Source organism: Amycolatopsis sp. cmx-8-4 (genome assembly GCF_046548675.1).
GTDB lineage: Bacteria > Actinomycetota > Actinomycetes > Mycobacteriales > Pseudonocardiaceae > Amycolatopsis.
The window spans coordinates 630497-686054 of sequence record NZ_JAEBDZ010000002.1 but is presented as its reverse complement, the minus strand read 5'-3'; the positions used below and the strand labels follow the sequence as shown (position 1 = coordinate 686054).

Genomic DNA, 55558 nt, shown 5'->3' with positions numbered 1-55558 from the left:
ACAGGAGCGACTGCTCGAGGTAGTCCGCCGAGCCGAAGACGGCGTCGACGATGCCCAGCTCGACCGTCTTCTTGACGGTGAGCATCTTGTTCTGCGCCAGGGCGTTCTCGATGATCACCGTGACGGCGGCGTCCGGCCCGATGAGGTTCGGCAGCAGCTGCGTGCCGCCCCAGCCCGGGAACAGGCCGAGGAAGACCTCGGGGAACGCGATCGCGGCGGTGTTCTCCGAGAGCGTCCGGTAGTGGCACGACAGCGCCAGCTCGAGCCCGCCGCCCATGACCGCGCCGTTGACGAACCCGAACGTCGGGATCTTCGTCTCGGTGAGGCGGCGGAAGACGTCGTGCCCGGTCTGGGCGATCTCGCGCGCCAGCTTCGGGTCGCTCACGGACTCGACACCCGAGAGGTCCGCGCCGACGGCGAAGACGAACGGCTTGCCGGTGACGGCGATCGCGGCCGGCTCGGCCTCGAAGGCCTTGTCCAGCGCGGCGTTCAGGCTGACGAGCCCCTGCGGGCCGAACGTGTTGGGCCGGGTGTGGTCGTGGCCGTTGTCGAGGGTGATCAGGGCGACCGGCTTGGCGAGCCCGGGCACCTTGACGAGACGGGTCGTCGCAACCGTGACGACCTCGTCGGGGAACGCGGCCTTCGCTGCTTCAGCGGTGAACGTCATTACTTCGCCCCCTCGAACGCCGGGTTCTCCCAGATCACGGTGCCGCCCATGCCGATGCCGATGCACATGGTGGTGATGCCGTACTGCACATCGGGCCGCTCGGCGAACTGGCGCGCGAGCTGCGTCATCAGCCGGACACCGGAGGAGGCCAGGGGGTGGCCGCAGGCGATCGCGCCGCCCCACTGGTTGACGCGCGGGTCGTCGTCGGCGATGCCGAAGTGGTCGAGGAAGGCCAGCACCTGCACGGCGAAGGCCTCGTTGATCTCGAACAGGCCGATGTCGTCGATGGAGAGGCCGGTGCGCTTGAACAGCTTCTCGGTGGCCGGCACCGGGCCGATGCCCATGACCTCGGGCTCGACGCCGGCGAAGGAGTAGCCGACCAGCCGCATCGCGACGGGCAGGCCCAGCTCGCGGGCGGTGTCCTCGTCGGCCAGCAGCGACGCGGTCGCGCCGTCGTTGAGGCCCGCGGCGTTGCCGGCGGTGATCCGGCCGTGCGGGCGGAACGGCGTCTTCAGCCCGGCGAGCGTCTCGAGCGTGGTGCCGGGCCGCGGCGGCTCGTCCTCGGTGGCCAGGCCCCAGCCCAGCTCCTTGGAACGGGTGGCGACGGGCACCAGCTCGGGGCCGATCTTGCCGGTCTTGACGGCTTCGGCGTAGCGCTCCTGGCTGCGCGCGGCGAACGCGTCGGTGCGCAGCTTGGTGATGTCCGGGAACCGGTCGTGCAGGTTCTCGGCCGTCTGGCCCATGACGAGCGCGGTCGGGTCGACCAGCTTGTCGGCGATGATCCGCGGGTTCGGGTCGACGCCCTCGCCCATCGGGTGGCGGCCCATGTGCTCGACGCCACCGGCGATCGCGATGTCGTAGGCGCCGAAGCCGATGCCGGACGCGGTGGTCGTGACGGCGGTCATGGCGCCGGCGCACATCCGGTCGAGGGCGAAGCCGGGCACCGACTTCGGCAGCCCGGCGAGCAGCGCGGCGGTGCGGCCGATGGTCAGGCCCTGGTCGCCGATCTGCGTGGTGGCGGCGATGGCCACCTCGTCGACGCGCTCGGGCGGCAGCTCCGGGTGCCGCCGCAGCAGCTCCCGGATGGCGTTGACGACCAGGTCGTCGGCGCGGGTCCCGGCGTAGATGCCCTTGTCGCCGGCCTTGCCGAAGGGGGTCCGTACCCCCTCGACGAAGGCGACGTTGCGTACCCCTCGCGCGTTCGGCGCAAGCGGCGTTGCTGGTGCGGCCACGAATACTCCATCAAGTAGACAGGGTTGTTAGCCGCAGGGTAGCCCTTGTTACCCGTGGGTAACCAGTGGTGTGGCCCGGTCGAGTGGGGTAAGGCACACTCACGGGGTCATCGTCTGCCCCTTGACGAGCCAAGCGAGCCCGAACGCCCACACCAGAAGGTGCCTCGCTGTTCTGAGTGCTCGCCGTCGCGCGGGAACAGCCGCAGGCAGAAGTAGGCCAGGCTCAGGAAGAACACCGTGGCGAACGTGAGGTGCAGGACGCCGGCGGTCCGGTCCCAGCCCGAGACGTCGCCGCCCGGGGTGGTGGGGAACAGCCCGACCCCGATCGCGCCGAGGCCCGCGACGGTGCTCACGACGTTGTCGACGAAGTCGTGACCGTAGTAGGCGAGCAGGAACACCCCGACCGCGCACATCGCGCCGACGAAGACGTTCCCCACGTCGGTGTAGTAGTAGCCGCTGAGCGAGCCGAGAAGCCCGCCGCCGTCCGCGAGCTGCCGGCCGAGGATCAGGACGGGCGGCAGCGCGAGCCCGATCAGCCCGATGGCGCGCCGCAGGTAGAGGTAGGAGTGGACGAGCGTGGTCTGCGGGGATGTGGTCGCCGTCGTCATGGCCGCCTCCGGGAGTCGTCCGTGATTCATCGGCACACCGGCGGTGGAGTCTGAGGGTCGTTACCGAGCGGACGACCAGATCCGCAGCCGATCGTTACCCAGCTCGGCGAAGGTGCCGTCGCGGTGTGCGGTGGGCCGGAAGTCTTCGGCGAACCCGATCCGGGCGCCGGCGGCGGGATCCCAGACCTCGAACCCGGCCTCGGCGGTGACGTACAGCAGGCCGAGGTGACCCCACATCGCGCCGGCGGGCCCGGCGAACATCCCGATCCGGCGGTCGGCTCCGGCGTCGCGGAGCTCGACGCCGTCGAGCATCGGCTCGTCCTCGCCGATGCCTTGCAGCGCAACCAGGCGACCGTGTTCGGGCGCGTGCCGCTCACCCGCGAGCCACGCCTCGCAGTCGATCGCCAGCGGAACCCCCACCGGGTGCCAGGCCCAGCCGTCGACGAGCAGGGACCGGCCGGATGGGCTCGGCCGCAGCGCGCCGAAGAAGTAGTCGAAGTAGTGCTCGGGGTTCTCTTCGCGGGACGTGACGCGGTCGGTGAGCAGGCGGCCGGTGGCGGCGTCGAAGACGTCGAGCCGGTTCCAGCCGGTGGCCGCGACGACCAGCGGGCCGGTGCCGCCGTCGAGGAACGCGACGGGGAACCGGGTCGTTTCCGCGTGGTAGTCCTGCCGGTCCAGCGCCAGGGTCACCGCGCCGGAGGCGAGGTCGACGACCGCGCCGTATCGGCCGTAGTCGGTGACCACGGCGGCGAACCGGCCGTCGCCGCTCGTGTACAGCGCGGGTCCGCGAACGTGACCGGCCCACTCTCGCGGGGGTTCCGGCGGCACGTCGACCGGCCCGATGAGCCGGGGTTCGCCGTCGATCCCGACCAGGCCGTCCGCGGTGAGCGCGAGCCAGCCGTCCGGCAGGGGCGCGAGGCACTGGTCGTTCAGCGGGGTGACCGGGCAGGACGTCGTCGACCAGGCACCGCCGAGATCCCGGTCGTGCCGGAGGATTCCGGGGGTGCCGCGCCAGCCGAGGTCCGCGTCGGCCTCGGCCCGGTCGAAGCAGCCGACGCACGCGTCGAGCAGTTCGGGGGCGTCGAGGTCGGCGCACGCCTTGCAGAGCAGGTCGTACCGGGTCGCGACGCCGGTGAGCACGCGGAAGCAGTCAGGTCCGTTGTCGGTGGTCAGATGGGCGCAGACCCGCGCCCCGGCGGCCGGTGCGAGATGGCCGCACGATAACGCTTTCACCACTCCAGTGTGCCCAAGGGCGCACCTGATTTATCGCGACGCCAGGTACGCGAGCCAGCCGCCGGTGAACGAGATGTCCTTCGCGCCTTCCGTAGCCGACGGTTCGCACAGGAAACCCGACACCTCGCGGCCGTCCGCCAGTTCGACCTTGCCGATGGCCAGCGGCGACGGGATCCGCGAGACGAACTCGCCGAAGCTCCGCACGGGAAGCGACCAGACCTCCGCCGCCACCGACACGCCGTCCGCGGGGACGCGCACCAGGCCTGGCTTCGGTGGCACAGTGTCCAATGCGTACAAGCGGTACGAAGCCGCTGTGTCCACTTCGGACACGAACCGGCTGCCGCGGGACGTCAGCTCGTGGTTGAGCGGCTGCCCGCGAAGGTGCGCGCCGACCACGACGATCGGTACGCGCGCACCCGGCAGTGAGGCCAGCGCCGTCAGCTTCAGGTCGTCGTGCGGAGCGCCGACCAGCATGACGCCGAACGGGCGTCCGGCCACCGTCCCCGCCGGGACCGCCAAAGCCGACAGGCCGAACAGGTTGGTGGAGTTGGTGAACCGGCCGAGGCGCGCGTTGACGGCGACCGGGTCGGCGGCGACCTCGGCGAGCGTGGGGTGCTCGGTGGTCGTCGGCAGGAGGAGCGCGTCGACGCCGGTCAGCGTGGCCAGGGCTTCGGTGCGCAGCCGCGCCAGGGTCTCCTGGTCGGCGAACAGCCGGTGCGCGCGGATGTCCCGGGCCCCGGTGATGATGCCGTGCACCACGGGGTCGCAGTCGTCCGGGTGGGATTCCAGGAACTCGCCGACCGCGGTGTAGCGCTCGGCGACGAACGCGCCGCCGTACAAGAGCTGCGCCGCGTCCAGGAACGCCGAGATGTCCACAGTGGTCACTTCGGCGCCCGCCGCCGCGTAGTCCTCGACCGTCGCGGCGAACGCCTCCGTCCAGCCGGGCGCGAGCGGACCGAGTTCCGCGGGCACGCCGATGCGGAACCGTCCCGTGTGGACTTGCGCGGGCTCGGCCAGGCAGGTCAGTGCGAACGCCGCTTCCTCGACCGTCCGCGCGAAGAGCGAGACGCAGTCGATGCTGCGGCACGCCGGCACGACACCCTCGGTCGGCAGCAGGCCCGGCGTCGGCTTGAGGCCGACGATCCCGTTGAACGCCGCCGGTACCCGTCCCGAACCCGCGGTGTCGGTGCCCAAGGCCAGGTCGACGATTCCGAGAGCCACTGCCACCGCGGACCCCGAGCTGGAGCCGCCCGAGACGTACGCCGGGTCGACGGCGTTGCGGACCGCGCCGTACGGGCTGCGCGTGCCGACCAGCCCGGTCGCGAACTGGTCCAGGTTCGTCGTGCCGAGCACCAGCGCGCCGGCCGCCCGCAGCCGCGCGACGACCGGCGCGTCCGCGCCCGGCTGATACGCGTACGCCGGGCAGCCCGCCGTCGTCGGCAGCCCGGCGACGTCGATGTTGCCCTTCACCGCGACGAGCGTCCCGTAGAGCGGCAGCCCACGCGCTTCCAGCGCGGCCGCCTCGGCCAGCACGTCGGCTTCCGGCCGCAGGCCGATCCAGATCTCGGGCCGGTCGACCTGCTCGATCCGCCGGTACGCCGCGCGCACGCGTTCCACGAGGCTCATCCCAGCACCACCAACGGAGTGCCGGGCGCCACCTGGTCACCGGGGGACACGAGCACGTCGACCACCTTCCCGCCGGCCGGCGCCGGGATCCGCGCCTCCGTCTTCATCGCTTCCAAGGTCACCAGCGACTGCGAATCCTCGACGCGCTGGCCCACCGAGACGTCCACCCGCCACACGGTCGCCGCGAACGGCGCCTCGACGACGTGGCCGCCCGGCGGTGCTTCGACGCGCGCCGGGGGCCGCGTCACCGGTTCCGGCTTCGGGTCGAACTCGCCCGCCGCCGCCCACGCCCGCCGCTCGGCCTCGAACGCCGCCGTCTGCGTCGCCCGGAAGTCCGCGATGCTCGACGCGTTGCCGGCCAGGAACTCCTGGTAGCCGGCGAGGGCGAACGAGCCGTCGGTGACGTCCAGCTCCAGCTGGCCGGCCGACGAACGCGCCCGCAGGTCCAGCAGCTCGTCGGCCGACACGGGGTACCAGGAGATCCGGTCGAAGAACCGCAGCAGCCACGGCTGGTTCGCGCCACGCCAGCTGTTCCAGACCGGCACGGTCCGCCCGACGAACTGGTACCCGCCCGGCCCCTCCATCCCGTAGACGCAGAGGTAGGCGCCGCCGATGCCGACGGAGTTCTCCGCCGTCCACGTCCGCGCCGGGTTGTACTTCGTCGTGACCAGCCGGTGCCGCGGATCCAAGGGCGTCGCGACCGGTGCGCCCAGGTAGACGTCGCCGAGGCCGAGCACCAGGTACTCGGCGTCGAAGACCGTCCGGTAGACGTCGTCCACACTGGACAGTCCGTTGACGCGCCGGATGAACTCGATGTTCCACGGGCACCACGGCGCGTCGTCGCGCACGCCGGTCATGTACCGCTCGATCGCCTCGCGCGTGGCCGGGTCGTCCCACGACAGCGGGAGCCGCACGCTCCGGCTGGGCACCACGAGATCGTGCGTCGGTGGCAGGTCGCGCTCCAGCTCCCGCACCAGGCCGAGCGCCTTGCCGACCGGCAGCGCGTCCGGGTCGACGTGCACCTGCAGCGACCGGATGCCCGGCGTCAGGTCGACGATCCCCGGGACGCCCTCGGCCGCGAGCCGCTCGGCGAGCGCGTGCACCCGCATCCGCAACGCCAGGTCGAGCTTCATCTCGCCGTACTCGACGAGCAGGTTGTCGTCGCCGCTGCGCCGGTAGGTGACGGCCGGCTCGTCGTCCGAAGAGGACAGTCGCGTGAGGACGCCGCCGTCGTGGCGCGCGGTCCGGCTCGGCTCGATCGCCGACGCGGGCCGCGTGCGCAGAGCCGCCGCGTGGTCGGCGTCGACCGGCACGAACCGCACGGTGTCGCCCGGCCGCAGCTGCCCGAGCTTCCACCGCTCGCCGGTGGCGACCGTCGCCGGGCAGACGAACCCGCCGAGGCTGGGGCCGTCCGGGCCGAGCAGGATCGGCAGGTCGCCGGTGTAGTCGACGGCGCCGATCGCGTACGGCGTGTCGTGGATGTTCGACGGGTGCAGCCCCGCCTCGCCGCCGTCCGCGCGGGCCCACTTCGGCCGCGGGCCGACGAGCCGGACGCCGGTGCGCGCCGAGTTGAAGTGGACCTGCCAGTCCGTGGCGTAGAACGTGTCGACGTCCTCGGGGGTGAAGAACTCCGGGGCCGCGTGCGGTCCTTCGAGCGCGCCGATCGTCCAGTGCGGCGCGAAGTCCGGGCGGTCGCCCACCGGCCCGACGACGGGGTCCGCGGGCACCGGGCCGAGTGCCAGGACATCGCCCGCGGCCAGCGCGCGGCCGCCGTGCCCGCCGAAGCGGCCCAGGGTGAACGTCGAGGTGCTGCCGAGGAACTCCGGCACGTCGACGCCGCCGCGCAGCAGCACGTAACTGCGCAGCCCGGCCGTGCACGCCCGGACGTCGAGGGTCGCCCCCACCGGCACCTCGACGGGGGTCCACAAGGGAACCTCGGTGCCGTCCACGAGGACGGTCGCCGGCGCGCCGGTGACGCACACCTGCGTGGCGTGCGAGAAGCGCAGCGTGACACCGTCCACAGTGCACTCCAGGCCGGGTGCGCCCTCGGGGTTGCCCAGCGCGAGGTTGCCCAGCCGCAGCGAACGGTCGTCCATCGGCCCGCTCGGCGGCACGCCGACGTGCCAGTAGCCGGTACGGCCCGGCCAGTCCTGCACGGTCGTCATGGTCCCGCCGCGCACGACGTCGATCCGCGGTTCGGTGTCCCCGACGTCGTCCAAAGTGGACGTGTCGTGCGTCGCGGCGCCGAACGCCGGGTCGGCGGCCGCGGCTCGCAGCTGCCCGAGGTTGGTCCCGACGCCGTCGACGCGCGTCTCTTCGAGGGCCGTCCGCAGGTTCGCCAGGGCGTCCGCGCGGTCGGTGCCGGTGCAGATCACCTTGGCCAGCAACGGATCGTAGTGCGTGGTGACGGTCGTGCCCGGCTCGACCCAGGTGTCCACCCGGGCGCCTGCGGGCCGCGTGAACCGCGTGACGAGGCCCGCACTCGGCCGGTGGCCGGCGCTGGGGTCCTCGGCGTACACGCGTGCCTCGACGGCGTGCCCGCGCGCCACCGGCACGGCCCGGAACATCGCGCGGTCGCCCTGGGCGAGCCGCAGCATCCAGGCGACCAGGTCGACGCCGTACACCGCCTCGGTGACCGGGTGCTCGACCTGCAACCGGGTGTTGACCTCCAGGAACGCGGCCTCGCCGTGCTCGGGGTCGTAGACGTACTCGACCGTGCCCGCCGAGCGGTACCGCACCGAAGAACACAGCGCGACGGCCGAGTCGACCAGGCGACGGCGGACGGCGTCGGGCAGGTCCGGCGCCGGGCACTCCTCGACGACCTTCTGGTTGCGCCGCTGCAGCGAACAGTCCCGCGTGCCGAGGGCGAGGACCTCGCCGAAGCCGTCGCCGAACACCTGGACCTCGACGTGCCGGGCGCGGCGCACCAGCCGTTCCAGGAACACGCCGGAGCTGGCGAAGCTCTTGGCCGCGATGCTGCGCACAGCGTCCCACGCGAGCCGCAGCTCGTCGGGCGTGGCGCACGCACGCATCCCGATCCCGCCGCCCCCGCCGGTGGCCTTGAGCATCACCGGGTAGCCGATCTCCGCCGCGCGGGCCACCGCTTCGTCCACATCGGACAGCAGGCCGGTGCCGGGCAGCAGCGGGACGCCCGCCGCGATCGCCGCCTCGCGCGCGGTGTGCTTGCTGCCGAACACCTCCAGGTGCTCGGGCGACGGCCCGGCGAAGACGAGCCCGGCGTCCTCGCAGGCCCGCGCGAACGCCGCGTCCTCGGAGAGGAACCCGTACCCCGGGTGGACGGCGTCGCAGCTGGTTTCGAGCGCGGCCGCGATGATCGCGTCGGAGCGCAGGTAGCTCTCCGCCGCGGGCGCCGGGCCGAGCCGGACGGCCCGATCGGCGAGCCTCACGTGCGGGGTCAGCCGGTCGGCGTCCGAGTACACCGCGACGGTTTCGAGGCCCAGTTCCTTCGCGCTGCGCAGGATCCGGACCGCGATCTCGCCGCGGTTGGCGACGAGCAGTCTCACACCCCGCCTCCGGAAGCCGTCACGACCAGCCGGACCGGCGTCGGGTCGAACCCGTTGCAGGGGTTGTTGATCTGCGGGCAGTTCGACACCAGCACCAGGACGTCGGTCTCGGCGCGCAGCCGCACCTCCAGGCCGGGTGCGGAGATCCCGTCGACGATGCCGAGGGTGCCGTCCGCCTCGACCGGCACGTTCATGTACCAGTTGACGTTGCTGACGAGGTCGCGCTTGCCGAGCCCCCACTTCGCGCCTTCGCCGAGGAAGTTCTCGACGCAGGCGTGCTGGAACCGGGTGTGCTGGCCATAGCGCAGGCTGTTGGACTCCTTGCTGCACGCGCCGCCGAGCGTGTCGTGCCGCCCGCAGGTGTCGGCGACGACGGTCAGCAGCGGCGCGCCTTCCTGGGTGCGCAGCACGCTGCCGGTGGTGAGGAAGATGTTGCGCTGCGCGGCGATCGTCGCCGCGGCGCTGTAGCGCTTCGCTGTGTCGTTCGCGTCGTAGCAGAGGAAGTCGACGGCCTGGTTGCCGCCAAGGTCGATGATCGACAGCTCCTGGCCTCGGCGCAGCACGAGGGAGAACGGCGCCCGCGCGGGGACGTCGAAGGTGAGCTCCAGCTGGGACTCGTAGGCGGTGTTCACGCGATCCCCCTCGCGGTCAGGTAGTCGGCGGTGTTCTCGAAGGCGCGCCGCGCCTCGGGGCTGTGCGTCCATTCGGGACTGTCCGGGGTGGACGGATGATCCCGCCAGGCGAGCACTTCGAGCTTCGTCGCGTTGTAGTCCGGCCGCGGGTCGACCGGGTGCGGCACGTTGGCGAGCAGCACGATCGACGGGATCTCGATCCGCAGGTCGACGGACTTCCCGGCGCCCGCGGAGCCGGTGAACTCCAGTTCGCCCGCGGCACCCACGCGCACGCCCTGGAAGAACGACAGGCTCGGCGGCAGATCGCGCGGGCCGAGCCCGTTCTTCGCCGCCGCCAACGTGAACAGCGGGATCCCGGCGGGGGAGGGGCCCTGCGGGGCGCCGTCGCCGTAGTGCTCGGTGTTGCCGTCCACAGTGGACGTTCCGCACAGCGCGTCGTGCCGGCCGCTCGAATCCTCGACGATCGTCGCGAGCACCCGGGCCTGGTCCGACAGCAGCGCCACGGACCCGCCGAGGTAGGCGTTCCACTGCACCTTCACCGTGTCGGCGACGTTGAGCCGCTCCCAGGGCTGATCGGCGTTGAACAGCAGCAGGTGCGCGCACGCGTCGCCCTCGACGTCGGTGAGCCGCAGCCGGGTGCCCCGGGCCAGCACCTTGTGCGTGTACCCGCCACCGGCGACCGTCTCGGCCCAGGTCAGCGTCTCGGGTGCGACCCCCGGCGGCGGTGCCGGCCACGTGCTCGCCGGGATCGACGGCATCGTGTCGACGACGGTGCCCGCCTGCGCGCGGGCGTGGTCACGCGCGCCGTAGGTGGTCGCGGTCGTGCTCATCGGACGTCCTCTCGGGTAGCGGGTTCGAGGGCGGGAGCGGGGCGTGACCGCAGCCGGCGGAACGCGCCGATCACGAGCGCGCCGCCGACGAACTCTAGCGGGAACAAGGGCATCCGAGGACGCTCGAACCGGACAGATCGGAGATCTCCGCACGTCGCCGGCCGATGTTCACGACCATCGTCGTGCCGCGGGCGACGGCCGCCGCGGCCGGCCGATGCCGGTCGGCTCATCGATCATGGACGCTCCCCGTGTCATGGTTTCGATCGTACGACAGAAATTAAGCCGGCGGCACGGCGTGATGATCTCCGCGGTGTTGCCACTCGGTTAACCGAGCGGCCGACCGCCCGTCAACGGCGAGACGCGGTCGTAACGCCACCTCGGTGATCAGGTGCGGGAAGGGGACCTGGCAGGATCAACGCCGTGGTCAAAGGGGCGGGGGTCGGCAGACCCAGGGCGAGTGGCGCGGCGGCGAACCGCCCGGACGCGCGGCAGGCCGTGCTCGACGCGGCGGGGGAGCTGTTCACCGGAGCCGGCTACGCGGCGACGACGACCCGCGCGATCGCCGAGCGGGCCGGGCTGCGCCAGGCGTCGCTCTACTACCACTTCCCGGCGAAGGAGGACATCCTCGCCGCGCTGCTGGCCGGGACGGTCCGCCCGTCGCTGGTCCTGGCCGCGCAGCTGGTCGCCGGGGACGCGCCGGTGGCCGTCCGGCTGTGGGCCCTGGCCTACGCGGACATCGGCCTGCTCGGCGGCGCCCGGCACAACCTGGGCGCGCTGTACCTGCTGCCCGAGGTCAGCTCGCCCAACCTGGCCCGCTTCCGCGCCGAGCGCGCGGAGCTGAAGGCGGCCTACGGCGACCTGCTCGCGGCGGCGGGCGTCGTCCCGGCGGCCGTCCGCACGGACCTCGTTTTCGGCCTGGTGGAGAGCATCGCGGTGATCCGCCGCGACGACCCGGAGCTGGACGTCGAGGCCCACACCCGCGAAGGCGCCGACGGCGTCGTCCGGTTGGCCGGGCTGCCGGAGCCGACCGAAGAGCTGCGGGCGCGGGGCCACGCCCTCCTGGCGACGCCGACCGAATAGTGGACGTCCAGCGGCTTCGCGGCGAGATCACGTGGCTGCACACGAAACTGGAGCGGCAGCGTAAGCGGGACACCCGCTACGCGATGGAGTTGCGGCAGGACATCGCGGAACGGCTGCTCGAACTCCGGGACCCGGCCACCGAGGCGTGGCTGCGGGAGCTGGTCGCGGACCAGGGCCGGGTGCTGGGCGCGCGGCACCGGTGCACGCTGGTGTCCTGGTGGCGCATCGCCCATTGCTGTGAGAGGTCCGGTCGGCCGGACGAACCGCTGGCGTTGTACACCTGGCTGCAAGGGGCCTTCGCCTACGTCCTGGGCCAGGAACACCCGATGGTCCACCACTGTCGTGCCGCGGCGGCGAGCACGCCGCACCGGGCGGGCCGGTACGCGGCGGCGATCGACGCCTACCGGGCCCTGGTGGAACCCGAGGCGGACGTCCGGCTGTGGATCGCCTCGGCGCAGGCGGAGCTGGGCCGGTTCGACGAGGCCGAACAGACGCTGCGCGAAGCCAGGCCCGCGCTGCGCGAGCAGGTACAGGCCATCCGCCGCGAGATCCAGGCTTTGCTGGGCGCGCCGGGCCCGTGGATCGCGGCCCTGCGTGAGCAGCCCGAAGATCCTGGCGACCCGGTGAAGGTGCGCGCCGAACTGGCGTACGCGTTGTTCCTGAACGGCGAGTTCGCCGAAGCCGCGTCACTGGCGGAGTCGGTGCTGCAGGAGCGGCTGATCTTCCCCGGTCCCGAGGATCGGCTCACGTGGGAGTCCCGCCTGCTGCTGAGCCGGGTGCTGGCCGAGACGGACCGCCTCGCCGACGCCGACCACTACGCGCGGACCGTCCTGGCCGCGGGCCCGTTCCCGCCCGGCCACCCGGCGCTGCTGCGGGCCCAGGGAGTGGTGGCGCGAGTGCACTTCCGCCGCGCGGAGTGGGCCGACGCCGTGACCGCGTACGAGTACGCGGTCGAAGGCTTCGAGGTCGTGCTGGGATCAGGCCACCCGGAGACGCTCCGGATGGCCGATGCCCTGACCGCGACCCGCGAGGCGGCGAACTAGCGTCAGGTCGCCGCGGCGGCGTGCAGGGCCTTGCTCAGCGCCGACGCCGTCAGCTCGACCTGCCACGGGCGGGCTCCGCCCGCGCGCAGGACGTCGGCCACGGTGTCCTCGTCCAGCTGGGCCGGGGGCCGCCAGCAGGTGCGGCGGACCAGGTCCGGCAGCAGCAGGTTCTCCACCGGCAGCCGGCGGTCCTCCGCGATCGCCGACAGGGCCGCACGGGCCGCCGACAACCGGGCCGCGGCGTCCGGGTCCTTGTCCGCCCAGCGGTTCACCGGCGGCGGGCCGTCGGTGGGCTGGGACGGCGACGGCAGCTCGCTCGCCGGCAGCGCCTTGGCCGCCTGCAGGTGCCGCAGCCAGCTCGCGGTGTACTTGCGCTGGACGCGGCCGCTGAACACCGGCAGCGCCTGCAGCTCTTCGACGGTCTTCGGGTCGGCCGTGACGGCGTTGATGATCGCGCTGTCCGGCAGGATCCGGCTCGGCGCGCGGTCGCGCTTGCGGGCCAGCTCGTCGCGCGCCTGCCACAGTTCGCGCACCACGGCGAGACCTCGCGGGTTGCGGATCTTGTGCACGCCGGACGTCCGGCGCCACGGCTCGGCCCGCGGTGCGGGCGGCGGCGCGGTGCGGACGGCGTCGAACTCCTGCTGCGCCCACTCCAGCTTGCCCTGGGCGCCCAGCTCCGCTTCCAGCTTTTCGCGCAGCTGGATGAGCAGCTCGACGTCGAGGGCGGCGTAGTTCAGCCAGTCGACCGGCAGGGGCCGCTTCGACCAGTCGGCCGCGCTGTGCCCCTTTTCGAGGGTGTAACCGAGCAGCAGCTCGACGAGCGTCCCGAGCGCGACCCGCTCGTAGCCCGCGAGGCGGCCGGCGAGTTCGGTGTCGAACAGCGCCGCCGGGTGCAGGTCCAGCTCGGCGAGACAGGGGAGGTCCTGGGAGGCGGCGTGCAGCACCCACTCCAGGGCGTTGAGGACGCTCTTCAGCGGGGTGAGGTCGTCGAGCTCGGTCGGGTCGATCAGGACCGTGCCGGAACCCTCACGTCGCAGCTGGACGAGATAGGCCTTGGGCCAGTACCGGTAGCCGGACGCGCGTTCGGTGTCGACGGCGACGGCCCCGGTGCCCGCGGCGAGCCGCTCACAGGCTTCGAGCAGTGCGGCCCGGTCGGTGACCACCGGAGGTGTGCCCTCGGCGGGCTCGCGTAGCAGCACGGGTCCGCCTGCGGACTCGATCTCCATCCCGGCGTCCTCGGCTTCTGCGCTTTCCATGGTTGACGACCCTACGGGACGGGCGTACCGCGCCTGGTGCGCCCGCCCCGTGGGGAGGTTCGTCTATCCGTCAGCGGATGACGCCGGCTCGCATGGCCAGCGCAACCATCTGAGCCCGGTCGCCCGTGCCGAGCTTGCGCCCGATGCGAGACAGGTGGGACTTGACGGTGAGGGCGGAGAGGGAAAGTTCCTCGCCGATCTCCTTGTTGGACTGTCCGTCGGCGACCAGCTGGAGCACCTCCACCTCACGAGCGGAAAGCTCGCGCGGGGTGTTGTCGGTGCCGGCGACGCGGGTCCCGGTGGCGAGCACCGGAGCCACGCTCGGGTCGGCGTAAACGCCGCCTTCGAGCACACGCCGCACGCCATCGGTCACTACGACCGGCGACGCGGACTTCAGCAGGTACGCCTGGGCCCCGGCCTGGAAGGCCGAGCGGACCGCGTACGGGTCGTCCGAGGATGCGAGAACCACCACGCGCGGCCACCCGTGGCTACGGAGTTCCGTAACCAGTTCGATGCCGCTGCCGTCCGGCAGTCCGAGATCGAGGATCGCCAGGTCACAGGGCCCTGTGGCCTGTGCTCGCGCCCTCGCTTCGGCCACCGTGGCGGCTTCGTGAACGGTACCCGCACCCATCTGTGCGAGTCTTGCTGCGATTGCCTCCCTCAACAGCGGGTGGTCATCGACCACCAACACGGAAAAAAGCTCTTCCCGCGGGTGCGGAACCATGCTCGCCGGCAAAGCACCGGCTGGCGTGGATCGGACGGCCTGAGAAATGCCGACGGTAGCCACGTCACTACCTCCCTGGAGTCGGTCGTGCCCCCCGACCGGCACCGGGACCTTCGGCCGTTCAGCCGCGCCAGCTTTAGACCGAAAGTGGTGTCGTCGAAGGCACTGTAGCCGCCCTGAGGCCGCTGCGGGGGGATCGAATGGGTATCTATCTCAAACGAACAGTCACTCAGGGAGTTCGCGGTAACACGATCGGGCTAGTACACGGCCGGTTGCTAACGGATAGCCCAGCGAACACGATGCTAAGAAGTTACCGGCGCCCAAATGGCCGTGCAGATGGGCCGTGCACCTTCCAGTGCGTCCGCCGACCGGGGGCTCCGCGGGGGTCCGACTGCTCCGGAAAGCGGTCTCGGCCGGGGCATGATCAACTTCGTGAAACGGCTTCAGAAGGGCTTTCGCAGCCGTCCGTGGTGACTGTCCGTATCCCGTGAAGGGTGTTCACCGGTTCCGGCGGCGATCACGGGGCAAGTTGATCTTGTCGCACTGCGTGACGGCGTTGTCTCACGAACGGGGGCATCCGCGCGAGACGTGAAATGACCTCGGGAACGCTCCGGGTGGTCCGCCGGGGTCCGGTGTTGTATAGACCACTCCGAGCGCGTGACGGCCCGCTCGGCGGCCGTCAGGCGGGCCGCCCGGGTTGGACGTCGTTCGGCGGACGCGAATTTTGCTCACATTCGTACAAGACACGGCTCGGCGGACGCTCGCGGACGACCCGTCGCCGCGGTTCCGCCGGCGACTGTCGCCCGGACGGCCGCAGGGCGCGGCTCAGGAGTTCTGGCGCTGCCCGAAGAGCGTCACGCCGACCGGCGGCAGGCCGACGACGCTCGCCATCACCTGGCAGAACGCCTGCCCGTGGGGCAGCAGCGCGCCGTCGGTCGGCGTCCAGGAGGCCCGCAGCTCGAGGTCGTCGGTGCGGGCCGGGCCGGAGATGTCGCCGAAGCGGGCCGACGACGTCTCGGTGACCGTGCCGCCCAGCGCCTTCCAGCTCGCGCCGGACACCTCGAGGGCGTCGGTCAGCCACGACCAGCCGACGCCGGGGAGGAAGGGGTCGGTCGCCAGTTCGCGGTCCAGCTCCGCGCGCACGTACATGACAAGGCGCAGGACACCGTCCCAGCCTTCCTGGCCGTCCGGGTCGTGCAGCAGGACCAGCCGGCCCGAGGCCAGCACGTCGGCGGGACCGGCGACCTCACAGCTCACCGCGTAAGAGAACGGTGCGAGCCGCTGCGGCGCCCGCATCCGCTCGAGCAGCACCTCCCGGCGGGGCCGGACGGACTGCAGCGACGCGACGGCTTCGCGGAAGAGCTCGGGTACTGGTGTCGTCGCGGTCACGCATCGACTTTAGGGCGGGCACGCCCCGTTGCGGGCGGAGGCGCGCCGAGAGAAGCGCCCCACCGGGCTCGTGGCACGATTGAAGACGATGTCTCCCACCACGCCTCTGCCGCAGCGGACCCCCGCGTCCGCCCGCCGCGAGCTGCCCGAAGCCCCGTTCCTGGCCGCCGCGCGCGGCGAACGCCCGGCGCGCACGCCCGTCTGGTTCATGCGCCAGGCCGGGCGGTCGCTGCCCGAGTACCGCGCGCTGCGCGAGGGCGTGGCGATGCTCGACGCCTGTTTCGACCCCGAGATGCTCGCCGAGATCACGCTGCAGCCGGTCCGGCGGCACGAGGTCGACGCCGCGGTCCTGTTCAGCGACATCGTCGTGCCGCTCAAGGCCGCCGGGGTCGACATCGACATCGTCCCGGGCACCGGTCCCGTGGTCGCGACGCCGGTGCGCGACCTGGCCGCCGTGAAGGCGCTGCCGGAGCTGGTCCCCGACCAGGTCGGCAAGGTCGCCGAGGGCGTCGCGCTGCTGGTCGAGCGGCTCGGCGAGACGCCGTTGATCGGCTTCGCCGGCGCGCCGTTCACCCTGGCCAGCTACCTCATCGAGGGCGGCCCGAGCCGCAACCACGAGCACACCAAGGCGCTCATGCACTCCGAGCCGGCGGTGTGGCACGAGCTGGCCGGGCGGCTGGCCGACATCGCGCTGACCTTCCTGCGCGCGCAGCTCGACGCCGGCGTCGACGCGATCCAGCTGTTCGACTCCTGGGCCGGCGCGCTGTCCGAGCGGGACTACCGCGAGTTCGTGCTGCCGCACTCGGCGAAGGTCCTCGACGGCGTCGCCGCCTACGACGTCCCCCGGATCCACTTCGGCGTCGGCACCGGCGAGCTGCTGCCCGCGATGCGCGACGCGGGCGCGGACGTCGTCGGCGTCGACTGGCGGATCCCGCTCGACGAAGCCGTCCGGCGGCTCGGTGGCAAGGCCGTGGTGCAGGGCAACCTGGACCCGGCGCTCCTGTACGCGTCCTGGCCGGTGCTCGAGGCCCAGGTGCGCCGCATCGTCGCCGAGGGGCGAGCCGCCGACGGCCACATCTTCAACCTGGGCCACGGCGTGCTCCCCAGTGTCGATCCCGAGGTCCTGACCCGCGTGGCCGGGCTGGTGCACGAGCTGTGACGCGGGTCGCCGTCGTCGGGGCGGGCATCTCCGGCCTGACCGCGGCGTACCGGCTGCGGCAGCTGCTCGGCGCCGGCGCCGAGATCGTCGTGTTCGAGAAGACCCGGACCCCGGGCGGCAAGCTGCGCACGACCGAGCTGGCCGGCGTGCCCTACGACGTCGGCGCCGAGGCGTTCCTCGCCCGCCGGCCCGAGATGCTCGCGCTGGTCCGCGAGCTGGGCCTCGGCGTCGTCCACCCGACCGGCGCCCGCGCGAAGATCCACGCCGGCGGCACCGTGACCGGGCTGCCGCCGGGCACCGTGATGGGTGTCCCGGCGTCGGCGGAGTCGGTCGCCGGAGTGCTGTCGGAGGCGGGGCGCCGCGCGGTCGAGGCCGAGGTGTCGCTGCCGGAGCTGCGGCTGCCGAGCGGGGACGTGCCGCTGGGGCCGCTGCTGCGTGAGCGGTTCGGCGACGAATTGGTCGACCGGCTGGTCGACCCGCTGCTGGGCGGCGTCTACGCGGGCGGGGCCGACGGTCTCGGCCTGCGCGCGACCATGCCGGGCCTGGCCGCGGCGGTGGCCGCCGGCGCGGGTTCGCTGACCGCGGCGGCCGCGTCCCAGCTGCCCGCGTCACCCAGCTCGGCCCCGGTGTTCGGCACCGTCCCCGGCGGCCTGGGCACGGTGGTCGACCGGCTGACCGAGCTGTCCGGCGCCGACCTGCGGACCGGGCTGCCGGTCTGCGACATCGAGCGGAACGGCACGAGCTGGCGGCTGCGGATCGGCGCGGCGCCGACCGCGCACGCGCCCGCGGAGAACACGATCGACGCCGACGCGGTGGTCCTCGCGGTGCCCGCGCCGTCGGCCCGCCGCCTGCTCGCGGACCTGGTGCCCGCGGCGTCGGCGGCGTTCGGCGAGGTCGAGCTGGCGTCGATGGCGGTGGTCGCGCTGGCCCTGCCACCCGGCACGGAGCTGCCCGCGGCGTCGGGAATCCTGATCGGCCAAGGCGAGCGTGACGCAGCAGGCGTGCCGTACGCGGCGAAGGCGTTCACGTTCTCTTCGCGCAAGTGGGCGCACTTCGGCACGGGCCCGGTCCTGGTCCGCGGCTCGGTGGGCCGTTTCGGCGAGCTGGGCGCGCTGAAGGCGGACGACGTCGAGCTGGTCCGCGTGGTCCGCGACGACCTCGCGCGCCTCACGGGCATCACGGCGGAACCGGTGGAAACGCTGGTGACCCGCTGGGGCGGCGGCCTGCCGCAGTACGGCACCGGCCACCTGGAGCGGGTGGAGCGCATCGAGAAGGCGATCGCCGGGATCCCGGGCCTGGCCGTGGCGGGCGCGACCCTGCACGGCGTTGGGCTGCCGGCCTGCGTGGCGACGGCCGAAGCGGCCGCCCAGCGAGTGGCGGCGCACCTTTCCGCGTGAGTGCTCTCACCCCGACCCGTGGGGGCGCCTCGCGGGGCTCGGTGACAGGATGGACGTATGGCGCGGGTCAACTTCAGCGAGCTCAACGACACCATCCGGTACACCACCTGGTCGGTCTTCCGGATCGAGCCCGGCAGGCTGGGTGAGGACCGCGGGACCGCCGGTCGCGAGACCACCGAGTACCTCGACGGGCTCGAGGCCAAGGGCGTCGTCGTCCGCGGCGTCTACGACCTTTCCGCGCTGCGGGCCGACGCCGACTACATGATCTGGTGGCACGCCGAGGAGATCGAGCAGGTCCAGGCCGCCTACGCCGGGTTCCGGCGGACGCCGCTCGGGCGCGCGTCGACGCCGGTCTGGAGCCAGACCGCGCTGCACCGGCCCGCCGAGTTCAACAAGAGCCACATCCCCGCGTTCCTCGCCGGGGAAGAGGCCCGCAAGTTCATCTGCGTCTACCCGTTCGTCCGCTCCTACGAGTGGTACCTGCTGCCGGAGAACGAGCGCCGCAAGATGCTCGCCGACCACGGCAAGGAAGCCCGCGACTACCCGGACGTGCGCGCCAACACCGTCGCGTCGTTCGCGCTGGGCGACTACGAGTGGATCCTCGCCTTCGAGGCCGACGAGCTGCACCGGATCGTCGACCTCATGCGCCACCTGCGCGGCACCGAGGCACGTCTGCACGTGCGCGAAGAGATCCCGTTCTACACCGGCACCCGCGTGCCGCCCGCCGAGCTCGTCGCGGCGCTGCCCTAGTGACCGAGACCTCCGTGCGCGAGATCCTGGACGGCGTCTGGCACACCCTCACCGGGGAGACGCCGGGACCCCTCGAGCTGACCGGCGCCGAAGACGTGCTGCCCGGCCCGTACCGGGTGGCGGCGGCCGCGACCACGGCCATCGCGGCGGCGACCCTGGCCGCCGGTGAACTGCTGAAGCTGCGCGAGATCGACCCCGGCGTCGTCACGGCGGACACCCGCCACGCGGCGGCGGCCTTCGCGAGCGAAGCCTTCTCGCGGGTCGAAGGCATCGAGCCCGAGTCCGTGTGGGCGCCGCTGTCGGGCAACTACCGCACGACCGACGGCTGGGTCCGCCTGCACTGCAACTACCCGCGCCACGAAGCCGCGGTGTGCTGGGGACTCGGCGTCCCCGGCAGCCGCGACGTCGTGACGAAGACGGTCGCCGGGCGCATCGCGCGCGAGGTCGAGCACGCCGTCGTCAGCGCCGGGGGAGCGGCCGCGGAGCTGCGCTCGCCGGAAGACTGGGCAGCGCACCCGCAAGGCGAAGCGGTGGCTTCGCTGCCACTCGTGGACCTCGCGCCGATCGGCGAAGCGCCGAAGCGGACGTTGTTCTACTCGGACCGCCCGCTCGGCGGCGTCCGCGTGCTGGAGCTGACGCACGTCCTCGCCGGCCCGGTGGCCGGGCGGGTGCTCGCCGCGCACGGCGCCGACGTCCTGCACGTCGGGGCCGCGCACCTGCCACGCGTCGAGACGCTCGTGCGGGACACCGGACAGGGCAAGAAGTCCGCGTTCGTCGCCCTCGACACCGAGGGCGGCCGCGCGCGGCTCAAGAAGCTGATCAGCCGGGCCGACGTGCTCGTGCAGTCGTTCCGCCCGGGCGCGCTCGAGCGGATCGGCTTCGGCCCCGCGGATCTGGCCGAGCTGCGGCCGGGTTTGGTGATCGCCGACCTGAGCGCCTACGGCTGGGAAGGCCCCTGGGCCCGTCGGCGCGGGTTCGACAGCCTGGTCCAGATGTCGAACGGCATCGCGTGGGGTGATGAGCCGTCGCCGCTGCCGGTCCAGGCGCTGGACCACGGCACGGGCTGGCTTGCCGCGGCGGCGATCATGACGGCCCTGCGCCGCCAGGTCACCGACGGCGGCACCTGGCGGGTGCGGCTGTCCCTCGCGGGCACCGGCCGCTGGCTGGATTCGCTGGGCCGCAAGGACCTGGTGTCGTCCGAAGTGGACTTCAGCGACCTGCTCGAGGAGACCGACAGTGGCTACGGCCGGCTGACCCGGGTCCGGATGGCGGGCGGCCTGCCGGGCGCGGAACCGCACTGGGCCTTCGGGACGCGTCTGCCCGGTGTCGACAAGCCGACCTGGACGCCCTGACCTGACGGCAGAGCCCGCCCTTCCCGGGGGATGCCCCCGCAACCAGTTTACCGGCGTGGTCCGACAAAAAGCCTGGTCCGGGACGGGTTGTCCACATCACGGCCGAGCTGTGGACAACCGGGTTCGGACCCCAGCGCCCCAAAGTGGCGTTGGGTGCGTTGCCCGCACCGAATGCCACATCGAGACGCTTGGGCTCAGCGGCGCCGGAGCCGGGAAACCAGGCCCCGCTTGGGTTTCGGCAGGTGGCCCGCCTCGATCAGCCACGTGACGAACTCGTCCGCGTACGCGTGCGAATGCTCGGACGCCTTCTTCGGGCGGCCCGCCGCGAACTCCGCGAACAACGGCCCGTACCGCTCGCCGAGCGTCTCCGCCAGCTCCGGGCGCTGGTACGCCAGCACCTTGCCGTGCTTGCGGCGCAACACGTTCGCCTCCACCTTCAACCGCGCAGGGTCGAAACCCGGCGGGGGCTCGCCGCCGGCCAAGAGCGCGTGCAGCAGCTCCGCCTGCCGCGCCGCCAGCTCCTCGCGGCTCACACCGTCACCGCCGCCCGGAGCGCGGCCAGCTCCGCCGCCAGCTCGGCGTCGCTCGGGTAGTCGTCGTCGCGTTCCAGCAGGACTCCCGGCGGGTCCGTCCGGCGGCGGAGTTCCGCCAGCAGCGCGAGGACCTCCGGCAGCACCGGGTGCGCGTGCGTGTCGTGGTAGACGCCGTCGCGCTCGATGCCGCCCGCCATGTGCACGTACGCCAGGCGCTCCCACGGGATGCCGTCGAGGAACGCCTCCGGGTCGGTGCCGATGTTGCGGGCGTTGGCGTACAGGTTGGCGACGTCGATGATCAGCCGGCAGTCCGTCCGCTCGGTGAGCTCGGTGAGGAACTGTTCTTCGGTGAGCTCGGCATGCGGCCATTCCAGTACCGCCGCGATGTTCTCCAGCGCGAACGGGACGTCCACAATGGACTGAGCGAGGCGCACGTTCGCGACCAGCGCGTCCAGCGCCTCCCGGGTGCGGGGGAGCGGCATCAGGTGCCCGGAGTCGAGCCCGCCCGCGCGCACGAAGCAGACGTGGTCGCTGACCAGCGGCGCGTCCAGCGCCCGCGCGATCTCCGCGAGGTGCTGGACGCGGCCGGTGTCGAGCGGCTCGGCCCCGCCGAGCGAGAGCGAGACGGCGTGCGGCAGCACCGGCAGACCGCGCTCCCGCAGCGCGACGAGCGTCTCCGGGAGGTTGTCGTGGTGCAGGTTCTCGGCCACGACCTCGACCCAGTCCACGCCCGGGAGCCGGGCGATGGACAGGTCGAGCTCGTGCCGCCAGCCGATCCCGATGCCGAGCTCACCCACCGCAGCCCCCGCCTCCGCAGCCACCGCCACCGCACGAAGAACCGCTGCTGCACGACGACGAACTCGAACACGACGACCCGCTGCTGCACGACGACCCCGACGACCCACCGCCGCCGACCGCGCCCGCGGGCGGCATCAGGGCCGCGCTCAGCTCTTCGTCCGGGTACATCGCCAGACCGCCGAGGGCGACCGCGGCGACGGCGCCGCCGAGCAGGACGCCGCCCGCGAGGGCCCCGGCCGGCACCGGCCCGGACGCCGCCGCCCGCGCCTGGCCGAGCAGCCGGTGCCCCGCGGCCGACGGCTGCCGCATTCCGGCCTTGGTGCGCCGGACCGCGGCCACGATCGTCAGCACGGCCGCGATCAGCACCAGGAACACCAGGACCCCGACCGGGCGGCCCAGCGAGATGCCGTTGAGCAGCCGGATCACGCCGAGCGCGAGCACGGCCAGCTGCAGGACCAGGCCGACCGTCCGGGCCTGGCGCCGCGCCGCGGCGGACGTCAGCAGTCCCCGCTGGTCGAGGCCGTCCTCCAGCGCCCGCATGGTCGCGGAGCCGCGGACCTTCGCCCGGATCGTCGCGGTCGTCTTCAGCTGCGCGACGTCGGCGACCGCCCGCTCGAGCGGTTCGACGGGCAGCGGCCCGGCCTGGCTGATCTGCCGGTAGCTGTTGACCCGCAGCTGACCGCGTTCGACCAGCGCCGCGATCGCCGCGTCGGTCGCCCGGTCCGGGCCGCCGGCCAGGAACGCGAGCTGGTAGACGCTCGGCGTCGGGCCCGGCTGGGCGTGGTCGGCGCGCATCGCGCGACCGGCCATGACGCCGGACACGACGAGCCGGATCAGCAGGACCGCGCCCAGCAGCGCGATGTAGAGGACCACGAAATCGGGTCCCGAGATGCCCCACGGGTCGTCCATCGCCCGTCTCCCCTCAGTTGATGCCGGTTACCGTAGCTGTGAGACGCAGCAGGTCGCGTCGGCGTTTCATCCGCCGCAGCCCCCGCCGCCACCACCGCCGCAGGAGCTGCCACCTCCACCGCCGCCGCAGGAACTGCCGCCGCCCCCGCCGCCGCAGGAACTGCCGCCGTAGTAGCCGACGGCCGCGCCGCCCCCGGCGCTCGTCCAGCGTGAGCGGGCCGCCCGGCGGTCGTACGTCTTGGCGGCGGCGTGCGCGGCCTGGGCGACGGCCGCGCGGACGTCCTGGTCCGGGTGGGCGGCGAGGCCGCCGCTCGCGACGGCGCCGGTCGCGCCGGAGAGCAGCGTCCCGGCCCGGCGGGCCTCTTCGACGGCCAGCCGCCCGGCGGCGGTGGCCTTCGCCTCCGGCGCGTTCGCGGCCCGCACGGTGACGGCGACCACCGCGACCACGTTCAGCACGAGCAGACCGAGCAGGTAGCCGACGGCGTGGCCGGTGCTCGCCCCGGCGACCAGCCGCGCGATGCCGAGCGCGATCAGCACCCAGTACGCGATCGACGTGGTGGTCCAGGTCAGCCGCAGTTTCCGCGTGTCGGCGAGCAGGCCGCGGCCGACCAGCCCGGCCGCCAGCTCGGTCACCGACCGGTGCTGGGAGACGGCTGTGCGCACCCGGTCGACCGAGCTGCCGGTCTTGCCGACGCGGTCGACCGCGATGCGGCCCAGTTCGTCCGCGGGGCGGCCCTTGACGCGGTGCAGCCGGCCGGTGCCGTCCATCCGGACGAGCTGCTGGTCCAGCAGCCCCGCGACGACGACTTCGCCGACGCGGTCGGGCCCGCCCGTCAGCAGGGCCAGCTCTTCGACCCTCTGCGGTGCCCCGCCCGCGTGGCCGCGCGCCAGCACACTGGTGCGCACCACGGCGTAGAGCAGGGGAATGAGAAGCAGGCCCAGGTAGAGGCCAGTGAACAGCGGTCCGGGAATGCCCCACGTGTCGGTCATGACTCCGCCCTCCCTCGTCCGTGTGCGGAGACTACGTTCGAGGAAGGGCGGAGGGTTGCAGGCTTAAGGAGGATTTAGGACTGCGGGTTCAGGACTGCGGTTCCAGCTTCAGCGAGATCGAGTTGATGCAGTAGCGCTGGTCGGTCGGGGTCGCGTACCCCTCGCCTTCGAAGACGTGCCCGAGGTGGCTGTGGCAGGAGCCGCAGAGCACCTCGATCCGCTTCATGCCCATGGCCCGGTCTTCCCGGAGCAGGACGGCGTCGGAGTCCGCCGGGTCGTAGAACGACGGCCAGCCGCAGTGGCTCTCGAACTTGGTGTCGCTGCGGAACAGCTCGGCACCACAGGCGCGGCAGGCGTAGACGCCGGTCGTCTTGGTGTCGGTGTACTCGCCGGTGAACGGCCGTTCGGTGCCGGCCTGGCGGAGTACGGCGTACTCCTCCGGGCCCAGCTCCGCCCGCCATTCCTGCTCGGACTTCACGACGCGAGGGGTGGCGCCGACAACGGGTTTCATACCTTTCACCCGATCCACGTTACGCCGCGAGCCACGCGAGGGCGTGCACCACGATGTCCCATGCGGCGACTATCACTCCCAGGACGATCAGCACGACGATCAGGGCGGACACCCAGTAGCGCAGGCCACCGAGGCGGTTGCTGGAATCGGCGAAGTCGGCGACGCCGTCGAGCGCGGCTTCGATGGTGTAGTTCGGACCGGATCGTTCGATCCGGTCGAGGTGCTCGGCGAACGCGCGCGCCTCCGGGTCAAACGGGTCCAGCCCGACCAGGTCCTCGTGGAAGCGAGGGTTCCCGCCCGGCGGCGAAGCTCCGCTCTCGGCCATAGCACCACGGTAGGCCATCGGGGCCGCTCAGCCCACCAGCGGCGCGTTAAGTCTCACTAGCGGGAGGCCGAGCCGGGGAGCCTGGTGTCGGCGTCGATGAGCATCTGACCGCCGACCGTGACGATCCGGTAACCGCCGCGGACGCCGTTGACCGTCAGGTTCATCGTGATCGAGCCGTCGGAGTTGGCGCCGCCGCTGTCGGCGCGGGCCGTGCTGTAGCTGGGGGCCTTGTTGTTCCCCCAGTACTCGGTGAAGGCCTGCTCGCTGCCGTACACCTGCTGCGCGGCCGGGGTGAGCTTCGACCAGCCGCTCGACGGGCTGTCGTAGAACGCGGTGAGCGCGCGGCCGGCGGCGCCGTAGTCGCTGATCTTGCCTTCCGGCGCGGTCTTGCCCAGATCCGCGGGGACGTTCGTGGCACTCTGCGCGCCGCTGCTGCTCTTCGGCGCGGTGCCGGGCGCGCTGGTCGGGGCGCCCGGGGACTGCGCGCTCTGGTTGCCGCCCGTGCCGCCGCTGCCGGAGTTCACCATCAGGAAGATGATCACGGCGACCACGACGACCGCGGCACCCGCGCCGGCGAAGATCGCGTACTTGCGCTTGTTGTCCGGCTTGGCCGTGGCCGTCGAGTACTGCGGCGCCCTCGCCGACGGGGCCGAAGCCGCGGGTACCGGTCTGGGCGGGGTGTTCGGCGGCGCGGCCGGGGACCGCATCGGCATGAACGCGGCGGTCGGGCGCGGCGGGTTCGACGGCGCCTTGCCCGCGGGCACCGGCGTGCCGACCGGCGGCGACGAGGGTGCTTTCTGCTGGTCGGACCGCTGCCACGGCGGGCGGTCGCCGCTGTCCGCGGGGGGAGCGGCGGGCTTGCGGCCCCCGCCACCCGAGAGCAGCGGCGGTGACGCCGACATGCCGCCCGGCTCGGTCCGGGCCAGCGCGGCCAGCCGTTCGCGGGCCTCGGCCATGGACGGGCGCTCGCCCGGTTCGCTGCGCAGGAGGCTCATCAGCAGCGCGGTGGCCCCGCCCGCCTGCACCGGCGGGTTGATCTGGCCGTTCGCGGCCGCGTAGAGCAGCGCGAGCTGGTTGGTCGTGTTGCCGTAGGGCGTGGTGCCCTCGATGGCCTGGTAGAGGGTCGCGCCGAGGGCGAAGACGTCGGAGCTGGGCACCGGGTCGGCGCCGCGCGCCAGCTCGGGCGCCAGGTACGCGGGCGTGCCGCCGATCAGGCCGGTCGCCGTCAGCGTCATGTCGCCGGCCGCGCGCGAGATGCCGAAGTCGGTGATCTTCGCGGTGCCGGTCTCGTCGATGAGGATGTTGCCGGGCTTGACGTCGCGGTGGACGATCCCGGCGCGGTGCGCGGCGACCAGCGCCGACGCCACCTGCTCGCCGATCCGCGCGATCCGGCCGAGGGGCAGCGTGCCCTCCTCGGAGAGGATCGTGGAGAGGCTCGGCCCGTTGAGGTACTCCATCACCAGGCACGGGTCGCCGTTGTGCTCGGCGATGTCGAACACCACGATCGCGTTCGGGTGCTGGAACCGGGCCGCGTTCTTCGCCTCGCGCATCGCGCGCTGGCGCATGTTGTCGCGCTCGGTCTCGGAGACGCCCGGCTGGGGGAGGATCTGCTTGATCGCGACGTCGCGCTCGAGGCGCACGTCGGTCGCGCGCCACACGACTCCCATGGCACCGCTTCCGATGTGCTCGACGAGACGGTAGTGCCCCGCGATCAGCTGACCGGTGTCGATGGCGACTGCTCCTGACGAAATTGCCCGGTGATGGTGACCCTGCTCAGCGCGTACCCGCTTCGCGCACCCAATCGAGTGTAGCGGGCGGCTGTGTGCTGTTCGCGTCAGCCAGCCGGACCGGCGGGCTCCGGTTCGGGTACCGGTGCCACCGGCGCCCGTTTCCGGACCACCCTGACCAGCCCGATCGCCCCGGCCAGCGCGAAGACGCCGTAACAGGCGAGCAGCGCGGGCGGCGTGTCGCCGGTCAAGACGTCCCCGAGCACGACCACCGCGACGGTGCCGGGCACGCTTCCGAGCAGCGTACCCACCAGGTACGGGGTCAGCCGTACGGACGACACCCCGCAGAGGTAACTGAAGGGCGCGAAGGGCACTACGGGTATGAGTCGCAGCGACGTGATGGCCAGGACGCCACCGTCGGAGAGCCGGTCGTTGACCGCCCGCACCGACGCGCGGTGCAGGTGCCGGGTGACGAGGTCCCGGCCGAGCAGCCGGGCCAGCCCGAACGACAGGCCGGCCGCGACGGTGGTGGCGACGAGCCCGATCGCGATCCCGGCCGCGGTGCCGACCAGCAGGCCGGCCGCGAGGTTGAACACCGTCCGCGGGATCGGGATCACCGTGAGCAGCGAGTACGCGACGAAGAGGATGAGCGGGGTGGCCGGGCCGGTGGCCGCCGCCCAGGCGCGCAGCTCGGCCGGCCCCGGGATCGGCACCAGCACCGCGGCCGCCGCGAAGAGGGCGAGCACGGCGAGCGCGACGATCATCTTGGTGCGGCCGGACACTCGCTCAACGCTACAGCGTCACTTTCACGTGAAAGTGACGGCATTCTCGCGGGAGCCAGGCGGCGCGATCACCGCTAGCGTGGCCTCATGCCCAAGCACGGTGACCCGGTGACCTACGAGGTGGGCGGGCGCAGCGTCCGCGTCTCCAGCCCGGACAAGGTGTACTTCCCGCAGCGCGGCATCACCAAGCGGCAGGTCGTCGAGTACTACCTGGCGGTCGGCGAGCCGCTGCTGCGCGCGATCGGCGAGCGGCCCACGACGCTGAAGCGCTACGTCGACGGCGTCGAGGGCGACTGGTTCTACGCCAAGCGCCTGCCGAAGGGCGCCCCGGACTGGGTGGAGACCGCCGAGATCACGTTCCCTTCGGGCCGCAAGGCCGCCGAGGTGTGCCCGACCGAGCCGGCCGTGTTCGCGTGGGCGGCCAACCTCGGCACGTTCGACTTCCACCCGTGGCCGGTGCGGCGCCCGGACGTCGATCACCCGGACGAGCTGCGGATCGACGTCGACCCGCCGGACCGCGCCGGGTTCGCCGACGCGGTCGGGGTCGCCCAGGTCGTCCGCGAGGTGCTGGAGGCCGCCGGGCTGACCGGCTACCCGAAGACGTCCGGCGGGCGCGGCGTGCACGTGCTGGTCCGGATCCGCCCGGAGTGGGACTTCGTCCAGGTGCGCCACGCGGTGATCGCACTCGGCCGCGAGGTCGAGCGCCGGATCCCGGACAAGGCGACGATCTCCTGGTGGAAGGAGGAACGCGGCGGCCGCGTCTTCCTCGACTACAACCAGGCGGCCCGCGACCGCACGGTGGCGTCGAGCTGGTCGGTCCGCGGCACCCCGCGCGCGACGGTGTCGACGCCCCTGACGTGGGACATGCTGACCGAGGTCGACGCGGACGACTTCGACGTCCTGACGGTCCCGGACTTCCTCGCCGAACACGGCGACCTGCACGCGCACCTGGACGACAAGGCGTTCGGCCTGGAGACGGCGCTGGAGTGGTACGAGCGCGACCTGCGCGACCACGGGCTCGGGGACCTGCCTTATCCGCCCGACTATCCGAAGATGCCGGGAGAGCCGAAGCGCGTCCAGCCGAGCAAGGCCCGCCCGGAGCCGGAATCCTGACTCGGGGTCGGCGGTAGTCGCCGAGCAGGATCGGCCACGGCGTCCGGCGCGGGTTGTAACCGTCGCCACAGGGGTGCCGGGCGCCACTCGCGCTCGACGAAAGTGGTCAAAACCTTTATCGGTTTCCCGCCCGAAAAGAACGCGGAGTGATCACCCAAGCGCGTGGTGTCGCCTATAGGGTCACAAATGTTGCACGGCCGAGTTCGGCGTCACGATCATGGACTCGGACGGCGTAACGTGCGGTCCCGAATCGACGACTCCCCGGGACAATGCCGGGGGCGGGTTCGACCAGAGGGAGGCCCTTCGTGGACGACCTGATCGCATTCCTCGCCGCGCGTGTGGGCGCGCGGCAGGCGTTGATCATGCAGGCCGTCAACAAGGCCAAGGGCGGTGACACGATGAACCGCGGCGAGACGAAGGTCGCCGTGGAGCAGCGGATCCGCGGGCTGACCGACCTCGACCTCGACGCGGTCAACCAGATGATCAACGAGATCGAGGCGACCCGGCGGATCCTGCTCGCCCACCGCACGACGGTGTCCGAGAAGGTCCCCGGCTTTCCGCTCTACGGCAGCGAATACTGGTGTGAGACCTGCCACGTGCCCGCCGACGAGGCCGGCTCGAACTGGTGCCTCACGCTGCGCCTGCTGGCGCTGCCCTACGCCGACCATGCCGACTACAGCGAGCGCTGGCGCCCCTGACGGGAATCCCGTCGCGCGCCGGGCGTTGCACCCGGTGTGAAGCTTTCCGTGCTCGACCGTTCGCCCGTGCGGCGCGGCAGCACCCCGGCGCGGGCGCTGCGGGACACCGTCGCCTTCGCCGCCGACGTCGAACGGCTGGGCTACCACCGCTTCTGGGTGTCCGAGCACCACAGCGTGCCCGGGGTCGCCGGGTCCGCGCCGACCGTGCTGGCCGCGGCCGTCGCCGGGGCGACGTCGCGGATCCGCGTCGGCACCGGCGGCGTGATGCTGCCGAACCACCGCCCGCTGGTCGTCGCCGAGCAGTTCGGGGTCCTCGAAGCGCTGCACCCGGGCCGGATCGACATGGGGCTGGGCCGCTCGGTCGGGTTCACCGGCGGGGTCCGTGAGGCCCTCGGCCACGGGAAGGACGCCGCCGACGACTTCGGTGCGCAGGTGCGGGAGCTGCTCGGGTTCTTCACCGGCGGCCACGGCTATCCCGGCGTGCACGCCTACCCGGCCGAAGGCGCCCGCGTCGCGCCGTTCCTGCTGGCCACCGGCTCCGGCGCGGACCTCGCCGCCGAGCTGGGGCTGCCGCTGGTGATCGCGCCGATACGCGGCGAACAAGCACTGAAAGAAGCTGTGACGCGTTATCGCGACGGGTTCCGGCCGTCGGAGTGGGCGGGGGAGCCGTACGTCGTGGTCTCGACGGCGATCGCCGTCGCGGAGACGGCGGCGGAGGCCCGGCGCCTGCTCGTCTCGGAGGCCTGGGCGACGGTCTATTCGCGCTCCCACGGCGTCTTCCCGCCGTTGTCCCCGCCTGCGGAGGTCCTGGCTCTGCCGATGACCGACCGCGAACGCCGGCGTCTGGAGGAGGCCCTCGACGGCCAGATCTCCGGCACACCGGCCGAAGCGGGCGACCGGCTGGGCGCACTGGTCGAGGCCACCGCGGCCGACGAAGTCCTCGCGACGACGGCGGCCTACGACCGATCGGCGCGTCTCGATTCTTTCGCGGCCCTGGCCGAGCTGGCCGATCTTCGCGTTCCCGTCTGAATTCCGTGAGCTGCCGACCAATTCGGGCGGTATCACGTCGGTGAATGAAATTCCGAATATCGGACTATCGTGTCGTCAATTATCCGTGACGTTTCGACGGCGTCGTTCTCGCGCGATCACCCGAGCACCAAGGGCAGCCGGGCGGCGAGGGTGCCCAGCGAGGCCGTCTCGGTCTCGGTCGGGGCGCGGCGGCCCGTGACCACCCGCAGCGCGTCGATGTCGTCCAGCTGGTCGTTGATCGTCGTGCCGGCGAACTTCTCCAGCACCTGCCGGGTGTATGCCAACCCCTCAGGAGGCGGCCCGGCCACCTCCGGCAGGTTCGCGACCAGGTCCAGGTGGTGCAGCGTCCATTCCGCGACGTACACGCCGAGGTAGTCGGCGGTCGTGATGACCCGGTCGGTCGTCTCCACCCGCCGCGCTGGGTCCGCCGCGGCCGCCGCGCGGGCGGCGGCGCCCGCCAGGTCGTCGAAGTGGCGGCGGAGGCCGTCGGCGTCGCGGTACGCGGCGGCGCCACGGCGGACGAACGCCGTTTCCGCGTCGACGCCCGTCGGGAGGTCCGCAGGCTGCCAGTACGTCACCGCGTCCATGGTCGGCGCGGCGTCGGTCGGGGTCACCAGGGTGATCAGTACGTCCTGCGCGTCGAGGACCAGGTGGAACACCAGGTCCTGCACCAGCCAGCCGGTGCAGCCCGACGGCTGGGCCCACTGGCCGCCTTCGAGACCGGCTACCGCCGCGCGCAACGCCGTCCACGACCGCGAGAAGAGATCCACGTCGGCCAAGGTAGCGATTCAGAGCCGCAGCTGCAGCTGGGTGAGGATCCGCTGCGCGGGGTCGCCGAAGTCCACACCGGACACTTCGGCGGCGCGCCGGACGCGGTACCGGACGGTGTTGGGGTGCACGTTCAGCGCCGCGGCGGCGGCGCGGACGTCGCCGAACGCGTCGAGCCAGGTCAGCACAGCGGGGACGAGGATGCCGCCGTGCTCGGCGTCGTGCGCCACCAGCGCCGTCAGCCGCGGGTCGCGGATGCGCGGCTGGTCGCCGAGGTGGGCCAGCACCTCCGACAGCAGCACCTCGGCGCGGACGTCGGCCAGCGACGCGACGTCGGACGGCCAGTGCCCGCGCGCCATCGTGGCCAGGACGCGGTCGGCGTCCCCGCGCGAGGCGACGGCGTCGGACAGCCGCGGCACGACGCCGCCGAGCGCGGCCCGGACCGGGACGTCCAGGTGCCGGCGGGCCGCGCCGGCGATCTCGCGAGCCAGCGCCAGGACGGCGGCGTCCGAGTGCTCGGGCAGGTCCGGCAGCAGCGCGTAGACGCGGCCGCCGATCACGCTCACCAGCGCGCTGCGCCGGTACGCGGCGGTGTGCACGGCGATCAGGTGCACCAGCTCGGCGCGCCGCAGCTGCCGGTTGTCCGATCGCTCCAAGGAGAACGCCAGCACCTGCGCCGGCCGCGCCGGGTCGGCGCCGATGTCGTCGGCGACGGATTCGGCGTCCAGCTTGCCTTCCAGCAGGCTCGCCAGGAGGTCCTCGCGCAGCCGCAGCTCGGGGCTGGGCAGCGTGCGGGCGCGGATCAGCTGCGGGGCGAGCGCGCGGCTCGCGCCGAGCAGGGCCAGCTCGGCCTGTTCGGTGAGCGGCTGGGCGCCTTCCTGGACCCAGATCGTGCCGAGCGGCTGCGTGCCGGCGTGGATGCCCGCCGCGATCCGCCGCCGGATGCCGAGCTCGGGGCGCTCGTCGATCCGCACGATCCCCTCACCGGCGCGAAGCCGCTGGTAGACGCCCCATTCGCGGAGCAGCGCGAGGTAGCGTTCCGGGCCTTCGCGGCCGAGGATCGACAGCCGCCGCAGCTCGTCGACCTCGTCGCCGGCGCGGGAGTAGGCGAGCACGCGGCTGGCCGTGTCCTCGATGCTGACGAGCCCGCCGGTGAGGGTCGCAATCGTCTGCGCCAGCGCGAACAGGTCGCCGAGCACCTCGCCGCTCGCTGCTTCGCCGCCGGCGCGGGCGGCCTCGACGACGCCACGGGCGAGTGACTCCACTTGCTCCCAGCGGGCTTCGGCGCCGACGGTGAGGAGGGCGACACCGGCGTCCGCGGCGACCTCGGAGCCGCCGGCGCCCTTGACCGCCACGGCCGCCGCACCGCCGCGGCCGGCCGCGCGGATCGCGGGTGCCGCGGCCCGGCAGCGCGCGCCGATGACCAGCACCAGGTCGCCGGGGCTCGCTTCCAAGGGGTCTTCGGGGTCGAGGATGACGACGTCCGAGACCGGCACGCCGAGGCCGTGCGGCGCCACGACGACCTCGACCAGCGGTTCGCCGAGGGTGGCGAGCACGTGCCGCAGCGACGTCCCGGCCGTCACCTGCGGGTCAGCCGATCGGACAAGCTCATGTCGGTGATTTTAGCTGTTCGGACAAACCCAGAACACGTGTCCGGGGTTACCGTTCGGGGCATCAGGACTTGGAAGAGCGCTGCAGAGGAGCCGCCGTGGACGCCGTGACCCAGACCCCCGCCCCGAGGAACGAGACGGTGCTGACGTACGCGCCGGGCAGCGCCGAGCGCGCGGAACTCGAGGGTGCGCTCAAGCGGCTGGGCCAGGCGGAACCCGTCGACCTCACGGTCACCGTCGGGGGTGAGCAGCGTCCCGGCGGCGGCGAGAAGATCGACGTCGTCCAGCCGCACAACCGCCGCCACGTGCTGGGCACCATCCACAGCGCCACCCAGCAGGACGCGACCGACGCCATCACCGCGGCCACGCAGGTCGCGCCGGAGTGGCGCGCACTGTCCTACGACGACCGCGCCGCCATCCTGCTGCGCGCGGCCGACCTGCTGACCGGCCCGTGGCGCGCGACGATCAACGCCGCGACCATGCTCGGCCAGTCCAAGACCGCGACCCAGGCCGAGATCGACTCCGCCTGCGAGCTCGCCGACTTCTGGCGCTTCAACGTCGAGTTCGGCCGCCGCGTGCTCACCGAGCAGCCGATCAGCTCGCCGGGTGTGTGGAACCGGCTGGAGCACCGCCCGCTCGAAGGCTTCGTCTACGCGATCACGCCGTTCAACTTCACCGCGATCGCCGGCAACCTGCCGACCGCGCCCGCGCTGATGGGCAACACCGTGCTGTGGAAGCCGTCGCCGACGCAGTCGTTCGCCGCGCACCTGACCATGCGGCTGCTCGAAGAGGCCGGCCTGCCGGCGGGCGTCATCAACCTGCTGCCGGGTGACGGCAAGGCCGTCTCCGAGGTCGCCCTGACCCACCGCGACCTGGCCGGCGTCCACTTCACCGGCTCGACCGCGACGTTCCAGCACCTCTGGGGCACGATCGGCGCGAACATCGCCGGGTACCGCTCCTACCCGCGGCTGGTCGGCGAGACCGGCGGCAAGGACTTCATCGTCGCGCACCCGTCGGCCGACGTCGATGTCCTGCGCACCGCGATGGTCCGCGGCGCTTTCGAGTACCAGGGCCAGAAGTGCTCCGCGGCTTCGCGGGCCTACATCCCGCGCAGCGTCTGGAACCGGGTGAAGGACGGTCTTGTTGCGGAGACTGAGGCCCTGTCCTACGGCGACGTCACCGACCTGTCGCACTTCGGCGGCGCGGTGATCGACCGGCGCGCGTTCGACAAGCACGCTTCGCTGTTCGACCGCGTCAAGGGTGACGCCTCGGTGGAGATCCTCACCGGCGGCACGGCCGACGACACCGAAGGTTTCTTCGTCCAGCCGACGATCCTCGTCTCGGACAACCCGAAGCACGAGATCTTCTCGACCGAGTACTTCGGCCCGATCCTGTCGGTGCACATCTACGAGGACGGCGACTTCGACGCCGTTCTGAAGCTCGTCGACGAGACGGCGTCCTACGCGCTGACCGGCGCGATCATCGCCAACGACCGCACGGCCGTCGCGAAGGCGTCCGAGGCGCTGCGGTTCGCCGCCGGCAACTTCTACGTCAACGACAAGCCGACCGGCGCGGTCGTCGGCCAGCAGCCGTTCGGCGGCGCGCGGGCCTCGGGCACCAACGACAAGGCGGGCTCGATCTTCAACCTGCAGCGCTGGACGAGCCCCCGCTCCATCAAGGAAACCTTCGTCCCGCCGACCAGCGTCCGCTACCCCCACCAGGGCTGAGGAGGTCCCGTCATGCTGCGTGCCCCGTTGCTCGCCGCCGCCCGCTCCAAGGGCATCCGGCGGCTCGTCGAAGCGGTGCCCGCCACGCGATCCGTGGTGCGCCGCTTCGTCGCCGGGTCCGAGACCGCCGACGCCGTCCGCGTGGCCAGGGAACTGGCGGCCGGCGGCCGGCGGATCACCCTCGACCACCTGGGTGAGGACACCACCGACGCCGCGCAGGCGGCGGCGACGGTCGCGGCCTACGAAGCCGTGCTGTCGGCGCTGGCCTCGGAAGGGCTCGCTTCCGGCGCGGACGTCTCGGTGAAGCTGTCGGCGGTGGGCCAGTTCCTGCCGTCGAACGGTGAGGACGTCGCGCTGGAGAACGCCCGGAAGATCTGCGCCGCGGCGGAAGCGGTCGGCGCGACCGTGACGCTCGACATGGAGGACCACACCACCACGGACTCGACGCTCGGCATTCTGCGGGAGCTGCGCGGCGAGTACCCGTGGGTGGGCGCGGTGCTGCAGGCGTACCTGCGGCGCACCGAGCAGGACTGCCGCGAGCTGTCCGGCCCGGGTTCGCGGGTGCGGCTGTGCAAGGGCGCCTACGCCGAGCCGGAGTCCGCCGCTTTCCAGGACAAGGGCGACGTCGACAAGTCGTACGTGCGCTGCCTGCGCGTCCTGATGGCCGGGCAGGGTTACCCGATGGTGGCCTCGCACGACCCGCGGATGATCGAGATCGCCGCGGCTCTGGCGATCGAGCACACCCGGTCGTCCGACGACCACGAGTTCCAGATGCTCTACGGCATCCGCCCGGAAGAGCAGGCGCGGATCGCGGCGTCGGGCTCGCGGATGCGCGTCTACGTGCCCTACGGCGACGAGTGGTACGGCTACTTCATGCGCCGTCTCGCGGAGCGCCCGGCCAACCTCGGGTTCTTCCTGCGCGGCCTGGCCACCCGGTCCTGAAACGCCGTGAAGGCCTCCTTACCGGCTCTTATGGCCGGTAAGGAGGCCTTCACGGCTTTCGGTGTTACGCCTGCTCGGCCGTCTCGGCTTCGGCGGCCTTGCGCTTGACCTCGGCCATGTCGATGTCGCGCGCCTGCTTGATCAGCTCTTCCAGGGCGGGCTCGGGGAGCGCGCCGGGCTGGGCGTAGATCAGGGTCTTGTCGCGGATGATCGCCAGCGTCGGGATCGAACGGACGTCGAAGGCGGCCGCGAGCTGCTGCTGCGCCTCCGTGTCGACGCTCGCGAACACGATGTCCTCGTGCTTCTCCGACGCCTTCTCGTACACCGGCGCGAACTGACGGCACGGGCCGCACCAGCTCGCCCAGAAGTCGATGAGGACGAACTCGTGGTCATCGAGGGTCTGGTCGAAGTTCTCGGCGGTCAGCTCAACGGTGCTCATGACCTGGTCAACGACGTGGGCGCGGCGGGAATTCCCGGGCGCGCGGTAGCGTCTGCACGAGCGAAACCCGCGTGACCCGAGGAGGACACATGGCCGACAGCGAGATCCTGGGCCGGATCGACGAACTGATCGCGGAGGAGCACGAGCTCCGGTCGCGCTCGGTGGGCGTGGGCCTGGCCGGCACCGACAAGGACCGGCTCACCTCGGTCGAGCAGCAGCTGGACCAGTGCTGGGACCTGCTCCGGCAGCGCCGGGCGAAAACCGAGTTCCACGAGAACCCGGAAGACGCCCAGGCCCGCCCGGTCTCCGAGGTCGAGTCCTACCGCCAGTAAGCCGTAACTCGCGTGATCACATCCGGATCCCGCGTGATTGAAGCCGGAACTCGCGAGTTCCGGCTTCAATCACGTGAGTCACGTGCCGGATCACGCGAGTTACGGGGTCAGGCGGGGCAGAGGGTGCCGTCGGCGGGGATCTTGCCGTCGATGAGGAAGCCGCGGGCCGCGTCCGTCACGCAGGGGGACGCGCCGAGCGCGCCGTGGCCCGCGCCCTGCCAGGTCAGCGTCACCGCGGACGGCATCTGGTCGGCCGCTCGGGTGGTGCCCACCTGCGGGGTGACCGGGTCGGCCGCGGTGGCCGTGACCAGGATCGGCGGCGCGCCCGGGGCGCCCGCCGGGGGCAGCGGCTCGGTCCGCACCGGCCACGGGCCGCACCACGCCAGCTCCTGGGCGACGACCGCGCCGAACTGCGGGTACTTGGCGCGCATCCCGCCGACGACCTGGTCGAGCTGGTCGGCCGACAGGCGCGTCTGGCTGTCGTTGCAGTGCGTCGCGATCGTGGAGTCGAGCCGCGACGGCTGGGCCCGCGTGTCGTGCAGCGCCGGCGCGGCGAACGCGGCCAGCGGCGCGATGGTCCCGCCCTTGGCCGCCGTGATCGCGTCGGCCAGCTCGGGCCAGCGCGCGCGCTGCGCCAGTCCGGAGTAGACGGCGAACATCGCGACGCCCGGGCCGAACGCGCTCCCGTCGTCGTTCGACGGCGGCGAAGTGCGCAGCTGGTCGGTCAGGGTGGCGAGGGCGGCCTTCGGGTCGCCGAGCGAGCACCCGCGCGCCGCGCAGTCGGCCGCGAAAGCGTCCAAAGTGGACTGGGCGCCGGCCGCGACGGCGTCGAGCACTGCGGCCGAGTCCGGGCCCGGGTCGGGCACGCCGTCGAGCACCATCCGGCCGACCTGGCCGGGGAAGCGCACGGCGTACTCCGAAAGCACCTTCGAGCCGTCACCGCGGCCGAGCGCGTTGAGCCGGTCCATGCCCAGCTGCTTGCGCAGCTCGTCGAGGTCACCCGCGGCGCGCCAGCTGTCCAGCGCGGTCTGCGCGTCGTCCAGCTCGATGGCGCACTGCTGACCGGCCTTGCGCGCGGCGTCCAGGACGTCGGCGAGGCCGCCCTGCGCCGGGTCGGCGTCGATCAGGTCGTGCCGGATCTCGGCCGGCACGCACTGCACGGCGCCCGACATCCCGGTGCCGCGCCGGTCCAGGCCGATCAGCGAGAACTTCTCCAGGAACGCCGGCGGCAGCGTGGTGGCGAGGCGGGCGGCGTAGATCGTGCCCGGTTCGCCGCCGACGTCGTTGACGACGACGAGCGGCACCGGCCCGGCGCCGACCTTGAGCGCCAGCAGCCGCATGACCGAGCGGCGCGGCTCGCCCGGCGCGTCGACCGGGGTCGACACGCGGGCGCAGGTGAAGTGCAGGCTGTCCGGCACCGGCGGGGTGCCGATCCGCTGGCGGGTGTCGTCGTCGCAGTCGGACCACTTCAGCGTCGACGACTGCGGCTCGCCCAGCGGCGGCAGCGGGACCGGCGGCGTGGCGCCGGCCGCCGTCGACTTCGCCGGGCCGTCGTTCTCGACCAGCGCGGGGCGCACCGACGGCCCCGCGGCGCAGCCCGCGGCGGAGGCCAGGGCGAGCAGCGCGACCAGGAGACGGGAACGGCGGCGCACGGGCGAAGTCCTCACGTAGATCAAGGCCGGAACATCCGTGAGCTTTCCACGTCCGGTGTGGGACGCGGGTTAGCGGGTACGCACCACCTGGCCGCGGAACACGGCGTCGAGGTCGTAGCGGGCCGGCTCGTCGAGCTGGCCGTAGTCGCACGACGCGGGTTCGCGGTCCGGGCGCCACCGCACGAACCGCGCGTTGTGCCGGAACCGCGACGGCATGCCGCCCTCGGTGTTCTCGTAGGCCACCTCGACGACGCGCTCGGGCCGCAGCGGCACCCATTCGTGCTCGGTGGCGCGCCAGCGGGTGATCCCGCCGGGGATCCGCTGCGCCTCGCCGGTGGCCTTGCCGCCCCACGGGTGGTCCTCGCCGTCGGTGATCAGCGGCGCCAGCTCCTCGGCCAGCTCGCGACGGCGGTCCTTCGGGAACGACCCGATCGTGCCGACGTGGTGCAGCACGCCCGCGTCGTCGTGCAGGCCGAGCAGGAACGAGCCGACGAGGTCGCCCGGGCCGCCGTCGACGTGCCAGCGCAGCCCGGCCAGCACGCAGTCGGCGGTGCGCAGGTGCTTGTACTTGAGCAGCACCCGCTTGCCGGGGGCGTACGGCTCGTCCAGCGGCTTGCCGATGACGCCGTCGAGGCCGGCGCCCTCGAACAGCTCGAACCAGTGCCGCGCCGTGTCGGGGTCGGTGGTCGCCGGGGTGAGCGAGATCCGGCCGTCGGCCAGCTTCTCGAGCCGTTCGCGGCGGGCCGACGTCGGTTCGTCGAGGAACGACTCGTCGCCGAGGGCGAGCAGGTCGAACGCGACGAACTCGGCGGGCTGCTCGGCCGACAGCAGCGTGATGCGGCTTTCGGCGGGGTGGATCCGCTCGGTGAGGGCGTCGAAGTCGAGCCGCCCGTCCCGCGCGACGACGAGCTCGCCGTCCAGCACGACCTTCGGCGGCAGGATCTCGAGCAGCCGCGCGACCGCCTCCGGGAAGTACCGGTTGAGCGGCTTCTCGGCACGGGACTGCAGGTACAGCTCGTCGCCGTCGCGGAACACGATGCAGCGGAAGCCGTCCCACTTGGGCTCGAACAGCAGGCCGCCGGAGTCCGGGATGGCCTTGGCGGGCTTGGCGAGCATCGGCTTCAGCGGCGGCTGCAGCGGTAGGGGCATGACGGCATTCTGCGGAACAACGCCGCTCAGCGCACGCGTTTGGCCTGGCCCGTGTCGAGCTCGAGGCGCACGGCCGTCGGCAGGACGTCGAGGCCGAGGGAGGCGCGCGCCCTGGTCAGCACGCGCAGGTCGAGGTCTTCCCAGACGCGCTTGAGGTCGGTGCCCTCGTGCAGGTACAGGGTGATGCGCAACGCGGGAGAAGTCCGGGAGCCGACCGCGCGGACCCGGGCGCGGCTGACGCCGTCGAGCTGCTCCGCGTCGGCTTGGACCGCGCCCGAGATCGCGCCCGCCGTGACGACCAGCTCGGCGCCCTCGGCGTCGTCGAGGGCCAGGTCGGGCCGCGGTTCCGGGCGCAGCGACCGCACCGCCCAGCGCAGGCCCAGCACGAACAGGAGCAGGCCGAGCACGATCGCGGCGACGCGGGCCGGGGTGGCGTGCCCGCCCAGCCACTCGACGGCCATCGGGTCGAGCAGCGGGCGCCGGCCGCGGAACTCGCCCAGCCAGCCCGCGCCGACGACCAGCGCCAGCGCGCCGCCGAGCAGGGCCAGCAGCCCGACGAGGAACGTCAGCACGCGTTCGCCCGCGTACGACCGGGAAAGCGCCTTCGTGGCGACTGACCTGCTCATCGGCGGTCCTTCGGCGAGTCGACGACGACGCTGACCTTCGGCCGCCGGGCCAGCGGGACGTCGTCGAGCAGCGTGGCCACGGTCTCCAGCAGGCGCGGCCGCAGCTCGCCCTCGGTTTCGAGCCTGCTGGTCGCGCGGACCCGGACCCGGCGGGCGCTGGCGGTGACCGTCGCGCCCGCGACGTTGTCCTGCGCCCGCACCACGAGCCCGACGAGCCGGGCCAGCGACCGCGGGGACGTCGAGACGCTGACCTCGTCGGCCGGGTCGGTCAGCCGGACCGCGCGGTTGCCGGCGGCCAGCGCGCACAGCAGCAGCACCAGGCCCGCGACGGCGAGCACGACGGCGCCCACACGCACGGTGTAGGCGTCCCAGCCGAGGGACGCGAGTTCGCTCTGCCAGCGCGGCCACGGCACCAGCAGCGGCCCGGACCCCGGGCGCCACCAGTGCCAGCCGACCTCGAGCGCGAGCAGGATCCCGGCGCCGGCGAAGGCCAGGCCGAGCAGGGTGGACAGGAGCCGGACGACCAGGCGCACGGTTACCGCACCCTCGGCGGGACGTCGGGCAGCAGCGCCGACACCGTCACGGCCAGGGTCCGCACCTGGTAGGACGTGATCCGCTCGACCTCTTCGACGACCCGCTCGCGGACGACGCCGACGACCGCGCGCACCGCCGTTGGGTAGTGCAGGGCGAGGTCCAGCGCCAGATCCACCTCGTCATCGTGGCCGCCGACCCGCGCGTTCGCGCCCTTCTTGCCGGCCCGCGCGGTGCCGGGCACCTGGTCGGCGGCGTGCTGGGCGACCTTGCGCACCACCGCGTGCCCGATGGTGAGGGTGCCGCGCTCGTCCGGTTCGGCGAGCTCGCGCGGCACGTCGAGGAGCCTGCTCACTTGTCGCGGCCCTTCCCGAACAGCTCGCCGAGGTCGAGTTCGCCGTCGAGCACCCGGCCGGCGACCAGCCCGATGATCCCGACGGCCAGGGTCACCAGGAACGCGGTGAACCCCTGGGTCGCGGCCAGGCCGAGGATGAGCCCGGCCAGGAGCCCGGTCTGCGTTGCGTTCACTTTGTCCTCCAAGGACAGGCGGGGAGAAGTTCATACAGGGAGGTCATTGCACGCGGGGCGGACGGCGGCGCTTGCGCAGGCGCGCGAGCACCGCGGCCACTCCGCGGCGGTTCACCACGAAGCGGATCGGCGCGTCGAACCGGGCGTCACCCCTCTCCGAGTCCACTTCGGACCGCCCGGCGCGGAACCGGGCGAGCCCGGCGGCGAACTCGGCCGGGTCGCCGCCGACGTCGGGGTGGTGGGTGCGCACGAACTCCCGGAAGGCCGCGCGGGCCTCCGGGTCGTCCCGTGCGCCCCGCGCGGTCACTCCACCCGCGACGGGAGTTCGGGCTCGTCCTCGCCCGGCAGGTGGATGTCGTTGACGGCGATGTTGACCTCGATCACCTCGAGGCCGGTGATCTGCTCGACGGCGGTGATCACGTTGCGCCGCACCGCGCGGGCGAGGTCGGCGATGCGCGCGCCGTACTCGACGACGACGTCGAGGTCGATCGCGGTCTGCTTCTCGCCGACCTCGACCGAGACGCCGGACGTGGTGACCGTGCCGGAGCCGGGGATGCGCTCGCGCAGGGCGCTGAACGCCCGCGACATGCCGCCGCCCAGCGCGTGCACCCCGGTGACCTCGCGGGTGGCCATCCCGGCGACCTTCTGCACCACCAGCGACGAGATCGTGGTGCGGCCGGCGGCGCCCTCCTCGTTGAGCGGGGTCACCAGGCCGGGGCTTTCGGTCCGTTCCGGATGCATGCCTGCAGGCTCCTTTCGAGCGGTCTTGTCGTTCCTACGATGCCCGCGACCACGGGGCTCTCACGCAAGGTCACCCATTCGGGGGAATGTTTCAGTCGGGGTGGACGTCGACGACGTGCACGTTGACCACGGTGGCCACGCCCAGCTGCCGCGACAGCTCCGCGGTGATCTCCCGCCGGAGCGTCTCGGCGGCTTCGTCGGCGGTGAGGCCGAAGCGGACCGACACCAGCACCTGGACCACGTCGTCCTCGACCCCGACGGCCGAGATCCGCACGCCCGCCGGCGCCCGCGCGGCGGCGATCGCCGAGGCCAGGCGGCCGACGACCCGCTCGGTCACGCGCAGGCTGCCTTCCTCGCCGGGCACGTCCACCGCCGTCCGGCGGCCGCGGGCCACCGTGCGCAGCACGCGTTCGACCAGGCCGGGCGGGGTCGGCACCCGGCGGCGGGCGGCCGCGCGCACGGCGTCCCAGCGGGGGTCCTGTTCCGGGTCCATCACCGCTCCCTCAGCTCGGCGAGCAGCGCCACCCTGGCCCGGTGCAGGCGGGAGCGCAAGGCGCCGACGTTCACGTCGAGCACTTCGGCGACCTCTTCGTAGCTCAGCCCTTCCAGTTCGCGCAGCACCAGCGGCACCCGCTGGGACAGCTCGAGCCGGCCGATCGCGCGCAGCACGGCGTCGACCTCCTCGGCGCGCACGACGCGCCCCTCCGGCCCGGGCTCGGCCGCCGCGAGCAGCGCACTGTCCAGAGTGGACTGCCCGGCGGGCTCGGGTGAGTCCAGCGAGATCGTCGGCTTCCGGCGGCGCAGCATCGCGAGGGCGCCGTTGGTGACGACGCGGTAGAGCCACGTCGAGACGGCCGACTCGTGCCGGAAGCCGCCCAGCGAGCGCCAGGCGGCCAGCCACGCCTCCTGCACGACGTCCTCGGCCTCGCCGGCGCTCCCGGTGATCCGCAGCGCGACCCGGTACATCCGGGGCGTGTGCCGCCGCACCAGCACGCCGAACGCGGCTTCGTCGCCGCCGGCGGCCCGTTCGACCAGCGTGACGTCGTCGGTCATCCGCCACCCCGGCGGTAGCGCAGGAGCGTGAAGCCGTCCTCGACGAGGATCGACGCCAGGGCGAGCCCTCGCGGCGCCGCGAGGGCCGGACCCGCGGCGATGCGCCCGGCGCCGCCCGCCACGAGCAGCGGCGCGACGGTGAGGCACAGCTGGTCGACGAGGTCGGCGGCGATCAGCTCGGCGAACAGGCGCGGCCCGCCTTCGCAGTCGACGCGGCGCAGGCCGCGCCCGGCCAGCAGGTCCAGCGCGAGCGCGAGGTCGACGTCGTCGTCCCCGGCGCGCAGGACCTCGACGCCGCCCAGGTGCGCGGTGTCGGCGCCGGTGGTCGTGACCACGATCGGGGCCACGATCGTGTCGGTGAACAACGGAGAGTGCGGGTCGAGGTCCGCGGTGCGCGTCACGACGGCGATCGGCGGGACGTCCGCCAGCCCGAGCCGGCGCCGGCGCTCGAGCCGCTTCGCACTCGCCCGGACCCCGCGGTAGCCCTCGGCGCGCGCGGTGCCGGCGCCGACCAGGACGACGTCGCAGAGATCGCGTCCGAGCAGGAAGACCTCGCGGTCGGCGGCGTGCGAGAGGCCCGCGGACGTCGTGCCGACCTCGACGGCGCCGTCGGCGGAGGCCACGAAGTTGACCTGGACCCACGACCGGTCGAGGGCCGCCGGGTAGGCGTAGATCGCCTCCAGGTCGGCCCCGGTCAGCTCGCCCGGTGATGGTGGCCACACGCTCCGCACCCAACCATCCCAGCACGCCCGGAAACCCGTTCTCCACCGGGGGATGTGGCTACTCACCGGTGATCCGGGGCCGATCGGGGCGGCGGATAGGCTCTGCGACCATGCCCGCGCACCTGACCGACCGCCGTCCCGTGCTCGGCGCCGACGAGCTGATCACGGCGCTGGTGCCGCCGCCGCGCTTCGACGCGGTGCGGTTCGACACCTACCTCCCGAACCCGGACGAGCCCAGCCAGGCCGCCGCGGTCGAGGCCTGCTCGGCGTTCGCCGGCCGCATCGGCGCGCGACCGGAGAAGAAGAAGTTCCGGCTCTTCGGCGGCTCCTCTCCGGCGCCGTCCGGTCCGATGGGGCTCTACCTCGACGGCGGCTTCGGCGTCGGCAAGACCCACCTGCTGGCTTCGGCGTGGCACGCGGCGCCGTCCCCGAAGGCGTACGGCACGTTCGTGGAGCTGACCCACCTTGTCGGCGCGCTGGGCTTCCCCGAGGCCGTGCGGCGGCTGTCGGAGCACCGGATCCTGGCCATCGACGAGTTCGAGCTGGACGACCCGGGCGACACCACGCTGGTCACGCGGCTGCTGCAGGAGCTGATGGACGCCGGGGTGTACATCGCGGCGACGTCGAACACCCTGCCGGAGAAGCTCGGCGAGGGGCGCTTCGCCGCCGAGGACTTCCTGCGCGAGATCCAGTCGCTGTCGGCCCGGTTCGGCGTCGTGCGCGTCGACGGCCCCGACTACCGGCACCGCGGCCTGCCGGACGCGCCGCCGCCGGTCTCCGCCGACGAGCTGGAGGCGTCCGTCGCGGCCCACGAAGGGTCCACTGTGGACGACTTCGACGCGCTGTGCGCCCACCTGGGCGAGCTGCACCCGTCGCGGTACGGGCGGCTGCTGGACGGCGTCACCCGCGTGCACCTGCGCGGCATCCACCCGGCGCCGGACCAGAACGTCGCGCTGCGGCTGGTGGCGCTGGCCGACCGCCTCTACGACCGCGCGATCCCGGTCGTCGTCTCGGGCGACCCGCTGCCGGCGCTGTTCACCGAGGAGATGATCGAGGGCGGCTACCGCAAGAAGTACCTGCGCGCCATCAGCCGGTTGACGGCGCTGGCACGCGACGCGGCATAGACCACGTGACGAGCACGACGGCGACCGCGAACAGCGTCCCGCCGACGACGTCCGTGAGGTAGTGGTAGCCCATGCCGATCAGCCCGGCCGTGGCCGCGAGCAGCGCCACGGCGCTCAGCACGACGACGTAGGTCTTGCGCGTGAGCAGCACCAGCACGGTCAGCACCGCGACCAGGCTGACGGTGTGGCCGCTCGGGTAGACGAGCGTGTCGTTCTTCCATCGGTGGTACAGCGGCTTGAGCAGCCAGGTGTTGAGCAGGATCGCCAGCAGCGGCCCGCCCAGCGCGAGCGCGGCTTCCCACCGCCGCCCGGCGCGCAGGCAGAGGAAGACGGCGACGGCGGCCAGCGCGAACACGACGTACGGCTCGGTCGGCAGCACCAGGATCCGCGCCGCCGCCGGCCCCAGGTGCGCGACGGCGGCCGCGGCGGCCGAGTCGAGCGCACTGGGCGTGTCACCGCCGGCGAACGGAAGCCCCAGCAGGAGGGCCAGCAGACCGCACCCGGCGGCGAGCGCCCACATCGTCCTCACCCCCGCGAGGGTAGTCGTCACCCGGTCCCGGGGCTGCGCGGCGGACGTCGCCGCCCTGGTCAGGGCTGTACCAGCTCCGTGATGCCCCGCTGCGCCAGGTAGTCCGCGTCGCCGGCTCGGCTCTGCAGCACGAACGCCGCCCGCGTCCCGGCGCCGGCCAGTGCGAAGAAGCGGTCCGAGCCCCGGGCCGGGTCCGCGTCCGGGATGACGATCGCCGTCGTCCGCGGCGCCGGTTCCGGCGGGGTGCGATCGAACTCCGCCACCAGCGCCTTCAACGCCCGGCCGGCGGGCTTGAGGCGGCGGTCGTTCGTGTACAGCCCCAGGTCGTACTCCAGCGGGTTCAGGTTCGGGACCAGCGCCGGGTCGACGTCGTGGGAGCACCACCACGTGAAGCCCAGCGTGTGCGCGCACGACGCCGCGTTGCGGATCGAGCGGGACAGCCACTCGGCGTACCGCGGGCGGGTCGCGTCGCTGAAGTGGATCGACGGGGCCGCACCGTCCTCCTGGATCCAGCACCGCCTCGCCGGGTCCGTCGCGTACGCCTGGGCCACCTGGATCAGGCGCTCCGCGTTGTGCGTCTCGAACGCGCCGAGCGGCGTCGTCTTGAGCGTGCCGAAGAACGACGTCCACGGGTGGATCGCCACGACGTTCCCGGCGTCGGCCAGGCCGGCGCGGGTGAAGTAGCGGCCGTTGTCCCACGGCGCGCGGTCGCAGCCGACCGTGTGCGCCTTTCCCGGTGCGACGCTCTCCGCCGTCTCGCACAGGGTGTGCGCCCACGCGTCGGCCTGCTGCGGCGTCACCGCGAGGCCGGCGAAGGAGTCCCAGTAGTAGTACGGCTCGTTCGACAGGTCGAACCCGAGGAACCGCGGGTGCTTCCCGATCCGTGCGGCCAGCGCCGTGAGCAGCGCGCGCTGGGCGTCGAGGGCCGCTGGGTCGGTGAACCAGTTGACCGGCTCCGGCGTGGTCTGCAGCCAGTTCGGCGTCCAGTAGCGGGCCGAGATGTGGCCGTTGAAGACCGTCACCTCGACGTCGAGGCCGGCCGCGCCCGCGAGGTCGAGAAACCGGTGCAGCCGGTCGAGCTTCTCGCCGCTGACCAGGTGGGGCTCGGGCTGGAACGCCGGCCACAGCAGCATCATCCGGATGTGGTCGAGCCCGAGCGCGGCGATGTCGTCGAGGTCGCGGCGCAGGTCGGCTTCGCGCCAGTCCTCCCACATGTGGAACCAGCGCGTCGAGGGCGTGTAGTTGACGCCCAGCCGGAACGCCCGCCGCTTGGGGGAGGCCAGCGCGGGCGCGGCGGTGGCCGCCAACGCCGTCGCGACCGCTCCCGTGAGCACCGACCGCCGTTTGAGATCCGCCACGCCGCCTCCCTCGCCGTCACCCGTTCACGAAGATCTAGCACGGCGGGGAATTCGTTCTCCAGCGTTGACCGGCTTCCTGTCCGGTCAGGTCCCCGAGAAGGCGGCGTGGTCGGCCTCCGTCCGGTCGGCGTAGCGCACGGCGTACGCGCCGATCGCCTCGTCCAGCTCGGAGTCGTCGGCGAAGTAGCCGGACAGCAGCTGCGGGTGCAGCGACCGCGTGTGGGCCCGGGCGAGCAGCGCCCCGGCGAGCCGGCCGTAGTCGTCGAGGTGGTCCTTCTCCAGCTCCGCCGGGTCGATGTCGCCCTTGAGGTTCCGGAACTGGCGGACGATGTACGGGACGCCGTCGATCGTGGTCCAGCCGAGCAGGATGTCGGTCTCGGCCTGCACCAGCCGGGCGCCGTCGACGATCCGCCGGCCTTCGTGCTCGGCCGCGGGCAGGTCGAGGTACGGCCCGAGCGCCGGTGACGCCGCCTGTTTCACCTGCAGCACCAAGTCTTCGTCGTCGTTGCCGTGCAGCAGCGCGACGTAGCTGCGGAGCCCGACGCTGCCGGTGCCGACGACGCGGAAGGCGACGTCGGCGAGGCGGTAGCGCGAGATCAGCGTCCGCCGCGACTCGCGCAGGGTGTCCACATAGGACGCCAGCCCGGCGGCGACGGCCTCCGCGGTCTGCTCGTCGACGTGCGTCAGCACCGGCGGATCCTCGACGAACCGGTGGCGCGCCAGGCCCGTCCGGTGGTCGTCGACGCGCTCGGTCCACTTCGCGGCGACCTTGGCGCTGTCGTTCTTGCGGGCCTTCTCGGCGGCGTCGGCGAAGTCGTCGATCAGCTCGTCCGCGCGGGCCTTCGACAGCACCGACGAGTCCGGCAGCGCGTTCCAGCTGCGCAGGAACGGCAGCTCGGCCAGCGCGCGGATGGTCCGCCGGTACGACTTCGCCGCGTCCTCGGCGGCTTCGCGGCAGCCGGACTCGCCGATGCCGCCCTCGCGCCCGGCGAGCACGAGGCTCGCGGCGAGCCGTTTGAGGTCCCACTCCCACGGGCCGGGGACGGTCTCGTCGAAGTCGTTGATGTCCATCACGATCTTGCCCTCGGGCGTGCCGAAGAGCCCGAAGTTCGCGGCGTGCGCGTCGCCGCAGAGCTGGGCTTCGAGGCCGGAGACGGGTGTGCGCGCGAGATCGGCGCCCATCAGCCCGGCGGCGCCGCGGAAGAAGGTGAACGGTGACGCGAGCATCCGCTCACGGCGCAGTTCGACCAGCTCGGGCAGCCGTCCTTTGCCACTGGCCTCGAAGTACTGCGCGGGCGTCGGCCGGTCCTTCGCGGCGGCCTCGTGGTCGTGCGCGGTGACCGGCGTCTTGTCCCGGAGCCGCTTCCCCCGCTCGTACAGCTCGGCCGGCGTGACGCTGTCCGCACCGGCCAGCGGCCGCTCCACCCATTCCCCTGATCCCATACCCACCCAACGCCCGATCCGCCCGGTTCGCTCCCGAAAGCCGTGAATGGCCCATTGAGGGACTTAGAGTCCCTCAATGGGCCATTCACGGACAGTCGAGCGGTCAGGCGGGGCGGATGACCTCGGCGATCGCGTCGATGCCGCGGTCCAGCTCTTCGCGGGTGATCACCAGCGGCGGGGCGACGCGCAGCGTGCGGTCGTGCGTCTCCTTGCACAGCACGCCGCGGGCGGCCAGGGCCTCGGACGCCACCCGGCCCTCGGGGCCGCCGGGGGCGATGTCGACGCCCGCCCACAGGCCGCGGCCGCGGACCTCGGACAGCCCGCTCCCGACCAGCTCGGTCAGGCGCGCGTGCAGGTGGGCGCCCAGTTCGGTGGAGCGCTGCTGGAACTCGCCGGTCCGCAGCAGCTTCACCACCGCGCGGCCGATCGCGCAGGCCAGGGGGTTGCCGCCGAACGTCGAGCCGTGCTCGCCCGGCTTCAGCACGCCCAGCACGTCGCGGCTGCCGACCACCGCGGACACCGGCAGGATGCCGCCGCCGAGGGCCTTGCCCAGCGTGTAGACGTCGGCACGGACGCCCTCGTGATCCAGCGCCAGCACCGTGCCGGTGCGGGCCAGGCCGGACTGGATCTCGTCGGCGATCAGTAGCACGTTGTGGTCGTCGCACGCCGCGCGGACGTCGGCGAAGTAGCCCGCCGGCGGCACGATGACGCCGGCTTCGCCCTGGACGGGCTCGAGCAGGACGGCGGCCGTGCGCGGGGTGATCGCATCCCGCAGGGCGGCGGCGTCGCCGTACTTCACCGTGACGAAGCCCGGGGTGAACGGGCCGAAGTCGGCACGCGCGGTCTCATCGGTCGAGAACGACACGATCGTGGTGGTCCGGCCGTGGAAGTTGGCGTCGGCGACGATGATCTCGGCGGTGCCGTCCGGCACGCCCTTGACCGTGTGCGCCCACTTGCGGGCGAGCTTGACCGCGGACTCGACGGCCTCGGCGCCCGAGTTCATCGGCAGCACCATCTCGGTGCCGGTCAGCTCGGCCAGCTCGCGGCAGAACAGGCCGAGCTGGTCGTGGTGGAAGGCCCGCGACGTGAGCGTGACGCGGCCGAGCTGCTCGACGGCGGCGCCGATCAGGTCCGGGTGGCGGTGGCCGAAGTTCAGCGCCGAATAGCCGGACAGGAAGTCCAGGTAGGACCGGCCTTCGACGTCGGTCACCGTCGCCCCGGAGGCTTCGGCGATCACGACGGGCAGCGGGTGGTAGTTGTGCGTGCTCCATTGCTCGTCGAGCTCGATGAAGCTCGCGGCGGTGGGGGCGGCGGTTTCCCGGCCGGCGAACGTCGTCATGCGTTCAGGTTAGAGACCTCAGACGCAGAGTTCAGCCGGGAATCGTTGCTTTCACCCGTTGTTCGTTGCGCAATCCGCGGATCGGACCCCCGAATCGCTGCGGCGCCACCCGGCCGGGTGCGTCGACAGGAAAGCCGCCGCTCGACTGGCTATCGTCGCGGGATGGCCAAGAAGAAGGACGAGGGAAGCCGGGTCCGGGACGCGCTGCGGATCACCGGGGAGCTGCCGGACCCGGGCTCGGCGCCGGTCGGGCCCGGCAAGAAGCCGAAGGCCCTCGCCAAGCTCGGCACCGCGGGCGAGCGGCTGTCCGCGCTGCAGGAGGCGCTCTACGCCGAGGGCGTCGGCGGCGGGGGACGCAACGTCCTGCTGGTGCTGCAGGGCATGGACACCTCGGGCAAGGGCGGCACGGTCTCGCACGTGCTCGGCCTGGTCAACCCGATGGGCGTGCGCTACTCGGGGTTCAAGGCGCCGACGGCGGCCGAGCGGCGCCACCACTACCTCTGGCGGATCCGCAAGCAGCTGCCGGTGCCCGGCCAGATCGGCGTGTTCGACCGCTCGCACTACGAGGACATCCTGGTCCCGCGGGTGTCCGGGCTGCTCAGCGCGGAGGAGCGGCGCCGCCGCTACAGCGAGATCAACGCGTTCGAGAAGGAGCTGACCGACGGCGGCACCACCATCGTCAAGGTCTTCCTGCACATCTCGCCCGAGGAGCAGCTCAAGCGGCTGAAGGCCCGGCTGGAGACGCCCGAGAAGCACTGGAAGTACAACCCGGGCGACCTCGAGGCGCGGTCGCACTGGCCCGCTTACCAGAAGGCCTACGCCGACATCTTCGAGAAGACGTCGACCGGGTACGCGCCGTGGCACGTCGTGCCGGCCGACCACAAGTGGTACCGGAACTGGGCCGTCGCGGAGCTGCTCATCGAGACGCTCGCCGAGCTGGACCCGAAGTTCCCGCAGCCGGACTACGACGTCGACGCCGAGCTGGCGAAGCTGAAGGGTGTTGGCGTACCGGCCTGAGCGTCTGGAAGAGTGCGGGCGTGACCGATGTCGACGATCTCCCGTTCCTCCGCAAACAGGCCCGTACCCAGCGCTTCACCCTCGGCGCGCCGAAGGCGTTCCGGGTCGCCCCGGACGGTTCGCGCGTGCTGTTCCTGCGGGCGGAGTCGGGTACCGACCCGCGGCACAGCCTCTGGTCGGCCGACCTCGCGACCGGCGCCGAGACGAAGGTCGTCGACGCCGCCGAGCTGCTGCCCGGCGAGGAGGAGCTGCCGGCCGAGGAGCGGGCGCGGCGCGAACGGGCCCGCGAGACCGGCGGCGGGGTCGTCCACTACGGCGTCGACGCGGGCTTCACGGTCGCGGCCTTCACGCTCTCGGGCAAGCTCTACACCCTGGATCTCGCGTCCGGCGAGGTGACGCTGCGGGTCGACGGCGCGGTCATCGACCCGCGGCCGAGCCCCACCGGCACGCACGTCGCGTACGTGCAGGACCGGCGGCTGCACGTCATCGAGCTGGCCACCGGCGACGACCGGGTACTGGCGGGCGAGGACGACGAAGACGTCTCCTGGGGGCTCGCCGAGTTCATCGCCGCCGAGGAGATGGACCGCACCCGCGGCTACTGGTGGGCCCCGGACGGCGCCGCGCTGCTGGCCGAGCGCGCCGACCGCGGCCCGGTGCCGCGCTGGACCATCGCCGACCCGGCCAACCCGCAGAACCCGGCCAACGTCGTCGCCTACCCGGCCGCGGGCACCACGAACGCGCTGGTCACGCTGGCCGTCCTCGGCCTGGACGGCTCACGCGTCGACGTCGCGCCGGGGGAGTGGGAGTACCTCGCTTCGGTGTACTGGTCGGCGGGCGGCGCGCCGCTGCTGGCCGTCGAGCCGCGGGACCAGACGCGGCTGGACGTGCTCGCCCTCGACGTCACCGACGGCTCGACGTCGGTCGTGCACACCGCCGCCGACCAGCACTGGATCGACATCGTCGGCGGCGTCCCGGCGTGGACGCCGGACGGGCGCCTCGTCACCGAGCGGATGGTCGACGGCGACCACCGGCTCTACGTCGGCGACGACCCCGTCACCCCGGCCGGGCTGCAGCTGCGCGCGGTCCTCGACGTCGGCGACGAGCTGCTCTTCAGCGCGTCCGACGAGGACTCGACGCAGATCCACGTCTACCGCACCGAAAGCGGTTCGATCCACCGGGTGTCCACTGTGGACGGCGTGCACCACGGCGCCGGGTCCGTCGCGGTGACCGTGCTGTCGTCGTGGAGCCTGGAGCACAGCGGCCCGCGCGTCTCGGTGCTGCGCGACGGCGCCGAGGCCGTGTCGATCGCGTCGTCCACTGTGGACCCGGACATCGTGCCGAACCTGACCTGGCTGACGCTGGGGGAGCGCGGCCTGCGCGCCGCCCTGCTGCTGCCGCGCGGGTACGAGCCGAGCGAGGGCAAGCTGCCGGTGCTGCTCGACCCGTACGGCGGCCCGCACGCCCAGCGCGTGCTGCAGAGCCGCAACGCGTTCCTGACGTCGCAGTGGCTGGCCGACCAGGGGTTCGCGGTGCTCGTCGCCGACGGCCGCGGCACGCCCGGGCGCGGCGCGGTGTGGGAGCGCGAGATCCACGGCCGCCTCGCCGACGTCACCCTGCAGGACCAGGTCGACGCGCTGCAGGCCGCGGCGGCGCGGTTCCCGGAGCTGGACGTCGAGCGCGTCGCGATCCGCGGCTGGTCCTACGGCGGTTACCTGTCCGCGCTGGCCGTGCTGCGCCGCCCGGACGTCTTCCACGCGGCGGTCGCGGGCGCGCCCGTCACGGACTGGTCGTTGTACGACACGCACTACACCGAGCGTTACCTCGGGAAGCCGCAGGACGAGGTGGCGAGCTACGCGCACAACTCGCTGATCGAGAGCGCCGGCGAGCTGAGCCGCGCGCTGCTGATCGTGCACGGGCTGGCCGACGACAACGTGTTCGTCGCCCACTCGCTGCGGCTGTCGTCGGCGCTGCTGGCGAAGGGCCGCCCGCACGTGTTCCTGCCGCTGGCCGGGGCCACCCACATGACGCCGCAGGCCGAAGAGGTCGCGGAGAACCTGATGCGCACCCAGGTCGACTGGATCCTGCGTGAGCTTTCCGTCGTGGACAAGGAGAACGCATGAGCCGCTGGGGCCTCACGATCCCGCTGACCGGGGTGCCGCTGACGGCGCACCGCGAGCTGGTCGAGCAGCTGCCGGACCTGGGCTACACCGACGCGTGGACGGCGGAGACCGCGGGCACCGACGCGTTCACGCCGCTCGTGCTCGCGTCGCAGTGGGCGCCGCAGCTGCGGCTGGGCACCGCGATCGTGCCGGTCTACACGCGCGGTCCGGGTTTGCTGGCGATGCAGGCGGCGACGGTCGCCGAACTGGCGCCGGGCCGGTTCGTGCTCGGCATCGGCGCGTCGTCGCCGGTGATCGTCTCGAACTGGAACGCGGCCCCGTTCGAAGAGCCGTTCGCGCGGTCGCGGGACACGCTGCGGTTCCTGCGTTCGGCGCTGACGGGGGAGAAGGTCAGCGAGAAGTACGAGACGTTCGCCGTCTCGAAGTTCCGCCTGGAGCGCCCGGCTGATCCGCCGCCGTCGATCATGCTGGCGGCGTTGCGCCCGGGCATGCTGCGGCTGGCCGCGCGCGAGGCCGACGGCGCGATCACGAACTGGCTGGCGCCGACGGACGTGCCGAAGGTGCGCGCGGTCGTCGGCCCGGACGTCGAGCTGGCGGCCCGGATCTTCGTCTGCCCCACCGAGGACGCCGCCGCGGCACGGGGCCTCGGTCGGATGCTGATCTCGAGCTACCTCACGGTCCCGGTGTACGCGGCGTTCCACGAGTGGCTCGGCCGCGGCGAGGCACTCGCCCCGATGCACGAGGCCTGGGCGGCGGGCGACCGCCAGAAGGCCAACCAGGTCATCCCGGACGCGGTGGTGGACGACCTGATCGTCCACGGCAGCCTCGACTCGTGCCGGGAGCAGATCCAGTCCTATGTGGACAACGGCCTGACCACGCCGATCATCGCGCTGCTCCCCACGGGCGGCGACCCGTTCGAGCAGGTCCGGGCCCTGGCCCCGCGCTGACCTGGATGCCGACCACGGGAAACCCGGTTGCCGCGCAGCGGCGATCGGGTGTTCCCTGGACGGATGCGAAGGAAGACGCCGCAGGAGAAGAAGCGGCTCAGCTACCTGAAGGACCGGCGCGACGACTACGGCGAGAACGCCAAGTCGTCGCGCAAGAACCTGCCGCGCAGCAAGGCTTTCGCGCGCCGGTCCAACCGCGCGCACGAAAGCCTCACCCTGCGCGCGGCGACAGGCAATCCCGACGATGTCCGCGCGGAAGCGGCGGAACAACGGCTGCTTTCCCGGCGTCGCCGGGTGAAGCGCAAGTGGGGTGACCGCGCGCTCGCCGACTACCTCGACTGGAAGCTCGATCGCCGCGCCGGCCGGGAAGACGGCCGGGCGACCCGCCTGATCGAGGCCCGAGACCGCGTCCGCAGGCGCCTCGGCCGCCCCGACTCGGACTAGCCCGGCCTTTCCGGTCGCCGTGGTGGCCACTCCGGTCACTGTGTTGGCCGTTGCCGGGCGGCCCGGCCGTTCCCGAACGGCCAACACGATGCCCGGAGTGGCCACCACGGCGCCGGGAACGGCCAACACGATGCCCGGAGTGGCCAACACGGCGTCCGGAGTGGCCACCACGGCGGGCGATCCGCGCTCGCAGCCCGTCGTCACAGCCGGTCACCTTCGGGGCCGAACCTACTCCCGATGGCCGACGCGTTCCCGCCGCTCGGTCGCGCATGCTGGAACGGGGCCGGGTGACAGGCAGCCTTCGGTCGCCGTACTGTTGCTCAGCGTAGGCAAGGCAACCCTAAGGAAGGCGGGGGTCCATGCGGGCAGACGGGCTGGCCGGGGGCGAAGGCGGCGCTGACCGGCTCGGGGAGCTGATCCCGGCGGCACTGCGCGGCATGGCGGCCGGGGTGGCCGAACGCGGCGGGCCGGTGCCGGCCGGCGGACCCGCCGCGGTGGCCGCGGCGCTCGCCGGTGAAGGGGGCGCGCTGCCACGCCACGGCGTCGGCGCCGAAGCCGCGCTGGAGGAGCTCAGCCGGCTGCTCGCGGCGGGCTCGGCCGATCCCGCCGACCCGGCCTGCGCGGCTCACCTGCACTGCCCGCCGCTCGCGGTGTCCGTCGCCGCCGACGTCGTGGCGAGCGCGCTCAACCCGTCGATGGACTCCTGGGACCAGGCGCCGGTGGCCAGCGAGCTGGAACGCGAGTTCACCACCGGCATCGCCCGCCTCTGCTACCCGGGCGCGGCCGCGCCGGACGCCGTCGTGACCACCGGTGGCACCGAATCCAACCTGCTCGGGCTGCTGCTGGCCCGCGAGCGGGACGCGCACGTCCGGCCCGTCTGCGGCGTCAACGCCCATCACAGCGTGGCCCGCGCGGCCTGGCTGCTCGGCCTGCCCGCGCCGGTCGTCGTCGCGTGCGAGGGTGATCGCCTGCTCCCGGCCGCGCTCGCCGAAACCCTCCGCGACCTGGGCACGCCCGCCGTCGTCGTCGCGACCGCCGGCACCACCAACACCGGCACGATCGACCCGCTGCCCGAGATCGCCGGAATCTGCCGCCAAGCGGGCGCCCGGCTGCACGTCGACGCCGCGTACGGCGGGATGGCGCTGTGCAGCACCGCGCTCCGGACGCAGCTCGCCGGGCTGGAGCAGGCCGACTCCGTCGCGCTCGACCTGCACAAGTTCGGCTGGCAGCCGGTCGCGGCCGGGCTCTTCGCCGCCCGCGAGGCCGCCGACCTCGGCGCGCTGACCGTGCGGGCCGAGTACCTCAACGCCGACGACGACACCGAGGCCGGCCTGCCGGACCTGCTCGGCCGCTCGATCCGCACGTCGCGGCGGCCGGACGCGTTCCGGATGGCCGTCACCGTGCGAGCGCTGGGCACCGACGGTCTCGGCGCGCTCGTCGAGCACTGCTGCGACACCGCCGGCGAGGTCGCGGCCGTCGTCGACGCCCACCCCGGCCTGCGCCTCTGGGGCGCGCCGGAGCTGTCCACCGTCGTCCTGCGCCCGGTCGTCGCCGAGAACCTCGCGGACGCCGAAGCCGACGAACTGGTCGCCCGGGTGCGTCGCGCGCTGCTGGAGGCGGGTACCGCGGTGATCGGCCGGGCCGCGCTGCCGACCGGCCCCGGCGGCGCGCCGCAGCTGTGGCTCAAGCTGACGCTGCTGCACCCCGGCACCACCGTCGAGGACTACCGCCCGCTGCTGGACCGGATCGCCGCCACCGCGGGCGCCGAGCTCGTCGCGAACCGGGAAAGCCCGGTCGCTTCGTGAGGCGCCACCACCTGGCGGGCATCGGGATCGGGCCGTTCAACCTCTCGCTCGCGGCGCTCGCCGCCCCGGTCGGCGGCCTGGACGCGGTGTTCTTCGACGCCCGCCCGGAGTTCCGGTGGCACCCCGGCCTGCTGGTCGAGGGCGCGAGCCTGCAGGTGCCGTTCCTCGCCGACCTGGTGACGCTGGTCGACCCGACGAACCCGTTGTCGTTCCTCAACTACCTGCGCGACCGCGGCCGGCTGCTGCCCTTCTACTTCGCCGAGCGGTTCCACCTGCCGCGCGCCGAATACGACGACTACGGCCGCTGGGCCGCGGCGCGGCTGCCGTCGTGCCGGTTCGGCCACGAGGTCACCGGCGTCCGCTGGAACGCGGCCGAAGCGGCGTTCGAGCTGACGGTCGCCGGCGCCGAACCGGTGCTGGCCGACGCCGTCGTGCTCGGTGTCGGCTCGGTGCCGTCGGTGCCGGAACCGTTGCGGGACCTGGTTTCGGACCCGGACACGCTCGCGCTGCACTCCGCGGACTACCTCACCCACCGGGCCGCGCTGGTGGCCGCCGAGAGCGTCACGGTCGTCGGGTCCGGGCAGTCGGGGGCCGAGGTCGTCCTCGACCTGCTGCGCTCGCGATCCACTGTGGACGGCCTGCGCTGGCTCGCGCGCACCCCGGCGTTCGCGCCGATGGAGTACTCGAAGCTGGGG

56 protein-coding genes (2 of these 56 cut by a window edge) are annotated in these 55558 nt (G+C 73.0%); 19 read left to right on the top strand and 37 right to left on the bottom strand.

The features are described from left to right. The 8 genes from ACLJQZ_RS05970 to ACLJQZ_RS05935 all read right to left on the bottom strand — a co-directional run. Positions 1 to 667, bottom strand: partial view of a 3-hydroxyacyl-CoA dehydrogenase NAD-binding domain-containing protein gene (locus ACLJQZ_RS05970; RefSeq protein ID WP_410619043.1) — the 5' portion only. 1445 nt of this gene lie to the left of the window's left edge; only the first 667 of its 2112 coding nucleotides appear in the window; its start codon is at positions 665 to 667; its stop codon lies beyond the left edge, outside the window. Further along, positions 667 to 1899: a thiolase family protein gene (locus ACLJQZ_RS05965; RefSeq protein WP_328643971.1), complete on the bottom strand. Its 1233-nt coding sequence runs from the start codon at positions 1897 to 1899 to the stop codon at positions 667 to 669. The genes ACLJQZ_RS05970 and ACLJQZ_RS05965 overlap by 1 nt, the downstream gene beginning before the upstream one ends. A gap of 107 nt (positions 1900 to 2006) precedes the next feature. Continuing rightward, positions 2007 to 2507 (bottom strand): DUF998 domain-containing protein, encoded by a 501-nt coding sequence (locus ACLJQZ_RS05960; protein WP_410619041.1) that lies wholly within the window; start codon positions 2505 to 2507, stop codon positions 2007 to 2009. A gap of 60 nt (positions 2508 to 2567) precedes the next feature. Continuing rightward, a complete protein-coding gene (locus ACLJQZ_RS05955; RefSeq protein ID WP_410619039.1) occupies positions 2568 to 3740 on the bottom strand; it encodes a hypothetical protein in 1173 nt (390 codons plus the stop codon). A gap of 30 nt (positions 3741 to 3770) precedes the next feature. Beyond that, the gene (locus ACLJQZ_RS05950) at positions 3771 to 5366 is read right to left on the bottom strand and encodes an allophanate hydrolase (RefSeq protein ID WP_410619038.1); all 1596 of its coding nucleotides are present in this window, start codon (positions 5364 to 5366) and stop codon (positions 3771 to 3773) included. Beyond that, positions 5363 to 8890 carry an urea carboxylase gene (uca, locus tag ACLJQZ_RS05945; RefSeq protein WP_410619036.1) on the bottom strand — a complete coding sequence of 1176 codons (3528 nt, stop codon included), beginning with the start codon at positions 8888 to 8890 and terminating at the stop codon, positions 5363 to 5365. Before uca ends, ACLJQZ_RS05950 begins: the two co-directional genes overlap by 4 nt. Next, the gene (locus ACLJQZ_RS05940) at positions 8887 to 9522 is read right to left on the bottom strand and encodes an urea amidolyase associated protein UAAP2 (RefSeq protein ID WP_410619034.1); all 636 of its coding nucleotides are present in this window, start codon (positions 9520 to 9522) and stop codon (positions 8887 to 8889) included. Before ACLJQZ_RS05940 ends, uca begins: the two co-directional genes overlap by 4 nt. Further along, on the bottom strand, positions 9519 to 10352 hold the full coding sequence (locus tag ACLJQZ_RS05935; RefSeq protein WP_410619033.1) for an urea amidolyase associated protein UAAP1: 834 nt from the start codon (positions 10350 to 10352) through the stop codon (positions 9519 to 9521). The genes ACLJQZ_RS05940 and ACLJQZ_RS05935 overlap by 4 nt, the downstream gene beginning before the upstream one ends. A 420-nt stretch (positions 10353 to 10772) precedes the next feature. Here ACLJQZ_RS05935 and ACLJQZ_RS05930 point away from each other — a divergent pair, with 420 nt between their 5' ends. Both ACLJQZ_RS05930 and ACLJQZ_RS05925 read left to right on the top strand, forming a co-directional pair. Beyond that, positions 10773 to 11432, top strand: coding sequence for a helix-turn-helix domain-containing protein (locus ACLJQZ_RS05930; RefSeq protein ID WP_326954787.1), 660 nt, complete (start codon positions 10773 to 10775; stop codon positions 11430 to 11432). Beyond that, positions 11432 to 12475 (top strand): tetratricopeptide repeat protein, encoded by a 1044-nt coding sequence (locus ACLJQZ_RS05925; protein WP_410619031.1) that lies wholly within the window; start codon positions 11432 to 11434, stop codon positions 12473 to 12475. Before ACLJQZ_RS05930 ends, ACLJQZ_RS05925 begins: the two co-directional genes overlap by 1 nt. A gap of 2 nt (positions 12476 to 12477) precedes the next feature. Here ACLJQZ_RS05925 and ACLJQZ_RS05920 read toward each other — a convergent pair whose 3' ends face one another. From ACLJQZ_RS05920 to ACLJQZ_RS05910, 3 genes are all read right to left on the bottom strand, one after another. Further along, positions 12478 to 13701: an HRDC domain-containing protein gene (locus ACLJQZ_RS05920; protein ID WP_410619072.1), complete on the bottom strand. Its 1224-nt coding sequence runs from the start codon at positions 13699 to 13701 to the stop codon at positions 12478 to 12480. A gap of 100 nt (positions 13702 to 13801) precedes the next feature. Continuing rightward, on the bottom strand, positions 13802 to 14518 hold the full coding sequence (locus ACLJQZ_RS05915; RefSeq protein WP_033261886.1) for a response regulator: 717 nt from the start codon (positions 14516 to 14518) through the stop codon (positions 13802 to 13804). A 762-nt stretch (positions 14519 to 15280) separates the two neighbouring features. After that, positions 15281 to 15844: a DUF3000 domain-containing protein gene (locus tag ACLJQZ_RS05910; protein ID WP_410619029.1), complete on the bottom strand. Its 564-nt coding sequence runs from the start codon at positions 15842 to 15844 to the stop codon at positions 15281 to 15283. 88 nt (positions 15845 to 15932) lie between these two features. Here ACLJQZ_RS05910 and hemE point away from each other — a divergent pair, with 88 nt between their 5' ends. The 4 genes from hemE to ACLJQZ_RS05890 are packed head-to-tail and all read left to right on the top strand — an operon-like array spanning position 15933 to position 20502. Then, positions 15933 to 17003, top strand: a complete 1071-nt coding sequence (hemE, locus tag ACLJQZ_RS05905) for a uroporphyrinogen decarboxylase (RefSeq protein ID WP_410619028.1) — start codon at positions 15933 to 15935, stop codon at positions 17001 to 17003. Continuing rightward, a complete protein-coding gene (gene hemG, locus ACLJQZ_RS05900; RefSeq protein WP_410619026.1) occupies positions 17000 to 18400 on the top strand; it encodes a protoporphyrinogen oxidase in 1401 nt (466 codons plus the stop codon). The genes hemE and hemG overlap by 4 nt, the downstream gene beginning before the upstream one ends. Before the next feature lie 57 nt (positions 18401 to 18457). Then, positions 18458 to 19150, top strand: a complete 693-nt coding sequence (gene hemQ, locus ACLJQZ_RS05895) for a hydrogen peroxide-dependent heme synthase (protein WP_247049049.1) — start codon at positions 18458 to 18460, stop codon at positions 19148 to 19150. After that, entirely contained in the window at positions 19150 to 20502 is a 1353-nt protein-coding gene (locus ACLJQZ_RS05890) for a CoA transferase (protein ID WP_410619025.1), read from the top strand. The genes hemQ and ACLJQZ_RS05890 overlap by 1 nt, the downstream gene beginning before the upstream one ends. A gap of 194 nt (positions 20503 to 20696) precedes the next feature. Here ACLJQZ_RS05890 and ACLJQZ_RS05885 read toward each other — a convergent pair whose 3' ends face one another. The 8 genes from ACLJQZ_RS05885 to ACLJQZ_RS05850 form a co-directional block, all read right to left on the bottom strand. After that, the gene (locus ACLJQZ_RS05885; RefSeq protein ID WP_410619024.1) at positions 20697 to 21035 is read right to left on the bottom strand and encodes a hypothetical protein; all 339 of its coding nucleotides are present in this window, start codon (positions 21033 to 21035) and stop codon (positions 20697 to 20699) included. Further along, the gene (locus ACLJQZ_RS05880; protein ID WP_410619022.1) at positions 21032 to 21832 is read right to left on the bottom strand and encodes a DUF692 domain-containing protein; all 801 of its coding nucleotides are present in this window, start codon (positions 21830 to 21832) and stop codon (positions 21032 to 21034) included. Before ACLJQZ_RS05880 ends, ACLJQZ_RS05885 begins: the two co-directional genes overlap by 4 nt. Beyond that, positions 21825 to 22742, bottom strand: a complete 918-nt coding sequence (locus tag ACLJQZ_RS05875) for a TIGR04222 domain-containing membrane protein (RefSeq protein WP_410619021.1) — start codon at positions 22740 to 22742, stop codon at positions 21825 to 21827. Before ACLJQZ_RS05875 ends, ACLJQZ_RS05880 begins: the two co-directional genes overlap by 8 nt. A gap of 66 nt (positions 22743 to 22808) precedes the next feature. Next, the gene (locus ACLJQZ_RS05870) at positions 22809 to 23732 is read right to left on the bottom strand and encodes a TIGR04222 domain-containing membrane protein (protein ID WP_410619019.1); all 924 of its coding nucleotides are present in this window, start codon (positions 23730 to 23732) and stop codon (positions 22809 to 22811) included. Positions 23733 to 23820: 88 nt separating this feature from the next. After that, positions 23821 to 24243 (bottom strand): peptide-methionine (R)-S-oxide reductase MsrB, encoded by a 423-nt coding sequence (gene msrB / locus ACLJQZ_RS05865; RefSeq protein WP_247049057.1) that lies wholly within the window; start codon positions 24241 to 24243, stop codon positions 23821 to 23823. A gap of 19 nt (positions 24244 to 24262) precedes the next feature. After that, positions 24263 to 24568 carry a hypothetical protein gene (locus ACLJQZ_RS05860; protein WP_328458657.1) on the bottom strand — a complete coding sequence of 102 codons (306 nt, stop codon included), beginning with the start codon at positions 24566 to 24568 and terminating at the stop codon, positions 24263 to 24265. 56 nt (positions 24569 to 24624) lie between these two features. Next, complete coding sequence (locus ACLJQZ_RS05855; protein WP_410619018.1) at positions 24625 to 26235, bottom strand: protein kinase domain-containing protein; 1611 nt, start codon at positions 26233 to 26235, stop codon at positions 24625 to 24627. A gap of 167 nt (positions 26236 to 26402) precedes the next feature. Continuing rightward, positions 26403 to 27077: a TVP38/TMEM64 family protein gene (locus tag ACLJQZ_RS05850; RefSeq protein ID WP_410619017.1), complete on the bottom strand. Its 675-nt coding sequence runs from the start codon at positions 27075 to 27077 to the stop codon at positions 26403 to 26405. 87 nt (positions 27078 to 27164) lie between these two features. Here ACLJQZ_RS05850 and ligD point away from each other — a divergent pair, with 87 nt between their 5' ends. From ligD to ACLJQZ_RS05835, 3 genes are all read left to right on the top strand, one after another. Beyond that, on the top strand, positions 27165 to 28190 hold the full coding sequence (ligD, locus tag ACLJQZ_RS05845) for a non-homologous end-joining DNA ligase (RefSeq protein WP_410619016.1): 1026 nt from the start codon (positions 27165 to 27167) through the stop codon (positions 28188 to 28190). Between the two features lie 305 nt (positions 28191 to 28495). Then, entirely contained in the window at positions 28496 to 28888 is a 393-nt protein-coding gene (locus tag ACLJQZ_RS05840) for a DUF6221 family protein (protein WP_247049063.1), read from the top strand. A gap of 48 nt (positions 28889 to 28936) precedes the next feature. Then, positions 28937 to 29917, top strand: coding sequence for an LLM class flavin-dependent oxidoreductase (locus ACLJQZ_RS05835; protein ID WP_410619013.1), 981 nt, complete (start codon positions 28937 to 28939; stop codon positions 29915 to 29917). A gap of 116 nt (positions 29918 to 30033) precedes the next feature. On the opposite strand, the gene ACLJQZ_RS05830 is transcribed toward ACLJQZ_RS05835, so the two are convergent. Both ACLJQZ_RS05830 and ACLJQZ_RS05825 read right to left on the bottom strand, forming a co-directional pair. Beyond that, a complete protein-coding gene (locus ACLJQZ_RS05830; RefSeq protein WP_410619012.1) occupies positions 30034 to 30687 on the bottom strand; it encodes a maleylpyruvate isomerase N-terminal domain-containing protein in 654 nt (217 codons plus the stop codon). Positions 30688 to 30705: 18 nt separating this feature from the next. Continuing rightward, positions 30706 to 32268, bottom strand: a complete 1563-nt coding sequence (locus ACLJQZ_RS05825) for a PucR family transcriptional regulator (RefSeq protein ID WP_410619011.1) — start codon at positions 32266 to 32268, stop codon at positions 30706 to 30708. 125 nt (positions 32269 to 32393) lie between these two features. On the opposite strand from ACLJQZ_RS05825, the gene pruA reads away from it, so the two are divergent. Continuing rightward, positions 32394 to 34022 carry an L-glutamate gamma-semialdehyde dehydrogenase gene (gene pruA, locus ACLJQZ_RS05820; protein WP_410619010.1) on the top strand — a complete coding sequence of 543 codons (1629 nt, stop codon included), beginning with the start codon at positions 32394 to 32396 and terminating at the stop codon, positions 34020 to 34022. Between the two features lie 12 nt (positions 34023 to 34034). Then, complete coding sequence (locus ACLJQZ_RS05815; RefSeq protein ID WP_410619008.1) at positions 34035 to 34964, top strand: proline dehydrogenase family protein; 930 nt, start codon at positions 34035 to 34037, stop codon at positions 34962 to 34964. Between the two features lie 64 nt (positions 34965 to 35028). Here ACLJQZ_RS05815 and ACLJQZ_RS05810 read toward each other — a convergent pair whose 3' ends face one another. After that, positions 35029 to 35403: a thioredoxin family protein gene (locus ACLJQZ_RS05810; protein ID WP_410619007.1), complete on the bottom strand. Its 375-nt coding sequence runs from the start codon at positions 35401 to 35403 to the stop codon at positions 35029 to 35031. 89 nt (positions 35404 to 35492) lie between these two features. Here ACLJQZ_RS05810 and ACLJQZ_RS05805 point away from each other — a divergent pair, with 89 nt between their 5' ends. Beyond that, entirely contained in the window at positions 35493 to 35735 is a 243-nt protein-coding gene (locus ACLJQZ_RS05805) for a DUF2630 family protein (protein ID WP_247049070.1), read from the top strand. 107 nt (positions 35736 to 35842) lie between these two features. On the opposite strand, the gene ACLJQZ_RS05800 is transcribed toward ACLJQZ_RS05805, so the two are convergent. The 11 genes from ACLJQZ_RS05800 to ACLJQZ_RS05750 all read right to left on the bottom strand — a co-directional run bounded on the left by ACLJQZ_RS05800 (position 35843) and on the right by ACLJQZ_RS05750 (position 42746). Further along, complete coding sequence (locus ACLJQZ_RS05800; protein ID WP_410619006.1) at positions 35843 to 37387, bottom strand: alpha/beta hydrolase; 1545 nt, start codon at positions 37385 to 37387, stop codon at positions 35843 to 35845. Positions 37388 to 37456: 69 nt separating this feature from the next. Beyond that, positions 37457 to 38536, bottom strand: coding sequence for an ATP-dependent DNA ligase (locus tag ACLJQZ_RS05795; protein WP_410619005.1), 1080 nt, complete (start codon positions 38534 to 38536; stop codon positions 37457 to 37459). Positions 38537 to 38562: 26 nt separating this feature from the next. After that, the gene (locus tag ACLJQZ_RS05790) at positions 38563 to 39162 is read right to left on the bottom strand and encodes an alkaline shock response membrane anchor protein AmaP (RefSeq protein WP_410619004.1); all 600 of its coding nucleotides are present in this window, start codon (positions 39160 to 39162) and stop codon (positions 38563 to 38565) included. Beyond that, complete coding sequence (locus tag ACLJQZ_RS05785) at positions 39159 to 39695, bottom strand: DUF6286 domain-containing protein (RefSeq protein ID WP_410619003.1); 537 nt, start codon at positions 39693 to 39695, stop codon at positions 39159 to 39161. Before ACLJQZ_RS05785 ends, ACLJQZ_RS05790 begins: the two co-directional genes overlap by 4 nt. Before the next feature lie 2 nt (positions 39696 to 39697). Beyond that, positions 39698 to 40048: a hypothetical protein gene (locus ACLJQZ_RS05780; protein WP_410619001.1), complete on the bottom strand. Its 351-nt coding sequence runs from the start codon at positions 40046 to 40048 to the stop codon at positions 39698 to 39700. Next, positions 40045 to 40221, bottom strand: coding sequence for a hypothetical protein (locus ACLJQZ_RS05775; RefSeq protein ID WP_013224542.1), 177 nt, complete (start codon positions 40219 to 40221; stop codon positions 40045 to 40047). Before ACLJQZ_RS05775 ends, ACLJQZ_RS05780 begins: the two co-directional genes overlap by 4 nt. A gap of 43 nt (positions 40222 to 40264) precedes the next feature. Next, complete coding sequence (locus ACLJQZ_RS05770; RefSeq protein WP_410619000.1) at positions 40265 to 40528, bottom strand: hypothetical protein; 264 nt, start codon at positions 40526 to 40528, stop codon at positions 40265 to 40267. Beyond that, positions 40525 to 40962, bottom strand: a complete 438-nt coding sequence (locus ACLJQZ_RS05765) for an Asp23/Gls24 family envelope stress response protein (protein WP_410618999.1) — start codon at positions 40960 to 40962, stop codon at positions 40525 to 40527. The genes ACLJQZ_RS05770 and ACLJQZ_RS05765 overlap by 4 nt, the downstream gene beginning before the upstream one ends. 91 nt (positions 40963 to 41053) lie before the next feature. Beyond that, entirely contained in the window at positions 41054 to 41455 is a 402-nt protein-coding gene (locus ACLJQZ_RS05760) for a hypothetical protein (protein ID WP_410618997.1), read from the bottom strand. Further along, positions 41455 to 42015 (bottom strand): RNA polymerase sigma factor, encoded by a 561-nt coding sequence (locus ACLJQZ_RS05755; RefSeq protein WP_410618996.1) that lies wholly within the window; start codon positions 42013 to 42015, stop codon positions 41455 to 41457. Before ACLJQZ_RS05755 ends, ACLJQZ_RS05760 begins: the two co-directional genes overlap by 1 nt. Continuing rightward, entirely contained in the window at positions 42012 to 42746 is a 735-nt protein-coding gene (locus tag ACLJQZ_RS05750) for a dihydrofolate reductase family protein (RefSeq protein ID WP_410618994.1), read from the bottom strand. Before ACLJQZ_RS05750 ends, ACLJQZ_RS05755 begins: the two co-directional genes overlap by 4 nt. A gap of 101 nt (positions 42747 to 42847) precedes the next feature. Here ACLJQZ_RS05750 and zapE point away from each other — a divergent pair, with 101 nt between their 5' ends. Continuing rightward, positions 42848 to 43861, top strand: coding sequence for a cell division protein ZapE (zapE, locus tag ACLJQZ_RS05745; RefSeq protein WP_410618992.1), 1014 nt, complete (start codon positions 42848 to 42850; stop codon positions 43859 to 43861). Here the strand turns inward: zapE and ACLJQZ_RS05740 are convergent. From ACLJQZ_RS05740 to rocD, 4 genes are all read right to left on the bottom strand, one after another. Further along, entirely contained in the window at positions 43824 to 44381 is a 558-nt protein-coding gene (locus ACLJQZ_RS05740; RefSeq protein ID WP_410619071.1) for a phosphatase PAP2 family protein, read from the bottom strand. The genes zapE and ACLJQZ_RS05740 overlap by 38 nt on opposite strands. A 68-nt stretch (positions 44382 to 44449) precedes the next feature. Further along, a complete protein-coding gene (locus ACLJQZ_RS05735; protein ID WP_410618991.1) occupies positions 44450 to 45748 on the bottom strand; it encodes a glycoside hydrolase 5 family protein in 1299 nt (432 codons plus the stop codon). Between the two features lie 84 nt (positions 45749 to 45832). Further along, positions 45833 to 47191 carry a DUF2252 domain-containing protein gene (locus ACLJQZ_RS05730; RefSeq protein WP_410618989.1) on the bottom strand — a complete coding sequence of 453 codons (1359 nt, stop codon included), beginning with the start codon at positions 47189 to 47191 and terminating at the stop codon, positions 45833 to 45835. A 103-nt stretch (positions 47192 to 47294) separates the two neighbouring features. Next, positions 47295 to 48530, bottom strand: coding sequence for an ornithine--oxo-acid transaminase (gene rocD, locus ACLJQZ_RS05725; RefSeq protein ID WP_410618988.1), 1236 nt, complete (start codon positions 48528 to 48530; stop codon positions 47295 to 47297). A 162-nt stretch (positions 48531 to 48692) separates the two neighbouring features. On the opposite strand from rocD, the gene ACLJQZ_RS05720 reads away from it, so the two are divergent. From ACLJQZ_RS05720 to ACLJQZ_RS05695, 6 genes are all read left to right on the top strand, one after another. Continuing rightward, complete coding sequence (locus ACLJQZ_RS05720) at positions 48693 to 49547, top strand: PPK2 family polyphosphate kinase (RefSeq protein ID WP_410618987.1); 855 nt, start codon at positions 48693 to 48695, stop codon at positions 49545 to 49547. Positions 49548 to 49567: 20 nt separating this feature from the next. Further along, positions 49568 to 51667, top strand: a complete 2100-nt coding sequence (locus ACLJQZ_RS05715) for a prolyl oligopeptidase family serine peptidase (protein WP_410618986.1) — start codon at positions 49568 to 49570, stop codon at positions 51665 to 51667. Further along, a complete protein-coding gene (locus ACLJQZ_RS05710) occupies positions 51664 to 52614 on the top strand; it encodes an LLM class F420-dependent oxidoreductase (RefSeq protein ID WP_410618985.1) in 951 nt (316 codons plus the stop codon). Before ACLJQZ_RS05715 ends, ACLJQZ_RS05710 begins: the two co-directional genes overlap by 4 nt. A gap of 63 nt (positions 52615 to 52677) precedes the next feature. Further along, positions 52678 to 53058, top strand: a complete 381-nt coding sequence (locus tag ACLJQZ_RS05705; protein ID WP_410618984.1) for a hypothetical protein — start codon at positions 52678 to 52680, stop codon at positions 53056 to 53058. 359 nt (positions 53059 to 53417) lie between these two features. Next, positions 53418 to 54863, top strand: a complete 1446-nt coding sequence (locus ACLJQZ_RS05700; protein WP_410618983.1) for a pyridoxal phosphate-dependent decarboxylase family protein — start codon at positions 53418 to 53420, stop codon at positions 54861 to 54863. Further along, positions 54860 to 55558 carry the 5' portion of a lysine N(6)-hydroxylase/L-ornithine N(5)-oxygenase family protein gene (locus ACLJQZ_RS05695; RefSeq protein ID WP_410618982.1) on the top strand. It continues 588 nt past the right edge of the window, so 699 of the gene's 1287 nt are visible here — the first part of the coding sequence; its start codon is at positions 54860 to 54862; its stop codon lies off the right edge, out of view. The genes ACLJQZ_RS05700 and ACLJQZ_RS05695 overlap by 4 nt, the downstream gene beginning before the upstream one ends.

Excerpts from the sequence above, each read along its gene's own strand:
- ACLJQZ_RS05960 (WP_410619041.1), bottom strand. The coding sequence starts at position 2,507 with ATGACGACGGCGACCACATCCCCGCAGACCACGCTCGTCCACTCCTAC.
- ACLJQZ_RS05950 (WP_410619038.1), bottom strand. The coding sequence starts at position 5,366 with ATGAGCCTCGTGGAACGCGTGCGCGCGGCGTACCGGCGGATCGAGCAG.
- ACLJQZ_RS05935 (WP_410619033.1), bottom strand. The coding sequence starts at position 10,352 with ATGAGCACGACCGCGACCACCTACGGCGCGCGTGACCACGCCCGCGCG.
- ACLJQZ_RS05920 (WP_410619072.1), bottom strand. The coding sequence starts at position 13,701 with ATGGAGATCGAGTCCGCAGGCGGACCCGTGCTGCTACGCGAGCCCGCC.
- hemE (WP_410619028.1), top strand. The coding sequence starts at position 15,933 with ATGTCTCCCACCACGCCTCTGCCGCAGCGGACCCCCGCGTCCGCCCGC.
- hemQ (WP_247049049.1), top strand. The coding sequence starts at position 18,458 with ATGGCGCGGGTCAACTTCAGCGAGCTCAACGACACCATCCGGTACACC.
- ACLJQZ_RS05875 (WP_410619021.1), bottom strand. The coding sequence starts at position 22,742 with ATGGACGACCCGTGGGGCATCTCGGGACCCGATTTCGTGGTCCTCTAC.
- ACLJQZ_RS05870 (WP_410619019.1), bottom strand. The coding sequence starts at position 23,732 with ATGACCGACACGTGGGGCATTCCCGGACCGCTGTTCACTGGCCTCTAC.
- msrB (WP_247049057.1), bottom strand. The coding sequence starts at position 24,243 with ATGAAACCCGTTGTCGGCGCCACCCCTCGCGTCGTGAAGTCCGAGCAG.
- ACLJQZ_RS05860 (WP_328458657.1), bottom strand. The coding sequence starts at position 24,568 with ATGGCCGAGAGCGGAGCTTCGCCGCCGGGCGGGAACCCTCGCTTCCAC.
- ACLJQZ_RS05855 (WP_410619018.1), bottom strand. The coding sequence starts at position 26,235 with ATGGGAGTCGTGTGGCGCGCGACCGACGTGCGCCTCGAGCGCGACGTC.
- ligD (WP_410619016.1), top strand. The coding sequence starts at position 27,165 with ATGCCCAAGCACGGTGACCCGGTGACCTACGAGGTGGGCGGGCGCAGC.
- ACLJQZ_RS05815 (WP_410619008.1), top strand. The coding sequence starts at position 34,035 with ATGCTGCGTGCCCCGTTGCTCGCCGCCGCCCGCTCCAAGGGCATCCGG.
- ACLJQZ_RS05810 (WP_410619007.1), bottom strand. The coding sequence starts at position 35,403 with ATGAGCACCGTTGAGCTGACCGCCGAGAACTTCGACCAGACCCTCGAT.
- ACLJQZ_RS05805 (WP_247049070.1), top strand. The coding sequence starts at position 35,493 with ATGGCCGACAGCGAGATCCTGGGCCGGATCGACGAACTGATCGCGGAG.
- ACLJQZ_RS05795 (WP_410619005.1), bottom strand. The coding sequence starts at position 38,536 with ATGCCCCTACCGCTGCAGCCGCCGCTGAAGCCGATGCTCGCCAAGCCC.
- ACLJQZ_RS05790 (WP_410619004.1), bottom strand. The coding sequence starts at position 39,162 with ATGAGCAGGTCAGTCGCCACGAAGGCGCTTTCCCGGTCGTACGCGGGC.
- ACLJQZ_RS05765 (WP_410618999.1), bottom strand. The coding sequence starts at position 40,962 with ATGCATCCGGAACGGACCGAAAGCCCCGGCCTGGTGACCCCGCTCAAC.
- ACLJQZ_RS05760 (WP_410618997.1), bottom strand. The coding sequence starts at position 41,455 with ATGGACCCGGAACAGGACCCCCGCTGGGACGCCGTGCGCGCGGCCGCC.
- ACLJQZ_RS05755 (WP_410618996.1), bottom strand. The coding sequence starts at position 42,015 with ATGACCGACGACGTCACGCTGGTCGAACGGGCCGCCGGCGGCGACGAA.
- zapE (WP_410618992.1), top strand. The coding sequence starts at position 42,848 with ATGCCCGCGCACCTGACCGACCGCCGTCCCGTGCTCGGCGCCGACGAG.
- ACLJQZ_RS05740 (WP_410619071.1), bottom strand. The coding sequence starts at position 44,381 with ATGTGGGCGCTCGCCGCCGGGTGCGGTCTGCTGGCCCTCCTGCTGGGG.
- ACLJQZ_RS05730 (WP_410618989.1), bottom strand. The coding sequence starts at position 47,191 with ATGGGATCAGGGGAATGGGTGGAGCGGCCGCTGGCCGGTGCGGACAGC.
- rocD (WP_410618988.1), bottom strand. The coding sequence starts at position 48,530 with ATGACGACGTTCGCCGGCCGGGAAACCGCCGCCCCCACCGCCGCGAGC.
- ACLJQZ_RS05720 (WP_410618987.1), top strand. The coding sequence starts at position 48,693 with ATGGCCAAGAAGAAGGACGAGGGAAGCCGGGTCCGGGACGCGCTGCGG.
- ACLJQZ_RS05710 (WP_410618985.1), top strand. The coding sequence starts at position 51,664 with ATGAGCCGCTGGGGCCTCACGATCCCGCTGACCGGGGTGCCGCTGACG.
- ACLJQZ_RS05705 (WP_410618984.1), top strand. The coding sequence starts at position 52,678 with ATGCGAAGGAAGACGCCGCAGGAGAAGAAGCGGCTCAGCTACCTGAAG.
- ACLJQZ_RS05700 (WP_410618983.1), top strand. The coding sequence starts at position 53,418 with ATGCGGGCAGACGGGCTGGCCGGGGGCGAAGGCGGCGCTGACCGGCTC.